43 protein-coding genes and 1 riboswitch (1 of these 44 running past the window's edge) are annotated in these 57,671 nt (G+C 71.1%); of the genes, 24 read left to right on the top strand and 19 right to left on the bottom strand.

Going from position 1 to position 57,671, the window contains the following annotated elements:
* A protein-coding gene (locus tag J2S22_RS00215) for a cysteine hydrolase family protein (RefSeq protein ID WP_272776254.1) crosses the window boundary here: on the top strand, positions 1-245 show its 3' end. 358 nt of this gene lie to the left of the window's left edge; only the last 245 of its 603 coding nucleotides appear in the window; its start codon lies off the left edge, out of view; its stop codon occupies positions 243-245.
* On the opposite strand, the gene J2S22_RS00210 is transcribed toward J2S22_RS00215, so the two are convergent.
* The 6 genes from J2S22_RS00210 to J2S22_RS00185 form a co-directional block, all read right to left on the bottom strand.
* Positions 170-955, bottom strand: a complete 786-nt coding sequence (locus J2S22_RS00210; RefSeq protein ID WP_272776255.1) for an endonuclease/exonuclease/phosphatase family protein — start codon at positions 953-955, stop codon at positions 170-172. The two genes, J2S22_RS00215 and J2S22_RS00210, sit on opposite strands and share 76 nt — an antisense overlap.
* Positions 952-3,093, bottom strand: coding sequence for a VTT domain-containing protein (locus tag J2S22_RS00205; protein ID WP_272776256.1), 2,142 nt, complete (start codon positions 3,091-3,093; stop codon positions 952-954). The genes J2S22_RS00210 and J2S22_RS00205 overlap by 4 nt, the downstream gene beginning before the upstream one ends.
* Positions 3,094-3,218: 125 nt before the next feature.
* Positions 3,219-6,974, bottom strand: coding sequence for a methionine synthase (gene metH, locus J2S22_RS00200; RefSeq protein WP_272776257.1), 3,756 nt, complete (start codon positions 6,972-6,974; stop codon positions 3,219-3,221).
* Between the two features lie 68 nt (positions 6,975-7,042).
* The gene (locus J2S22_RS00195; RefSeq protein ID WP_272776258.1) at positions 7,043-7,240 is read right to left on the bottom strand and encodes a hypothetical protein; all 198 of its coding nucleotides are present in this window, start codon (positions 7,238-7,240) and stop codon (positions 7,043-7,045) included.
* A gap of 55 nt (positions 7,241-7,295) precedes the next feature.
* Positions 7,296-8,240, bottom strand: coding sequence for a methylenetetrahydrofolate reductase [NAD(P)H] (gene metF, locus J2S22_RS00190; protein WP_272776259.1), 945 nt, complete (start codon positions 8,238-8,240; stop codon positions 7,296-7,298).
* The gene (locus J2S22_RS00185; RefSeq protein WP_272776260.1) at positions 8,240-9,235 is read right to left on the bottom strand and encodes an ArsR/SmtB family transcription factor; all 996 of its coding nucleotides are present in this window, start codon (positions 9,233-9,235) and stop codon (positions 8,240-8,242) included. The genes metF and J2S22_RS00185 overlap by 1 nt, the downstream gene beginning before the upstream one ends.
* Before the next feature lie 230 nt (positions 9,236-9,465).
* Between J2S22_RS00185 and tsaA the strand changes: the two genes are divergently transcribed.
* From tsaA to thiC, 5 genes are all read left to right on the top strand, one after another.
* Positions 9,466-10,017: a tRNA (N6-threonylcarbamoyladenosine(37)-N6)-methyltransferase TrmO gene (tsaA, locus tag J2S22_RS00180; protein ID WP_370878156.1), complete on the top strand. Its 552-nt coding sequence runs from the start codon at positions 9,466-9,468 to the stop codon at positions 10,015-10,017.
* A gap of 301 nt (positions 10,018-10,318) precedes the next feature.
* Complete coding sequence (locus tag J2S22_RS00175) at positions 10,319-11,002, top strand: L,D-transpeptidase (RefSeq protein ID WP_272776261.1); 684 nt, start codon at positions 10,319-10,321, stop codon at positions 11,000-11,002.
* A gap of 314 nt (positions 11,003-11,316) precedes the next feature.
* The gene (locus J2S22_RS00170) at positions 11,317-14,019 is read left to right on the top strand and encodes a bifunctional diguanylate cyclase/phosphodiesterase (protein ID WP_272776262.1); all 2,703 of its coding nucleotides are present in this window, start codon (positions 11,317-11,319) and stop codon (positions 14,017-14,019) included.
* 215 nt (positions 14,020-14,234) lie between these two features.
* The gene (locus J2S22_RS00165; RefSeq protein WP_272776263.1) at positions 14,235-16,904 is read left to right on the top strand and encodes a bifunctional diguanylate cyclase/phosphodiesterase; all 2,670 of its coding nucleotides are present in this window, start codon (positions 14,235-14,237) and stop codon (positions 16,902-16,904) included.
* Positions 16,905-16,979: 75 nt separating this feature from the next.
* Positions 16,980-17,133, top strand: a riboswitch (TPP riboswitch).
* Positions 17,134-17,175: 42 nt separating this feature from the next.
* Positions 17,176-19,089 carry a phosphomethylpyrimidine synthase ThiC gene (gene thiC, locus J2S22_RS00160; protein WP_272776264.1) on the top strand — a complete coding sequence of 638 codons (1,914 nt, stop codon included), beginning with the start codon at positions 17,176-17,178 and terminating at the stop codon, positions 19,087-19,089.
* Between the two features lie 192 nt (positions 19,090-19,281).
* On the opposite strand, the gene J2S22_RS00155 is transcribed toward thiC, so the two are convergent.
* Positions 19,282-20,262 (bottom strand): prohibitin family protein, encoded by a 981-nt coding sequence (locus J2S22_RS00155; RefSeq protein WP_272776265.1) that lies wholly within the window; start codon positions 20,260-20,262, stop codon positions 19,282-19,284.
* 264 nt (positions 20,263-20,526) lie between these two features.
* On the opposite strand from J2S22_RS00155, the gene J2S22_RS00150 reads away from it, so the two are divergent.
* Both J2S22_RS00150 and rnk read left to right on the top strand, forming a co-directional pair.
* Positions 20,527-22,410, top strand: a complete 1,884-nt coding sequence (locus tag J2S22_RS00150; RefSeq protein ID WP_272776266.1) for a PHA/PHB synthase family protein — start codon at positions 20,527-20,529, stop codon at positions 22,408-22,410.
* A gap of 417 nt (positions 22,411-22,827) precedes the next feature.
* Entirely contained in the window at positions 22,828-23,268 is a 441-nt protein-coding gene (gene rnk / locus J2S22_RS00145; protein ID WP_272776267.1) for a nucleoside diphosphate kinase regulator, read from the top strand.
* Positions 23,269-23,283: 15 nt separating this feature from the next.
* Here rnk and J2S22_RS00140 read toward each other — a convergent pair whose 3' ends face one another.
* The 3 genes from J2S22_RS00140 to dusA form a co-directional block, all read right to left on the bottom strand.
* Positions 23,284-24,114, bottom strand: coding sequence for a sulfite exporter TauE/SafE family protein (locus J2S22_RS00140; RefSeq protein WP_272776268.1), 831 nt, complete (start codon positions 24,112-24,114; stop codon positions 23,284-23,286).
* Between the two features lie 48 nt (positions 24,115-24,162).
* Positions 24,163-24,993: a sulfite exporter TauE/SafE family protein gene (locus J2S22_RS00135; RefSeq protein WP_272776269.1), complete on the bottom strand. Its 831-nt coding sequence runs from the start codon at positions 24,991-24,993 to the stop codon at positions 24,163-24,165.
* 134 nt (positions 24,994-25,127) lie between these two features.
* The gene (gene dusA, locus J2S22_RS00130; RefSeq protein ID WP_272776270.1) at positions 25,128-26,135 is read right to left on the bottom strand and encodes a tRNA dihydrouridine(20/20a) synthase DusA; all 1,008 of its coding nucleotides are present in this window, start codon (positions 26,133-26,135) and stop codon (positions 25,128-25,130) included.
* Between the two features lie 510 nt (positions 26,136-26,645).
* On the opposite strand from dusA, the gene J2S22_RS00125 reads away from it, so the two are divergent.
* Both J2S22_RS00125 and J2S22_RS00120 read left to right on the top strand, forming a co-directional pair.
* Positions 26,646-27,698, top strand: a complete 1,053-nt coding sequence (locus J2S22_RS00125; protein ID WP_272776271.1) for an SDR family oxidoreductase — start codon at positions 26,646-26,648, stop codon at positions 27,696-27,698.
* Positions 27,699-27,712: 14 nt separating this feature from the next.
* Positions 27,713-29,512, top strand: a complete 1,800-nt coding sequence (locus J2S22_RS00120; protein WP_272776272.1) for a thiamine pyrophosphate-requiring protein — start codon at positions 27,713-27,715, stop codon at positions 29,510-29,512.
* 66 nt (positions 29,513-29,578) lie between these two features.
* Here the strand turns inward: J2S22_RS00120 and J2S22_RS00115 are convergent, their stop codons facing one another.
* A complete protein-coding gene (locus J2S22_RS00115) occupies positions 29,579-30,469 on the bottom strand; it encodes a GntR family transcriptional regulator (protein WP_272776273.1) in 891 nt (296 codons plus the stop codon).
* A 131-nt stretch (positions 30,470-30,600) separates the two neighbouring features.
* Between J2S22_RS00115 and J2S22_RS00110 the strand changes: the two genes are divergently transcribed.
* The 4 genes from J2S22_RS00110 to J2S22_RS00095 all read left to right on the top strand — a co-directional run bounded on the left by J2S22_RS00110 (position 30,601) and on the right by J2S22_RS00095 (position 34,855).
* A complete protein-coding gene (locus J2S22_RS00110) occupies positions 30,601-31,542 on the top strand; it encodes an amidohydrolase family protein (RefSeq protein WP_272776274.1) in 942 nt (313 codons plus the stop codon).
* Positions 31,543-31,619: 77 nt separating this feature from the next.
* Positions 31,620-32,645, top strand: a complete 1,026-nt coding sequence (locus J2S22_RS00105) for a Bug family tripartite tricarboxylate transporter substrate binding protein (RefSeq protein ID WP_272776275.1) — start codon at positions 31,620-31,622, stop codon at positions 32,643-32,645.
* An 80-nt stretch (positions 32,646-32,725) separates the two neighbouring features.
* Positions 32,726-33,808 (top strand): isocitrate/isopropylmalate dehydrogenase family protein, encoded by a 1,083-nt coding sequence (locus J2S22_RS00100; protein WP_272776276.1) that lies wholly within the window; start codon positions 32,726-32,728, stop codon positions 33,806-33,808.
* A gap of 246 nt (positions 33,809-34,054) precedes the next feature.
* Entirely contained in the window at positions 34,055-34,855 is an 801-nt protein-coding gene (locus J2S22_RS00095) for a class I SAM-dependent methyltransferase (RefSeq protein WP_272776277.1), read from the top strand.
* A 79-nt stretch (positions 34,856-34,934) separates the two neighbouring features.
* Here the strand turns inward: J2S22_RS00095 and J2S22_RS00090 are convergent, their stop codons facing one another.
* Positions 34,935-35,915 carry an aldo/keto reductase gene (locus tag J2S22_RS00090; RefSeq protein ID WP_272776278.1) on the bottom strand — a complete coding sequence of 327 codons (981 nt, stop codon included), beginning with the start codon at positions 35,913-35,915 and terminating at the stop codon, positions 34,935-34,937.
* Between the two features lie 226 nt (positions 35,916-36,141).
* On the opposite strand from J2S22_RS00090, the gene J2S22_RS00085 reads away from it, so the two are divergent.
* The 5 genes from J2S22_RS00085 to J2S22_RS00065 all read left to right on the top strand — a co-directional run bounded on the left by J2S22_RS00085 (position 36,142) and on the right by J2S22_RS00065 (position 41,515).
* Positions 36,142-37,500: a PQQ-dependent sugar dehydrogenase gene (locus tag J2S22_RS00085; protein WP_370878155.1), complete on the top strand. Its 1,359-nt coding sequence runs from the start codon at positions 36,142-36,144 to the stop codon at positions 37,498-37,500.
* 136 nt (positions 37,501-37,636) lie between these two features.
* Positions 37,637-38,491 carry an aldo/keto reductase gene (locus J2S22_RS00080; RefSeq protein ID WP_272776280.1) on the top strand — a complete coding sequence of 285 codons (855 nt, stop codon included), beginning with the start codon at positions 37,637-37,639 and terminating at the stop codon, positions 38,489-38,491.
* A 309-nt stretch (positions 38,492-38,800) separates the two neighbouring features.
* Positions 38,801-40,210, top strand: coding sequence for a cation diffusion facilitator family transporter (locus J2S22_RS00075; protein WP_272776281.1), 1,410 nt, complete (start codon positions 38,801-38,803; stop codon positions 40,208-40,210).
* A 104-nt stretch (positions 40,211-40,314) separates the two neighbouring features.
* Positions 40,315-40,566, top strand: coding sequence for an exodeoxyribonuclease VII small subunit (locus tag J2S22_RS00070; protein WP_272776282.1), 252 nt, complete (start codon positions 40,315-40,317; stop codon positions 40,564-40,566).
* Positions 40,567-40,600: 34 nt separating this feature from the next.
* Complete coding sequence (locus J2S22_RS00065; RefSeq protein ID WP_272776283.1) at positions 40,601-41,515, top strand: pirin family protein; 915 nt, start codon at positions 40,601-40,603, stop codon at positions 41,513-41,515.
* 14 nt (positions 41,516-41,529) lie between these two features.
* On the opposite strand, the gene J2S22_RS00060 is transcribed toward J2S22_RS00065, so the two are convergent.
* Positions 41,530-41,997: an Lrp/AsnC family transcriptional regulator gene (locus J2S22_RS00060; protein WP_272776284.1), complete on the bottom strand. Its 468-nt coding sequence runs from the start codon at positions 41,995-41,997 to the stop codon at positions 41,530-41,532.
* Positions 41,998-42,123: 126 nt separating this feature from the next.
* Here J2S22_RS00060 and J2S22_RS00055 point away from each other — a divergent pair, with 126 nt between their 5' ends.
* The gene (locus J2S22_RS00055; protein WP_272776285.1) at positions 42,124-43,569 is read left to right on the top strand and encodes a pyridoxal phosphate-dependent decarboxylase family protein; all 1,446 of its coding nucleotides are present in this window, start codon (positions 42,124-42,126) and stop codon (positions 43,567-43,569) included.
* 40 nt (positions 43,570-43,609) lie between these two features.
* Here J2S22_RS00055 and J2S22_RS00050 read toward each other — a convergent pair whose 3' ends face one another.
* Together J2S22_RS00050 and J2S22_RS00045 are read right to left on the bottom strand one after the other, a co-directional pair.
* Positions 43,610-44,446 (bottom strand): MBL fold metallo-hydrolase, encoded by an 837-nt coding sequence (locus J2S22_RS00050; RefSeq protein ID WP_272776286.1) that lies wholly within the window; start codon positions 44,444-44,446, stop codon positions 43,610-43,612.
* A 14-nt stretch (positions 44,447-44,460) separates the two neighbouring features.
* Positions 44,461-45,801, bottom strand: coding sequence for a GntT/GntP/DsdX family permease (locus J2S22_RS00045; RefSeq protein ID WP_272776287.1), 1,341 nt, complete (start codon positions 45,799-45,801; stop codon positions 44,461-44,463).
* A gap of 225 nt (positions 45,802-46,026) precedes the next feature.
* Between J2S22_RS00045 and J2S22_RS00040 the strand changes: the two genes are divergently transcribed.
* On the top strand, positions 46,027-47,199 hold the full coding sequence (locus J2S22_RS00040; RefSeq protein ID WP_272776288.1) for a CdaR family transcriptional regulator: 1,173 nt from the start codon (positions 46,027-46,029) through the stop codon (positions 47,197-47,199).
* Positions 47,200-47,233: 34 nt separating this feature from the next.
* On the opposite strand, the gene ligD is transcribed toward J2S22_RS00040, so the two are convergent.
* Entirely contained in the window at positions 47,234-49,993 is a 2,760-nt protein-coding gene (ligD, locus tag J2S22_RS00035; RefSeq protein ID WP_272776289.1) for a DNA ligase D, read from the bottom strand.
* A gap of 53 nt (positions 49,994-50,046) precedes the next feature.
* Entirely contained in the window at positions 50,047-51,015 is a 969-nt protein-coding gene (gene ku / locus J2S22_RS00030) for a non-homologous end joining protein Ku (RefSeq protein WP_272776290.1), read from the bottom strand.
* Positions 51,016-51,217: 202 nt separating this feature from the next.
* Here ku and dxs point away from each other — a divergent pair, with 202 nt between their 5' ends.
* From dxs to J2S22_RS00015, 3 genes are all read left to right on the top strand, one after another.
* On the top strand, positions 51,218-53,149 hold the full coding sequence (dxs, locus tag J2S22_RS00025) for a 1-deoxy-D-xylulose-5-phosphate synthase (RefSeq protein WP_272776291.1): 1,932 nt from the start codon (positions 51,218-51,220) through the stop codon (positions 53,147-53,149).
* Between the two features lie 217 nt (positions 53,150-53,366).
* Positions 53,367-54,116 (top strand): TlyA family RNA methyltransferase, encoded by a 750-nt coding sequence (locus J2S22_RS00020; protein ID WP_272776292.1) that lies wholly within the window; start codon positions 53,367-53,369, stop codon positions 54,114-54,116.
* Positions 54,117-54,129: 13 nt separating this feature from the next.
* Positions 54,130-55,368, top strand: coding sequence for a class I SAM-dependent RNA methyltransferase (locus tag J2S22_RS00015; RefSeq protein WP_272776293.1), 1,239 nt, complete (start codon positions 54,130-54,132; stop codon positions 55,366-55,368).
* A gap of 80 nt (positions 55,369-55,448) precedes the next feature.
* Here the strand turns inward: J2S22_RS00015 and J2S22_RS00010 are convergent, their stop codons facing one another.
* Together J2S22_RS00010 and ald are read right to left on the bottom strand one after the other, a co-directional pair.
* Entirely contained in the window at positions 55,449-56,324 is an 876-nt protein-coding gene (locus J2S22_RS00010; protein WP_272776294.1) for a DUF1194 domain-containing protein, read from the bottom strand.
* 58 nt (positions 56,325-56,382) lie between these two features.
* Complete coding sequence (ald, locus tag J2S22_RS00005) at positions 56,383-57,510, bottom strand: alanine dehydrogenase (protein WP_272776295.1); 1,128 nt, start codon at positions 57,508-57,510, stop codon at positions 56,383-56,385.
* Positions 57,511-57,671: the final 161 nt, after the last annotated feature.

The raw sequence follows: 57,671 nt of genomic DNA, 5'->3' as shown, positions 1-57,671 counted from the left end.
TGCACCGCTCGTCGCTGACCATCGCCGGCTTCATGACGCACATGTGCGTCGAGGCGACGGCCCGCGCCGCCATCGATCTCGGCCTGAAGGCGGCCGTGGTGGCGAGCGCCACGACGACGCGCGACCTGCGCGATCCGCTGAGCGGCGCCGTGATCCCGGCCGCCGAGGTTCACCGCAACGCGCTCGCCGCGCTCTCCGACCGCTTCGCGACGATCGTCGCGTCGTGCGACAGGCTCGACGACTGAGCCGCCGCGACCGGCACGGCGACGACATCGGCGATCACCGGCAGGTGGTCCGAGATGCGGGCGGCGGCCGGATCCGTGAAGCCCCGCACCAGCGACGCGGCCGGCCGGCAATAGACGCGGTCGAGCCGCAGCAGCGGGAACCAGGACGGGAAGGTGCGGAACCGGGTCCGGCCCGGACAGGCCTCGCGCAGCACCCTGCGCACCGAGCCGGCGAACAGCCAGTCGTTGAAGTCGCCGACCACCACGGTGGTCTGCGGCCCGCCGTCGATCAGCTCCAGGAGGGCGCGCGACTGGGTGCGGCGCTCGCCGAAGCTGAGCCCCAGATGCGTCGCGACGATGCGCGCCGGCCCCTCCGGCGTCTCGATGTCGGCCACGATGGCGCGACGCGGCTCGCGCTCCGGATAGGAGATGTCGTGCACGTCGGAATGGCGCGGCCTCCAGCGCGACAGCAGCATCTGGCCGTAGGCGCCGTCGGCCGTGACGATGGTCTTGGCGCCGAGGCCCCAGTGGCCGAGGGTGCGCTCGATCACGGCGAAGGCCTCGGCCTCGGCGGCGTGCGGCCGGCGCGAGTCGACCTCCTGCAGGGCGACGATGTCGGGATCGTGCCGCTCGATCAGCGCGAGCACCCGGGCGAGATCGAAATTCCGGTTGCGGCCGAGCGCCCCGTGGATGTTCCACGTCATCACCCGGAACGTCCCGGGCGGCTTCACGACTCGCCGCTCCCCTTCCGGCTCGCGAGAGCCTGGAGACCGAACACGATGCCGATCCAGGCGCCGAGCAGCGCGACCGTGGCAGCGATCCGGCCGGGCGTCGGATTCCGGATCACGGCGAGGAGCTGATCGCCGAAGGCCGACATGGCGACGATGCCGGGCGCGAGACCGAGCGCGGTGCCGCCGATGAAGTCGGCGAAGCGCACGCCGCTCGCCCCGGACAGGAGGTTGATCAGCGTGAACGGGGCGATCGGCAGCAGCCGGATGGCCGCGATGGCGAGCACGCCGCGCCGCGTGATCTCGCGGCGGATCTTGTTCAGGCGCGGACCGAGCAGGCCGATGAACGGCTTCTGCCCGAGGGCCGCGCCGATGGCGAAGCCGACCGCGGCGCTCACCAGGGCGCCCACCGCGGCGTAGAGGATGCCGAGCCAGGCGCCGAACACCATCGCAGTGGCGGCGATCAGCACCGTCACCGGAAAGCCGAGCAGGCCGGCGACGACGTAGATGCCCGTGACCGCGACCGGGGCCCAGACGCCGCCGAGGCCTTCCAGCACGGCCCGGACCCGCTCGATGTCGGCATACGCGGCGAGCGGCGTGAACCGCCAGGCGAGCACCACGGCGAGCAGCACCGCGAACACGGCTCCGGCCTTGACGATGCCGGGCAGCCGGCGCGCCCGCGCCGGCCCCATCACCGAGGTGGTGACGGCCTCCACCGAGATCGGCCGCAGCGGATCGGCGATCGGCTCGATCGAGCCGGCGATCACGCCGGTCGGCTCTTCCGGGTCGCTGACGGGGCAGAGGCGGTGGCCGTCGCCCGACAGCGTCTCGGCGGCACGCAGGAGCGAGCCGGTGCGCACCAGCGCGTCGGCAATCGCCTGCTCGGAGACGCCGCAGTGATCGGCGATCAGCCGGTTGCGGATGCGCGTGACGGCGCGCCGCTCGACCTCGCTCGCCGCCTCCAGCACGACGTCGCACTCGGCGTCCGCGCCCATCGAGCGGTTGTTGAGATTGGCGGAGCCGATGCGCAGCAGCCGGTCGTCGACCACCATCACCTTGGAGTGCACCATGGTGTCGGCGACCTCGTCGCCGTCGCGCACCTGCGGGAACAGGAAGCGCGCGCGCGACCCCACGCCGGCCTCGTCGAGCAGGCGGCGGAAGCGGGCGCGGCCCGCATGCATGGTGTTGGCCTCGATCCAGGAGTGATACTGGCGCGGCGTGACGACCAGCAGCTCGAGCTCCGGCATCCGCTGCATGCGGGCGGCCAGCCGTTCGGCGACGAGGCTCGAGGTGACGAACTGGTTCTCGATGTAGATGCTTCGCCGGGCCGCATCGATGCTGTCCAGATAGAGCGCCTCCACCTCGCGCACCTCCGGCTCGCCGTCGTCGCAGCACGGCACCGTGCGGGCGATGGCGAGGCGGGTGTCGCGGACATCCGGGGCGACCCCGTCGGGCCACGGGTCGTGCTCCGGCACGATCGTCTCCAGGGTCTCGCCGGTGGCGCGGCGCCAGCGGTGCTTGGCGACGTCGCCGAGCGCGCGCGCCGCATCGCCGTCGGTGACGAGCTGCACGTCGTGGAACGGCGCATACGGCACGCCGTCCGGATCGACGCGATCCGGATCGCGCGGATGATGGCCGCAGCGGTCCCACCGCCGGATCGTCAGGTCGATGCCGCCGGAGAACGCCACCGCATCGTCGACCAGCACGATCTTCTGGTGCTGCGACGAGCCGAAGGGCAGCCGGTCGTCGAGCCGCAGGATCACCTGCGGGGGCGTCCTGTCGTCGATCGCGACCGTCGGGAACCACTCGCGCTCGGCCGCGAACAGCACCGAGTAGTTCCACAGCAGGAGCCGGATGGTCAGCTGCGGGCGCCGCGACGCGAGCGCTGCCAGGAACTCGACCAGCGTCTCCGGCAGGTCGTCCGCCGGCGCGCCGGCCGACGGCAGGCCGCGCGGCAGCCGGGTGCGGCTGTGGATGTCCCAGCCCACCACCAGCACCGAGTGGCGCGCCCGCAGCAGCGCCTGCCGCAGCGCGGCGAAATAGGTCTCGCCGTCGATCAGCACCGCCGCACGGTGGGACGCCTCGACGCGCCACACGTTGCGGCCGGGACGCAGAATCCGGTCGGAGGTCACAGGGAGCACGTCAACGGACATCGAGGATGAGGGTTCCGCAGCCATTCGGTTCGCGGCGACAACGCACGAACCGCCGTTTGGTGCCAGCCCACCCTCTCCCCGTGTGCGGGAGAAGATGGCTCGCGCGGGAACGCCTACTCCGCCGCGACCGCGGCGGCCCGCGCCGCGTCCGACAGCGACCGCGGGTCGTAGTTGAGGATCGGCGCCAGCCAGCGCTCGGCCTCCGCCACGCTCCAGCCCTTGCGGGCCGCGTAGTCCTCGACCTGGTCGCGCTCGATCTTGCCGACCCCGAAATAGTGCGCCTGCGGGTGGCTGAAATAGAGCCCCGACACCGAGGCGCCCGGCCACATGGCGAAGCTCTCGGTCAGCCGCACCCCGATGTTCTCGCCACCGAGCAGCCCGAACAGCGTGCCCTTCTCGGTATGGTCGGGCTGCGCCGGATAGCCCGGCGCCGGCCGGATGCCGCGGTATTTCTCGGCGATCAGGTCGTCGGCCCCGAACTGCTCGTCCGCGGCGTAGCCCCACAGCTCGCGCCGCACCCGCTCGTGCATGCGCTCGGCGAAGGCCTCGGCGAGGCGGTCGGCCAGTGCCTTGACCATGATGGCCGAATAGTCGTCGTTGGCGCCCTTGAAGCGTGCCGTGACGGCGTCCTCGCCGAGCCCGGCAGTGACGATGAAGCCGCCCAGATAATCCGGCACCCCGCTCGCCGCAGGCGCGACGAAGTCGGCGAGCGCGACGTTCGCCCGCCCCTCGCGCCGGGTGAGCTGCTGGCGCAGCGTGTGCAGCACGGCGGCCCGCTCGCGGCGGCTGTCGTCCGTGTAGAGGACGATGTCGTCGCCTTCCGCGGCCGCCGGCCAGAAGCCGACGACGGCCGCGGCCTTGAACCACTGCTCTCGCCGGATCGTCTCCAGCATCGTCTGGGCGTCGGCGAAGAGAGCGCGCGCGGCCTCGCCGACCACCGCGTCCTGCAGGATCGCCGGGTATTTTCCCGCGAGCTCCCAGGTGGAGAAGAACGGCGACCAGTCGATGTAGGGGATCAGCTCGGCGATGTCGTAGTTCTCGAACACCCGGCGGCCCAGGAAGGCGGGCCTCGGCGGCGCGTAGCCGCCCGCCCAGTCGAGCTTGAGGGCGTTGCCTCGCGCCGCCGCGAGCGTGAGGCGCTTCTTCTGTTCCTCGCCGCGCGCGTGCGCGGCGGAGAGCCGGGCGTACTCGCGGCGAATCTCGTCGACATAGGCGACCTTGTCCTTCGACAGCAGCGACGCCATCACGCCCACGGCCCGACTCGCGTCGTTGACGTAGACGGCCTGTCCGCGCCGGTAGTTCGGATCGATCTTCACGGCCGTGTGGACGCGGCTGGTCGTCGCGCCGCCGATCAGGAGCGGCACGTCCAAGCCCTGGCGCTCCATCTCGGCGGCGACATGGCACATCTCGTCGAGCGACGGCGTGATCAGGCCGGAGAGGCCGACGATGTCGGCCCGCTCGGCCTTGGCGGCCTCGAGGATCTTCGCGGCCGGCACCATCACGCCGAGGTCGACGACCTCGTAGTTGTTGCACTGGAGCACGACGCCGACGATGTTCTTGCCGATGTCGTGGACGTCACCCTTCACGGTCGCGAGCACGATCTTGCCGGCCGAACTCGTTCCCGTCTCGCCGCTCCGCGCCTTCTCCTCCTCCATGAACGGCATGAGGTAGGCGACCGCCTGCTTCATCACGCGGGCCGACTTGACCACCTGGGGCAGGAACATCTTTCCCGCGCCGAACAGGTCGCCGACGACGTTCATGCCGGCCATCAGCGGGCCTTCGATCACGTCGAGCGGACGGCTCGACGCGAGCCGCGCCTCCTCCACGTCCTCGCCGATGAAGTCCGTGATGCCGTGGACGAGCGCGTGCGACAGCCGCTTCTCGACCGGCCAGGAGCGCCATTCGAGCACCGCCTCGGTCGTCTCGCGGGTCTGGCCGCGCCAGCGCTCGGCGACGGCCAGCAGGCGCTCGCCGGCGTCCTTACGGCGGTTCAGGATCACGTCCTCGCAGGCCTCGCGCAGCTCGGGATCGAGATCGTCGTAGACGGCCATCTGGCCGGCGTTGACGATGCCCATGTCCATGCCGGCCTGGATGGCGTGATAGAGAAAGACCGAGTGCATCGCCTCGCGCACCGGCTCGTTGCCGCGGAACGAGAACGACAGGTTGGACACGCCGCCCGACACGTGCGCGCCGGGCAGGTTCGTGCGGATCCAGCGCGTCGCCTCGATGAAGGCGAGGCCGTAGCCGTCGTGCTCCTCGATGCCGGTCGCCACCGCGAAGACGTTCGGGTCGAACACGATGTCCTCGGGCGGGAAGCCGACCTCGTTCACGAGGATGTCGTAGGCGCGCTTGCAGATCGCGATCTTGCGCTCGACCGTGTCGGCCTGGCCCTGCTCGTCGAACGCCATCACGACGGCGGCGGCGCCGTAGCGCCGCACGAGGCGGGCCTGGCGCACGAACGCCTCCTCGCCCTCCTTCATCGAGATCGAGTTGACGATCGGCTTGCCTTGGATGCACTTCAAGCCGGCCTCGATCACGTCGAACTTCGACGAGTCGACCATCACCGGGACCTTGGCGATGTCGGGCTCGGAGGCGACCAGATTGAGGAAGGTCGTCATCGCCGCGACGGCGTCCAGCAGGCCCTCGTCCATGTTGACGTCGATGACCTGGGCGCCGTTCTCCACCTGGTCACGCGCCACCGACAGCGCGGCCGCGTAGTCGCCCGCCTTGATCAGCTTCCTGAACTTCGCAGAGCCCGTGACGTTGGTACGTTCGCCGACGTTCACGAAGGGGATCTCGGGAGTCAGCGTGAAGGGCTCGAGGCCCGCGAGCCTCAGAAAGGGCTTCGGGCTCGCCACCTCCCGGGGCGCCTTGCCGGCGACAGCCTGCGCGATCGCGCGGATGTGGGCCGGCGTCGTGCCGCAGCAGCCGCCGACCACGTTGACGAGGCCGGCGTCGGCGAACTCGGCCAGCAGGCCGGCCATGAACTCCGGGCTCTCGTCGTAGAGGCCGAACTCGTTCGGCAGGCCGGCGTTCGGATAGGCACACACGAGCGTGTCGGCGACGCGCGCCAGCTCGGCGATGTGGGCCCGCATCTCCTTGGCGCCGAGCGCGCAGTTGAGCCCGATGGTGAGCGGCCGCGCATGCCGCAGCGCGTTCCAGAACGCCTCCGGGGTCTGGCCCGAGAGGGTGCGGCCGGACATGTCGGTGATGGTGCCGGAGATCATCACCGGCACGGAGCGGCCGAGCTCCTCCAGCACCTCCTCGATGGCGAACACGGCCGCCTTGGCGTTGAGCGTGTCGAACACGGTCTCGATCAGCAGCAGGTCGGCGCCGCCGGCGAGGAGTCCCCTCACCTGCTCGGCATAGGCGACGCGCAGCTCGTCGAACGTGATGGCGCGGAAGCTCGGATTGGAGACGTCCGGCGAGATCGAGGCGGTGCGGTTGGTCGGGCCGATCGCGCCGGCCACGAAGCGGCGGCGGCCGTCCTCCTTCTCGGCGATCACGGCGGCCTCGCGGGCGAGCCGCGCGCCGGCCTCGTTCAGCTCGAAGGCGATCGCCTCGAGCCCGTAGTCGGCCTGCGCGATGGTGGTCGAGGAGAACGTGTTGGTCTCGACGATGTCGGCACCGGCCCGGAAATAGGCGAGATGGATGTCGCGCACCGCGTCCGGCTTCGTCAGCACGAGGAGGTCGTTGTTGCCGCGCAGGTCGTGCGGGAAGTCGGCGAAGCGCTCGCCCCGGAAGGCGGCCTCGTCGAGCTTCAGCTCCTGGATCTGCGTCCCCATGGCGCCGTCGAGCACCAGGATTTTTTCGCGCGCCAGGGCACGCAACGCGATTTCGGTCTCGGACGGAGCAAGCGGCTTGGTCATCTTGTTCTTTCACTCCCAGCGCGGGAGATTCGTCTGACGTTTCGTGAGCTCTCGGTCGACCCGAATGCTCAGGTGCGCTTCTGCGTTTCCAAGGCCGCCAGTCGTTCCTCGATGGCGGCTTTCTTGACGGTCTCCAACTTGGCGTCGAGTGCTTCGAACCGCGTGTCGTGGTCGGCGAGCTTTCGATCGATCGCGTCGAACCGCATCTCAATGCGGCTCCGCAGTTCGCGGAGCAGGACCAAAGTCACATTCTCGGGCTCGGCCATGACGCTCTCCTGAAATCCGTCCCTCTATAAATACGCATCGCGCGTCAGCACCGCCTCACGCCGCCGCCTCGGCCGCCGCGGTCGGCACGGTCGCCGGCGGGCGCAGGCCGAGGAGATGGCAGACCGCATAGACGAGGTCGGCGCGGTTCATCGTGTAGAAGTGGAACTCGGTGACGCCGCGGTCGACGAGATCGAGCACCTGCTCGGCCGCGACGGCGGCCGCGATCAGCTTGCGGGTCGACGGGTCGTCGTCGAGCCCGTCGAAGCGGTCGGCGAGCCAGCCCGGGATCGAAGCGCCCGCCTTGCCGGCGAACGCCCGGGCGAGCTTGAAGTTCTGCACCGGCAGGATGCCCGGCACGATCGGGATGTCGATGCCGCGGGCGCGGACGCGGTCGAGATAACGAAGGTAAAGGTCGTTGTCGAAGAAGAACTGGGTGATGGCGCGGCTCGCCCCGGCATCCACCTTGGCGGCCAGCATGTCGAGATCGACGGCGTCCGACGGGCTCTCGGGATGGCGCTCCGGATAGGCCGAGACCGACACCTCGATGTCGGTCTTCTCGGCTTCTGCCAGCCGCTTGATGCCGCCGACCAGATCGGCCGCGTTGACGTAGCCGCCCGGATGCGGCGCATAGGCCGTGCCGATGCCGGCGACCGGGTCGCCACGCAGCGCCACGATGTGGCGGACACCGGCTGCGAGATACTCGCGCACCACATCGTCGACCTCGTCACGGGTGGCCGCCACGCAGGTGAGATGCGCGGCCGGTGTCAGCGCCGTCTCGTCGAGGATGCGCTTGACGGTCGCGTGGGTGCGCTCGCGCGTCGAGCCGCCCGCCCCGTAGGTGACGGAGACGAAGTCGGGGCGCAGCGGTGCCAGCCGCTCGACCGACTCCCACAGGGTCTTCTCCATCTCCTCGGTCTTCGGCGGGAAGAACTCGAAGGAGACGCGCAGGCTCTCGCGGGCATGCGGCACGCGGCTCGCGCGCGGCTCGGACGGCGACATCAGGCGACCTCGCGGGTTTGCTCGGCGATCGCGATGCGCGGATCGCGGCCGAGCCACAGGGTGACGGCGAGCCCCCCGTCCGGGCCGGGCCCGGGCGGCAGGACGCGGTGCAGGCCGGGCTCGAGGCCCGCCTGCTCCAGCCATTGGGTGATGGTCTCGCGCGAGAAACCGAGACGCCGATGGGCATGCTTCTCGCGCAGGAACTCGAGGTCGTGCGGGGCGAAGTCGACGACCAGCAGGCGGCCCTGCGGGCGCAGCACGCGCGCCGCCTCGCGGATGGCGCGGCCGCCGTCGTCGAGAAAGTGCAGCACCTGGTGCAGGATCACGACGTCGAAGCTATCGGGCGGCATCGCGAGGTCGAACAGGTCGCCGTGGCGCACCGAGCAGTGCTTCAGCCCGGCCCGGTCGAGCCGCGCACGGGCGAGCGCCAGCATGTCGCGGGAGAGGTCGATGCCGAGCCCGCGCTCGAGGTCCGGCCCGAACAGCTCCAGCATCCGCCCCGTGCCGGTGCCGAGATCGAGCAGCGAGCGGAAGGGGCGGCCGGCGAGCGCCTCGACGATCGCCTGCTCGACCGTCTCGTCGCTCGCATGCAGGCGGCGGATGCGGTCCCATTCGGCGGCGTGGCGGGTGAAGTAATCCTGGGCGGCCTGGTTGCGGGCGGCCCGTACGGCGGCGAGCCGTTCGCGGTCGCGCCCGATGGTGCGGTCGGCGGGATCGAGCCGGGCCAGCAGCGCGCGCACCAGTGCCGCGGCATCCCCCTGCTCGGCCGCCCGGAAGAAGGCCCACGATCCCTCGCGGAACCGCTCGACCAGTGACGCCTCGGCCAAGAGCTTGAGATGCCGCGAGATTCGCGGCTGCGACTGGCGCAGAATGTCGGTCAGGTCGGAGACCGTCAGCTCGGCCTCGGCGAGCAGCGCGAGAATGCGCAGCCGCGTCTCCTCGGCCGCCGCCTTGAGGGCGGCGTTCAGGTCCTCGAAGCTCAGGCGATCGTCCATGCGGACTGGATCCTCGGTGCGGACATGCCCCGTCATATAGGCACACTTCTCGGAAGACATAAAGATATCTTTATGCCTTGAAGCCGATTATCGTCCGATCGTTCCACGCGCTAGCACGCCACGGCTTCGAAAAGCCCGCGGACCTGCTAAGAAACCCGCAACGCGACCCCACAGGCACGGCCGCGCCGCACCGCGCGCGGGCCGACCGGGCCCATCGAGGCGACCTCGTCATGTCCGCTCCCTCCGATCTCCGCCCGCTCCCGCCCCTCGCCCCGCCCGCCGAGGAGGGGGACGACGCGGGGATGCGCACCGGCGAGATCGCCGTTCCGCTGCCGGAGTCCTTCGACGCCGGGCTGTTCTACATCGGCCGAATCCGCACCCCATGGACCCGGCGAAGCGACTGCCCGCGCAACGCCCGCGAATCGGACGCGGTCTGCACCATCGAGGTCGACGAACGCTTCGCCGCCGCTCTCCGCGGGGTGGAGACCTGCACGCATCTGCTGGTGCTGTACTGGATGGACCGGGCGCGTCGCGACCTCGTGGTCCAGGCGCCGCGGCACTACAAGGAGCCGCGCGGCACCTTCGCGCTGCGCTCGCCGGTGCGGCCGAACCCGATCGCCGCCAGCGTGGTGCGGCTGCTCGGCGTCGACGGCACGCGGCTCTCGGTGGTGGGGCTCGACTGCCTGGACGGCACGCCGCTCGTCGACATCAAGCCCTATTTCGCCTCGACCGACGCGGTCGGCGACGCCGTCGTCGGCTGGCACGCCGCGCGTGAGCGGTGAGCGATCGCGGCCGACGCCCGTCGTCCCGGACCGTGACCGGGTTCACGGAACCGTGTCGGTGATCGCGCGGCGTGGTTGATGATTCGTGTGCGACGCGGGCCCGCGCGTTTCGCCGTCGGATACGACAAAAACCCTGAAAAACCGGCCTTTGTCGTACTCTCGCCGCGGCTCGCCGGGCCATCGGGCGGGCCGCCGCGCGACTGCTCCGACATGTCTTAAATTGCGATTAAAATTCGATCCTCCCGGTTGAACCGCCCGAAGAGAGTTTCCGACACAACGGCAGGGAACACGGGGGGTGATCATGAACAATTTTGCTCGGGCTCGGTCCGTCGTCGTCGCGGCCGGCGTCGCCACGCTGGTCTCCGGGACGCTGCTGTGCGGCGCGCTCGTCTCGGCCGCGAACGCCAATCCGTTCTCGCTGTTCGCGCCGGCGCTCGTTCCCGCTGCCCCGGCGACCGAGACGGTGATCCCGCGCGACGAGACGCCGGGCGCGCCGGCGGCCCGCTTCCGCCGGCAGATCGTCGACTACAAGACCAGCGAGCCCGCCGGCACCATCATCGTCGATACGCCGAACACCTATCTCTACTACGTGCTCGGCAACGGCCGCGCGGTCCGCTACGGCATCGGCGTCGGTCGCGACGGCTTCCGCTGGTCGGGAACGCAGACCATCACCCGCAAGGCCGAGTGGCCGGACTGGACGCCGCCCTCCGAGATGGTGCGGCGCCAGCCCTATCTGCCGCGTTTCGTCGCCGGCGGCCCCAACAACCCGCTCGGGGCCCGCGCCCTCTATCTCGGCGAGACCATCTATCGCATCCACGGCACCAATGCGCCGGAGACCATCGGCGAGCGCGTGTCGTCCGGCTGCATCCGCATGGTCAACGCCGACGTCATCGATCTCTACTCGCGCGTGACCGTCGGCACCCGCGTCATCGTGCTGCCGAGCCGTGACCGGAGGGTGGACGCGGTCCGCGACACCCAAGGCTGATCCCTCCGGCGCGTCCGGGGAACCGGCGCCCCGCCCCTTTCCGCCTCGCGTCCCTGAACGACAACGATCCAGAACGTCCCTGAGCCTCCCTTCGGCCGGTCCCGGATGCCCCCGGGGCCGGCCTTTTCGTTGCCGCGACCAGCGGCGAAGATGATCTGCTCACCACAAAGGAGTAGTCGACGGCGAATGCCGACTAACCCATGAGACTCTCTTAATCATCGTGCGCGATCGCGTTTCGACTTTCATTTTTATCAATTCGACTGCGGTTAGATTGGGAGACCTGCCACGACGTCTTTCCACATCGCCCATCACCCATGCTCCGCCGCCGACGCACCGCCTTCGCTCTTCTGACAGCCTGTGCCGGCATCGTCATCGGCCTGTCCGCCATGGCGATCGGGATCACGGTGGAATACCTGCGCAAGGACGCGATCCGGGCGGCGGAACGCGAGAGCACCAACGCGACGCTCGCGGTCGGCGATCACCTCATGCGCGTCATCGGGCCGCTCGACGGGCTGCTCTCCGAGCTGCGCGACGTCGTCCCGTCGCTCGGCATCGCCACGCCGGCCGAGTTCGGCGCGTTCTTCTCCGGCGAGCTGCAGCGGCAGTTTCTCGGTGACCGCCTGCGGCGCGAGGGACATGCCGGCGTGCTGGCGATCGTGGCGGCGGACGGAACGGTGATCCAGGCGAGCCCGGAGGCGGCCCGCCCCGAGCTGTCGGTGATCGTCGAAGAGCACCTCCGCCGCAGCGACCGGACCGGCGGCTACGGGCTGATGGCAAGCCCGCCGGTGGCGTCGCGCGCCGCGGGCCAGCCGATGATCTATCTCGGCCGCCGCGTCGCCGGCAGCCTCGGCAGCCATGTCGGCATCGTGGTGATCGGCCTGCCGGCGGCGTCCTTGGACCGCTTCTACGACGGCTTCCCGGCACTGCCCGGACAGTCCTTCGTGATCAGCCGGGCGGACGGCACGCTCCTGGCCAACCGGCCCGAGCTCACCCAGATTCTCGGCCCCTCGATGCCGGAAGGCAGCGCGTGGTACGACACCGTGGCACAGGGCGGCGGCACCTATCGGGTGCCGGCCGGCAACGGCCGCGGCGACAACATCATCGTCGCGGTCCATCTGATCCCGGACACGCCGTTCGTCGTGAGCAGCGGGATGCTCGAATCCTCGGCGCTCGCGGAGTGGCGCAGCCACGCGGTCCGGATCGGCGCCGGCGCGCTGCTCGCCTTCGTCTGCGCGATCGGTCTCCTCTGGGCCTTGAAGTGGCAGTTCGATCGCGTCTTCGCGTCGGAGAAGTCGCTCGTCGAGCGCGAGGCCCGGCTGGAGGAGCAGTCGGCCGAGCTGGCCCAGGTCGCCGCCCGGCTCGATGCCGCCGTCAACAACATGTCGCACGGCCTCTGCATGTACGACGCGGACGGGCGGCTGGTCGTCTGCAACGCCCCCTACCGGCAGATGTACCGACTGTCCGCCGAGGACGCCCAGCCCGGGACCACGATCGCGCAGCTGCTCGAACGCCGCATCGCCGTCGGAACCTTCCAGGGCGATCCCCAGGCGCGCATCGCCGAGGTCCACAGCGCCGTGCTCGAAGGCCACGCCGGATGGTTCATCACCGAACTCGCCGACGAGCGGGTCATCGCCATGACGGTCTCGCCGCTCGCCGGCGGCGGCTTCGTCTCGGTGCACGAGGACATCACCGAGCGGACCCGGGCCGAGACCCGGATCGCCCATCTCGCCCGCCACGATCCGCTGACCGACCTGCCGAACCGGCTCCTGTTCCGGGAGCGGATGGACGAGGCGATCGCGCGGCTCGACCACACCGGGCGCGGCTTCGCCGCGTTCATCTTCGACATCGACCTGTTCAAGTCGGTGAACGACACGCTCGGGCATTCGGGCGGCGACGCGCTGCTGAAGGCGGTGGCGGGGCGCCTGCGCACCTGCATCGGCGCGGCCGACACGGTCGGTCGCATCGGTGGCGACGAGTTCGCCGTGATCCAGATCGCCGACGCCGATCCGCAGGAGGCGGCGACCCTGCTGGCGCAGCGGCTGCTCGAAGAGCTGCGTGCGCCCTACGAGATTCAGGGCAAGCAGATCGTCATCGGCATCAGCATCGGCATCGCCGTCGCGCCGCGCGACGGCCGCGAGCTGAGCCGGATTCTCCGCAACGCCGACCTCGCGCTCTACCGCGCCAAGGGCGACGGCCGCGGCTGCTGGCGCTTCTTCGAGCCCGCCATGGACGCCGACCTGCGGCTGCAGCGCGAGTTCGAGTTCCGGCTTCGCGAGGCGCTGCCGCGCCAGGAGTTCGAGATCCACTACCAGCCGATCGTCGACCTCGGTACCTACCGGCCCTGCACCGTCGAGGCGCTGGTGCGCTGGCGGCACCCCGAGCTCGGGCTGATCCCCCCCGACAAGTTCATTCCGGTCGCCGAGGAGACCGGCCTGATCATTCCGCTCGGCGAGTGGATCCTCGACGCCGCCTGCCACACCGGTGCGACCTGGCCGGACCATGTCCGCCTCGCCGTCAACCTGTCCGCCATCCAGTTCCGCTCCGGCAATCTTGTGGACGCGGTGCGCGGCGCGCTGGCGCGCTCCGGCCTGCCAGCCGCCCGGCTGGAGCTCGAGATCACCGAGTCGGTGCTGCTGCAGAAGGATCACGGCACCCTGGCGGTGCTGCACGAGCTCGCCGGGCTGGGCGTCCACATCGTGCTCGACGACTTCGGCACCGGCTACTCGTCGCTGAGCTATCTTCAGCTCTTTCCGTTCAGCAAGATCAAGATCGACAAGTCCTTCGTGGCCGACCTGTCGAGCCGAACCGACTGCGCAGCGATCGTCTCGACCGTCACGAACCTCGCCAAGGCGCTCGACATGGGCACCACGGCCGAGGGCGTCGAGACCTGGGAGCAGGTGACGCTGCTGCGCGCCGTCGGCTGCCGCGAGGCGCAGGGCTGGCTGTTCGGGCGGCCCGTTCCGGCCGTCGCGCTGTGCTTCGAGGCGGCCCCCTTCCGGGCCGAGGCCGCCGCCTGACGACGAAGGTCGCGGGCGCCTTCACCGCGTCGGATTAACCGACTGGTAGCGGCGGGATGCTACAAAAGCCACAGTCGACACGGCCGGCCATGGGCGCGGGGACGGCGCCCGGGCTGCTGTTCGATCGACGGCATGCGTCGCCGGCGATCCGGTCACCCGGGTCCGCGTGACGGACCGATCACCGACGTCAGCATTCGCCAGGCGCCACACCGCTCATGCCGTCCGTCTCTCACCACAGCCCCTGGTCCTCGTTCGGCACCCTGATCGCCGTGACGGCCTCGGTGATCGCCGCCTCGGTGCTGGCGATCGGCCTCGCCGTCTGGCAGCTGCGCAGCGACGCCATCGCGTCGGCGAATGCGGATTCGGACAACATCGCAGTTGTGCTTGCCGACCAGATCAACCGCATGGTGAGGCCGGTCGACGAGGCGCTGATCGATCTCGCCCGGCACCGCCTGAACCGCGAGCAGGTCCGGGAGATGCTCGGTACCGCCCGGGTCCACGACGAGCTGCGCGAGCGCCTCGCCGGGCTGCCGCACGCGACATCGATCGTGATCGGCGATGCCGACGGCACCCTGGTCAACTGGTCGCTCGACTGGCCGCCGCGTCCCATCAGCTTCCGCAATCGCGTCTTCCACAAGGAAGCCGCCGAGAGCGGCAGCGATGCGCTGAATGTCAGCGCCCCGTTCCACAGCCGCATCAGCGGCACCCACGTGGTGCTGTTCACGCGCCGCATCACGGCCCCGGACGGAAGCTTCTCGGGGGTGGTCGGCATGGGCGTCCCGATCGACTACTTCCGAAATGTCTACGATTCGATCGCGCCGCTCGCCGGCCGCTCGTTCGCCCTCGTGCGACAGGACGGCACCATCCTGGCGCGGTTTCCCGCCGGGCCGATCGCGGTCGGCCAGACGATTTCGGATCCGCAGTGGTTCGCCGCAGCGGCGCGGGGCGGCGGCTTCTACGTCGTGCCGGAGGCGCCCGACCAGGAGAAGCGCCTGGTCGCGGTGCGGCCGGTCGCCGGGCAGCCGCTCCACGTGAACATCGCGATCACCGAGGGCGCCGCGCTCGCCACCTGGGAACGCCGCGCCCTGTGGATCGGCATCGGCACGGTGCTGGCGTTCCTGTGCTGCGCCGCGCTGCTCAGCAGCCTGGTCCGCAAGTCGCGGCGGCTGGAGCAGACCAGCGGCCAGCTCGACGCCGCGATCAACAACATGTCGTACGGACTGTGCATGTTCGATCGCGACGGCCGGCTGATCCTCCACAACGAGCGCTACCGCCAGATGTACGGCCTGACCCGGGAGGCGGTACGGCCCGGCACCTCGCTGCGCGACCTGCTCCGGCTCCGTTCCGCCGCCGGCACGGTGTGCGCCGACCCGGAGTCCTATCTCGCCGAGCTGTCCGGCGCGATCGCCCGCGACACCGCCATCCACGTGATGACCCGGCTGGACGACGGCCGGGTGATCGCCGTGCTCAACGACCCGACCACCGACGGCGGCTGGCTGTCGCTGCACGAGGACATCACCGAACGCACCCAGGCCGAGACGCGCATCGCCCACATGGCCCGCCACGACGCGCTCACGGATCTCGCCAACCGGCTGCTGTTCCGCGAGCGGATGGACGACGCGATCGCGCGGCTGGCGCGCACCGGCAAGAGCTTCGCGGTGCTGATCTTCGACATCGACCTGTTCAAGTCGGTCAACGACTCGCTCGGTCATTCGGGCGGCGACGCGCTGCTGGAGTCGGTGGCGGAGCGGCTGCGCGGCACCGCCGGACCGGAGGACACGCTCGGCCGCATCGGCGGCGACGAGTTCGCCGTCATCCAGCTCTGCGACTCCGACCCGCGCGGCGAGGCGGCGGCACGGGCCGAGATGCTCCTGAACGAGCTGCGCGCGCCCTACGAGCTCGAGGGCAAGCGGATCGTGATCGGCATCTCGATCGGCGTCGCCATCGCGCCGTTCGACGGCCGCGAGCCGAGCCAGATCCTCAAGAACGCCGACCTGGCGCTCTATCGCGCCAAGGGCGACGGCCGCGGCTGCTACCGCTTCTTCGAGCCGGCGATGGATGCCGACGCGCAGCTGCAGCGCGAGTTCGAGTTCCAGCTCCGCGAGGCGCTCGTCCGCCAGGAGTTCGAGATCCACTACCAGCCGATCGTCGACATCGCGACCTGCCGGGCCTGCGCCGTCGAGGCGCTGGTGCGCTGGCGCCATCCCGAGCACGGGCTGATCCCGCCCGACAAGTTCATTCCGGTCGCCGAGGAGATCGGCCTGATCATCCCGCTGGGCGAGTGGATCCTGGAGAGCGCGTGCCGCACCGGCGCGGCCTGGCCCGACCACATCCGCCTCGCCGTCAACCTGTCGGCCGTTCAGTTCCGCTCCGGCAACCTGGTCGAGGTCGTCCGCCGCGCGCTCGAACGGTCCGGCCTGCCGGCCGCCCGGCTGGAGCTCGAGATCACCGAGTCGGTGCTGCTGCAGAAGGACCACGGCAGCCTCTCCGTCCTGCACGAGCTCGCCGGGCTCGGCGTGCGGATCGTGCTCGACGACTTCGGCACCGGCTACTCGTCGCTGAGTTACCTGCAGCTCTTCCCCTTCAGCAAGATCAAGATCGACAAGTCCTTCGTGGCCGACCTGTCGAGCCGCGCCGACTGCGCCGCGATCGTCTGCACCGTGATGAACCTCGCCAAGGCGCTCGACATGGGCACCACGGCCGAAGGCGTCGAGACCTGGGAGCAGCTCGAGCTGCTGCGCGCCACCGGCTGTCGCGAAGCGCAGGGCTGGCTGTTCGGCCGGCCCGGTGCCGCGACCGCACTGGTCCTCGACGCACCGCTCGGCTCCCGGGCGCAGGCGCAGGTGCATGTGCAGGGCGCCGCCGACCGCTCGCGGGTGGCCTGACGGTGGCGGGCTGCCGATCCGCCGGCGTCGTCGAACCGTCGCATTGACAGTCGACCGTTCTCCCGTAAATTGACGTTTCGTTCCGAGGGGTGCTCCGGAAGGAGCTGAGACACCGTCGGCCGCGCGGCACCGCCGATCTCCCGCGATCGCGACTGCCGCAAGGCACCACGGAAACCCTTTGAACCTGATCCGGGTCATGCCGGCGAAGGGACAGGGACCATTCCCATACCGACGCATGCTGGTTCCGGACGGCCCACCTGGGAGGCTCCGAATGAACAAGCATACCCCCTCGACAGAGATCGCCGTTCCGACCGTCACGACCGGGCCGATCGCCGGCTCGCGCAAGGCCTACACGACGCCGCAGGCGGCGCCGGACCTGAAGGTGCCGGTCCGCGAGATCGTGCTCACCGACGCCTCCGGCGAGCCGCCCGTGCCGGTCTACGACCCCTCCGGCCCCTACACGGATCCGGTCGCCGCGATCGACGTCGAGGCCGGGCTCGCCCGCCACCGCACCGCCTGGGTGCTGGAGCGCGGCGGCGTCGAGCATTACGAGGGCCGCCCGATCAAGCCGGTCGACAACGGCAACGTCAGCGGCGCGCATCTCGCCCGCGCCTTCCCGACCGTCCACGCACCGCTGCGCGCCGTCGAAGGAAAGCCGGTGACGCAGTACGAATGGGCCAAGGCCGGCGTGATCACCAAGGAGATGATCTACGTCGCCGAGCGTGAGAATCTCGGGCGCAAGCAGATGCTGGAGCGCGCCGGGGCGGCGCTCGCCGACGGCGAGAGCTTCGGCGCGGCGGTGCCGGCCTTCGTGACGCCCGAGTTCGTGCGCGACGAGATCGCCCGCGGCCGCGCCATCATCCCGGCGAACATCAACCACGCCGAGCTCGAGCCGATGATCATCGGCCGCAACTTCCTCACCAAGATCAACGCGAACATCGGCAACTCCGCGGTGACATCTTCGGTCGAGGAGGAGGTCGACAAGATGGTGTGGGCGATCCGCTGGGGCGCCGACACCGTGATGGACCTCTCCACCGGCCGCAACATCCACAACACGCGCGAGTGGATCATCCGCAACTCGCCGGTGCCGATCGGCACGGTGCCGATCTATCAGGCGCTGGAAAAGGTGGACGGCGATCCGGTCAAGCTCGACTGGGAGGTCTACAAGGACACCCTGATCGAGCAGTGCGAGCAGGGCGTCGACTACTTCACCATCCACGCCGGCGTGCGCCTCGCCTATGTGCCGCTCACCGCCAGCCGCGTCACCGGCATCGTGTCGCGCGGCGGCTCGATCATGGCGAAGTGGTGCCTGGCGCATCACCGCGAGTCGTTCCTCTACGAGCGCTTCGAGGAGATCTGCGAGCTGATGCGCAAGTACGACGTGTCGTTCTCGCTCGGCGACGGCCTGCGGCCGGGCTCGATCGCCGACGCCAACGACCGCGCCCAGTTCGCCGAGCTGGAGACGCTGGGCGAGCTGACCCGGATCGCCTGGGACAAGGGCTGCCAGGTGATGATCGAGGGCCCCGGCCACGTGCCGATGCACAAGATCAAGATCAACATGGACAAGCAGCTCAAGGAGTGCGGCGAGGCGCCGTTCTACACGCTCGGCCCGCTCACGACCGACATCGCCCCCGGCTACGACCACATCACGAGCGGCATCGGCGCCGCCATGATCGGCTGGTTCGGCTGCGCCATGCTCTGCTACGTGACGCCGAAGGAGCACCTCGGCCTGCCCGACCGCGACGACGTGAAGACCGGCGTGATCACCTACAAGATCGCGGCGCACGCCGCCGATCTCGCCAAGGGTCATCCCGCCGCGCAAATCCGGGACGACGCCCTCTCTCGCGCCCGTTTCGAGTTCCGCTGGCAGGATCAGTTCAATCTCGGCCTCGATCCCGACACGGCGCGCGACTTCCACGACGAGACGCTGCCCAAGGACGCCCACAAGGTCGCGCATTTCTGCTCGATGTGCGGACCGAAGTTCTGCTCGATGAAGATCACCCAGGACGTCCGCGACTACGCCGCCGGCCTCGGCGACAACGAGAAGGCGGCGCTCTATCCGGTGGACGCGGCTTCGCCCGAGGCCACGGCGGGCATGAAGGAGATGTCCGAAAAGTTCCTGAAGATGGGCGGCCGGGTCTATGTCGAGGCCGACGCCGTGAAGGACAGCAACAAGGCGCTGTGATTCAAGCTCGAAGGCGACAAGACCAGGGGCGAGTCGTGGCACTCGACCCGCCCTTTGACTTCCAGCCGCTCGACCTGTGGCCGGCGGTCGTACGCCGCATCGCCGTTCCGGCGGATGTCGAGGCCATTCTGGTCAACGAACGCGCCGCCTGACCCAGCCGGGCAGCCGCGCCGCGCACGAGCCGTCAGCCGGTCACGGCGTTCCCGCGGCCGGAGCCGGCCCCGCCACCGGCCGCGGGCCCGCGGCGCGGGGGCCGGCGGGCGGGGTCGCGGCCGGGGCCTCGCCCTGCGGCACCGGCACGAAGGGCAGCGCCGAGCCGGGCAGCATGGTGTGCGGCAGCACGCCGTTCCAGCGCTCCACCGCGATCAGGTTGGCGTAGGCCGGGTTGTCGATGAAGGACCGCGCCTTGGCCGCGATGGCGCGCGCCTCGGCCTCGCCGCGCAGCCGGATCGAGTCCGCCTCGGCCTGGGCGCGCTCGCGGATCTGCTGGGCCTGGGCCTGCGCCTGGACGATGCGCTTCTCCGACTCGACCCGCTCGCGCTCGAGCTCGTAGCGCGACTTGCGCACCTCGGCCTCGGCCTGCGCGGCCGCCTCGATCGCCTTGGTGTAGTTGGCCGAGAAGTCGATGTTCTCGAACTGGACGCTGTCCACCACGATGCCGTCCGGCACCGAGTCCTTGATGGCGTCCTCGATCTGCTGGCCGAGCTTGACGCGATCGGACACGACCGTCTGGGCCTGGTACTGGCCGAACACCTTCTTGAGCCGGTCCGGCACCACCGGATCGATCACCCGCTCGGGATAATTGACGCCGTAGCGCGAGTAGACCTCGTCGATCTTGTCGAACGGGACGTGATAGTTCACCGACAGCCGGATCGACGCCTCCTGGACGTCGCGCGAGTAGGAGACGACCTTGTCGTAGACGCGCTTCTCGATCCGGGTCGACATGTAGTGCACCCGGTCCATCACCGGGACCTTGGTGTTGAGACCCGGCGAGGCGACGCTGACCACCTTGCCGAAGCGGAGCACCACGCCGGCCTCGCCCTGTTCCACGCTGAAGAACGGCGACGCCGAGAACACCACGGCGAGCAGCAGCAGCGCGAGGCCGGCCACCGTCCAGCCGACGACCTTGCGGATGCCGAACGAACCCGACTTGCCGGAATCCCCCTGCGCCATCGCCATGCTCCTCGTGCCGTGTCACCGGCGTCCGCCAATCGATCGCGGCGTGATAGGGCCGCGGCGCGCCGGGCACCGTGATCCCGATCACGATACCCGCGGGCGGTGAATCGCCGATTACGACCCGCGCCGCCCGGATGCCGTTTCGCGGCCGCGGTTCTTGCTCCACGTCAATGCTGCATCGCGGCACCCGGGCTGATGATCACACTGGGCGTCTCCCCCGACGCGGCGCGTGTCGCGCCGGGCACCTCGAAAGGGCGGACCATGACCCATCCCTCCCCGCAGATCGTGCCCTTCGCACCCGCCGCGTCCCCGCCTGCCGCATCCGCCCCGACCTCGACCACGGTGGCCGCGCCTTCGGCCCTGCCGGCGACACCGGCCCGGCCTGCGCCCGCGCCGCCTGCCCCGATCGCGGAGGACGGCAGCTTCGAGGCGTTCCGGGCGCTCGACCGGACCCGCCTCGCCCTGATGGCGCAGGCCACCGGCGGCCTGTCGCCGGCCGCGCTGGCGCTCGCCTTCTTCGACTGGGGCCTTCACCTCGCCGCCGCGCCCGGCAAGTGCATGGAGCTCGCCTTCACGGCCGGGCAGCGCGCCGCCCGCTACGGGGCGCAGCTCGCCGCCTCGAGCATCGGCCGCGATCCGCCGCCCCGCATCGCCGCACCGGCGGGCGACACCCGCTTCGCCGCCGACGCCTGGAAGGCCGAGCCCTACAGCCTGTGGGCCCAGTGGTTCCTGATGCAGCAGCAGTTCTGGCACGACCTCACCCACGGCGTGCCGGGCGTCGCCCCGCATCACCAGGACGTGGTCGCCTTCACGGTGCGCCAGATCCTCGACACGATGTCGCCCTCCAACATCCCGTTCATGAACCCGGAGGTGATCGAGCGGACACGCGAGAGCGTCGGCACCAACCTGATCCACGGCTTCCAGAACTGGACCGAGGACATGAGCCGCACGGCGACCGGGCGGCTGCCGGTCGGCACCGAGAGCTTCCGGGTCGGACGCGATGTCGCCGTGACGCCCGGCCAGGTCGTCTTGCGCAACGCACTGATCGAGCTGATCCAGTACGCCCCGGCGACCGACACCGTGGCGGCCGAGCCGATCCTGATCGTGCCCGCCTGGATCATGAAGTACTACATCCTCGACCTGTCGCCGAACAACTCGCTGGTGCGCTGGCTGGTCTCGCGCGGCCACACCGTGTTCTGCATCTCCTGGCGCAACCCGGGTCCGGACGACCGCGACCTCGCCTTCGACGACTATCGCCGGCTCGGCGTGATGGCGGCGCTCGACGCGGTCGCGGCGATCGTGCCGGGCCGCCGCATCCACGGCGCCGGCTACTGCCTCGGCGGCACGCTCCTGGCGATCGCCGCCGCCGCGATGGCCCGCACCGGCGACGCGCGGCTCGCCTCGGTGACGCTGCTCGCCGCCCAGATGGACTTCTCCGAGCCCGGAGAGCTCGCGCTGTTCATCGACCACAGCCAGCTCAACGTGCTCGAGAGCATGATGTGGAACCGCGGCTATCTCTCGGCCGACCAGATGGCGGGCGCCTTCCAGATGCTGCGTACCAACGACCTCGTCTGGTCGCGCCACATCCACGACTACCTGATGGGCGAGCGCTCGCGCATGAACGACCTGATGGCGTGGAACGCCGACTCGACCCGCATGCCCTACCGCATGCACGCCGAGTATCTGAAGCGCCTCTATCTCGACAACGAGCTCGCCGCCGGGCGCTTCCTGGTCGAGGGACGGCCCGCCGTGATCCAGAACATCCGCGCGCCGATCTTCACCGTGGCGACCGAGCGCGACCATGTCGCGCCCTGGCGCTCCGTCTTCAAGATCCACTATCTCTCCGACACCGACGTGACCTTCGTGCTCACCAGCGGCGGCCACAATGCGGGCATCGTCTCGGAGCCCGACCGTCCGCACCGGCACTTCCGCATCGCCTTCAAGCGCGCCGAGGACTGCTGCGTCAGCCCGGACGAGTGGGTGGCGGCGACCGCCGTCACGCCGGGCTCGTGGTGGCTCGCCTGGGCCGACTGGCTCGCCGGCCTCTCGTCGGCGGAGCGGGTGGCGCCGCCCGCCACGGGCGCGCCGTCGAAAGGCTACGTGCCGCTCGCCGACGCGCCCGGCACCTACGTGCATCAGCGGTGAACGGCCGCCGGGGCCCTGCCGGACGCGGTACCGCGGAACCGTCCGAGGCGGGAACCACGAGGCCGCCGGCGGGTTGACAACCGGCGCCACCGCACTAGCTTCGGGTCATGGGTACAAACGCACAGCGTCGACAGGATCGCGCGGGTCGCCTGCGAACGGGCGACTGACCCGGACGGCCGCGCTCGCGCCCGTCCGGGCGTGATCGTGCCGTTCGGCATCGGTTCAGCGGTTCCGAACCCGATCGTCTGACATTCCGTCATCACGGTTTTCATCACACGGCCTCCGCCGCGAGCCCGTGGCGTGGAGGCCGTGACATGCGTCGTCGATCGCGGTCGCGCCGAGGCGCGATGCGGTCGGCGCCGTCGACCCGTCCGCATCGGACACGACACACCGAACACCAAACGAAGGACCATCGTCATGAGTACACACACGCTCCCGCCCATCGCGCTGCGCCCCGACGACCGCATTCGGCTGGAGCAGCTCGCCCACGCCAACCTGTCCCGCGTTCCCGAGACGGCCGACTATCTGGCGCGCGAGGTGGAGCGGGCGCAGGCGCTGCCGCCCGGCGACTCCGGGGGGGACCACGTCGCGATGAACTCGTGGGTGACGTTCCGGGACGAGACCACGGGGCGCACGCGCCGCGTGATGCTGGTCTATCCGGAGCAGGCCGACGTCTCGGCCGGCCGCATCTCGGTGCTGACGCCGATCGGCGCGGCGCTGGTCGGGCTGTCGAAGGGCCAGTCGATCGACTGGACGACGCCGTCCGGCGAGGAGCGCGCCCTGACGGTGCTGTCGGTCGGCGACGAAGCGATCGACGCCACCGCGCCCGAGCCGGAGACCACCGGCACCGCCGCGTGACGGCGCGCCCCTCCCCTAGCCCATCGCACTGATCAGGATGCGGGTCGCGGTCATCAGCAGGAACAGGCCGAAGGCGATCTCCAGCGTCCGGCGCGACAGGCGATGGGCGACGACGGCGCCGAAGCGCGCCGTCCAGGTGGAGACCGGTGCCATCAGCACGAAGCCGACCAGCGACACGTAGCCGATGGACAGCGGCGGCAGCTCGCCCATGTGCGGGATGCCGGCCAGCATGTAGCCGATCGTGCCGGTGACGGCGATCGGCACGCCGAGCCCGGCCGAGGTCGCGACCGCGGCGTGGATCGGCGTGCCGTAGAAGGTCAGCATCATGGTCGCCATGGCACCGCCGCCGACCCCCATCAGGGCCGACAGGAGGCCGATGACGGCCGCGACGGCCCGCATCGCCCACCGCCCCGGCAGGGTCGGCGCGATGACGAAGCGGTTGCCGAGAAACAGCATCTTGCACGCGGTGAGCCCGGCCGTGCAGCCGAACACGATCTTGAACAGCGCCGACGGCGCGACCAGCGCGAGCGCCGAGCCCGCCACCACGCCGAGCACCACCGGCACGGTCCACAGCCGCACCACGTCCTGCATGGCGGCGCCGACGATCCGATGGCTGCGGTAGGAGCGCCAGGCCGTCGGCACGATGACGGCCAGCGAGGTGCCGATGCAGAGCTGGAATCGCACGTCGTCGGGCACCCCGACGAGGCGGAAGATCTCGAACAGCACCGGCACCAGCACGGCGCCGCCGCCGATGCCGAACAGGCCGGCGAGGAGCCCGGTCACGACGCCGCCGGCCGTGATGGCCAAGGCGAGCATCGCGAGCTCGCCGGCCGGCACGGCCGTCACCGGGCGTCTCTCCGGCCCGGCGGGCGACGGCGCGCGGCGGCGCTCACCTCAGGTCACCGCGCTGTAAAGGATGCGGGCCGCGGTGAGGATCAGGAACAGGCCGAAGGCGACCTCCAGCGTCCGGCGCGAGGTGCGGTGGGCGATCAGCGCGCCGAACTTCGCCGTATAGGTCGAGATCGGCGCCATCAGCACGAAGCCCACGACCGACACGAAGCCGATGGACAGCGGCGGCAGGTCGCCCATGTGCGGAATGCCGGCCAGCATGTAGCCGATCGTGCCGGTGACGGCGATCGGCACGCCGAGACCGGCCGAGGTTGCGACCGCATTGTGGATCGGCCTCTTGTAGAGGGTCAGCAGCATGGTCGCCATGGCGCCGCCGCCGACCCCCATCATGGCCGAGAGAAGCCCGATGGCGGCGCCATAGATCCGCATCGCGACGGGGCCGGGCAGCTCCTCGGCGAGGAAGACGCGATCGCCCAGGAACAGCATCTTGATCGCGATGGTGGTCTGGATGACGGCGAAGACGGTCTTGAACAGCTCGCCCGGAGCGACCACGGCGAGGGCGGAGCCGACGACGACGCCGATGATCACCGGCACGGTCCACAGCTTCACCACGTCCTGCAGGGCCATGCCCTTGGCCTTGTGGGTCTTGTACGAGCGGAACGCGGTCGGCACGATGATGGCGAGCGAGGTGCCGATGCAGAGCTGCATGCGCACCTCGTCGTCCACGCCGATGAGACGGAAGATCTCGAACAGCACCGGCACCAGCACGGCGCCGCCGCCGATGCCGAACAGGCCGGCCAGGATCCCCGTCACCACGCCACCGCCCGCGATGGCCAAGGCCAGCACCACGAGCTCGCCAACCGGCACGTCCAACATGCAGCAAATCTCCGTTCAGCGACCGTGTGTCGCAGAGTTTCGGCCATCCGCCAAGCCGCCTGTTGCGCGACTGGCCGGCCGATTCCGCATGCGTGGGTTGACGTTGCGGGCGATACGGCCCGGCGGACGACGGTTCAGGCCGCGGCGTCGTCCGCCGCGGCGGAACCCGGCCGCCGCACCAGGGCGAGCGCCTCGGTGAAGACGTCGAGCCCGGCACCGGGCTTCACGGCCCGGGTCGCCAGGTGGCGCCGATAGGCGCGCGCGCCCGGCACGCCGTGGAACAGGCCGAGCATGTGGCGGACCATGGCATAGAGCCGCTCGCCGGCGGCGAGCTCGCGGGCCATGTAAGGAATGAATCCTTCGATCGCTTCGTGCACCGTGGTGGCCGGTGCCGGCTCGCCGAACAGCAGCGGATCGACCGCCAGAAGCCGCCACGGCTCCTGATAGGCGGCCCGGCCGATCATCACGCCATCGACGTGCTTCAGGTGCTCGGCGGCGGACTCGATGGAGGCGATGCCTCCGTTGATCGACACCGGCACGGCCGGCAGCCGCGCCTTCAGCCGGTACACCCGCCCGTAGTCGAGCGGCGGCACGTCGCGGTTTTCGCGCGGGGAGAGCCCCTGGAGCCAAGCCTTGCGGGCGTGGACGATCAGTGCGTCGGCGCCGGCCGCCACCACGGCATCGGCGAGCATGTCGAGCGCTGCTTCCGGATCCTGGTCGTCGATGCCGATGCGGCACTTCACCGTCACCGGGACGGCGACCGCCGCCGTCATGGCCGCCACGCAATCGCCGACGAGCGCCGGCTCGGCCATCAGGCAGGCGCCGAACCGTCCCTCCTGCACCCGGTCGGACGGGCATCCGACATTGAGGTTCACCTCGTCGTAGCCCATGTCGGCGCAGATGCGGGCCGCCTCGGCGAGCGCCGCCGGATCGCTGCCGCCGAGCTGCACCGCGACCGGATGCTCGCACGCGTCGAAGCGCAGGATGCGGGCGCGGTCGCCGCGCAGCACGGCCCCGGTCGTCACCATCTCGGTGTAGAGCCGCGCCCGCCGCGACAACGCCCGATGGAACGCCCGGCAATGCCGGTCGGTCCAGTCCATCATCGGGGCGACGGACAATCTATGTACTTGATGCAGCGTCATTTATGTCCGGTCGTTCGGCACGCGGAGCCGTCGCCTGCCCAGCGTCGGACGCGGGCGGCGGCACGCCATCTCGCGCCAGGACGAAACGTTCTTTCCCGGGCCCGATCCCTCGCCCCACACGACGCGCAGAGCTCTCGGCAACCGTCACGAGAGGCGTCGAAGTCCGACGAAAGAAGCCGCATGTCAACGGGAGATTCCGGCGACGGGCAGGCGCCGGAGGCTCCGGGTCGAGATCCCTCCGGTGCCTCCTGTCGATCCCTCGCCGGGCCGCGCCGTCGGCGTCGGGCCCGGTGAAGGCCGGCGCACCGTTCCGCTGCCGCCGCGCCCGCTCCGGTCCGCCACCGGACCGACGTCGGCCGCAGACTCGAACTCGTCGGCCCCGCAGACGAACAAGACGCGGGCCACGCCGTTGTTCTCGCGAACACCGGGGCCAGCGAAGCCGCTTGGGAAAGCGGGGACCCGCTGGCTGCCGCGATGTCGTGCGGATCGAATGCTCGGATCTCTCCGTCCATGGCCCTCACAGTCGTGATCACAGGCGCGGGCGCCGGCGTCGGCCGGGCGACCGCGGTGGAGTTCGCCCGCCGAGGCGCCCACGTGGCCTTGCTGGCGCGCGGACGGGAGCGGCTCGACGCCGCGGCCCGCGAGGTACGGGCGCATGGCGTCGAAGCGCTCGCGATTCCCGTGGACGTCGCCGACGCTGCGGCCGTCGACGAAGCCGCCGCGCGGGTCGAGCGCGAGCTCGGTGCGATCGACGTGTGGGTGAACGTCGCGATGGCGACCGTGTTCGCACCGGTGCACGCCATCGCGCCGGACGAGTTCCGCCGCGTCACCGAGGTGACCTATCTCGGCCAGGTGTACGGCACCATGGCGGCGCTGAAGCGCATGCGGCCGCGCGACCGCGGCACCATCGTGCAGGTCGGTTCGGCGCTGAGCTATCGGGCGATCCCGCTGCAGTCCGCCTATTGCGGGGCGAAGTTCGCCATCCGCGGCTTCACCGACGCGCTGCGCAGCGAGCTTCTGCACGACAAGAGCCGCGTCCGCCTGACCATGGTGCAGCTTCCGGCCGTCAACACGCCGCAGTTCGACTGGGCCCGCAACAAGATGCCGAGACGGGCGCAGCCGGTGCCGCCGATCTATCAGCCCGAGGCGATCGCCCGCGAGATCGTGCGGGCCGCCGACAGGGCCCCGCGCGAGCTGTGGATCGGATACCCGGCCCTCAAGGCGATCATCGGCACCCTGCTGTTGCCCCGGGTCGCCGACCGCATGCTCGCCGAGGACGCCTATGGCGGGCAGATGACGCAGGAGCCGAGCGACCCGCATCGCCCCGACAATCTGTTCACCCCGGTGCCGGGCGATCCCGGCGCACACGGCCGCTTCGATCGCCGCGCGCATCCCCGCGTCATCGGCTTCGACCCGGCCCTGCTGCGCGCCGGCGCGCTGCTCGGTCTTCTCGGAGCCCTCGCCGGCGCCTTCGCGCTGGGCCACATCGAAGCGCGCGCGACGGCCCGGTCCGCCGCGCGCCGCACGCTCTCCCCGCCTCTGCGTCGTCCGACGCATCGTTGAGAGGACTTTCCAGCATGGCCAGGACCGTCGGCGACTTCTTCTGGGAGCGGATGGGCGAGTGGGACGTCAAGACGATCTTCGGCTACCCTGGTGACGGCATCAACGGCCTGCTCGGCGCGCTCGACCGTGCCGGCGACCGCTTCGAGTTCGTCCAGGTGCGGCACGAGGAGATGGCCGCCTTCATGGCCTCGGCCTATGCCAAGTTCTCCGGCCGGCTCGGCGTCTGTCTCGCCACCTCCGGCCCGGGCGCCTCGCATCTCCTCACCGGCCTCTACGACGCCAAGCTCGACCACATGCCGGTGCTCGCCATCGCGGGACAGCAGGCACGTGCCTCGCTCGGCGGCCACTATCAGCAGGAGCTCGACCTGCAGAGCATGTTCAAGGACGTCGCCTCGGCGTTCGTGCAGCAGGCCTCGGTCCCGGCCCAGACCCGCCACCTGGTCGACCGCGCGATCCGCACCGCGCTCGGCGAGCGCGCCGTCACCGCGATCGTGTTCCCCAACGACCTGCAGGAGCTCGACTACGAGGAGCCGCCGCGCAAGCACGGCACCGTGCATTCCGGCGTCGGCTACACCAGGCCCAAGGTCGTACCCTACGAGGCGGACCTGCGCCGCGCCGCCGACGTGCTGAACGCCGGCGACAAGGTGGCGATCCTGGTCGGCGCCGGCGCGCTGCACGCGACCGACGCGGTGATCGCGGTCGCCGACCGGCTCAACGCCGGCGCCGCCAAGGCGCTGCTCGGCAAGGCGGCGCTGCCCGACGACCTGCCCTGGGTCACCGGCTCGATCGGGCTCCTCGGCACCAAGGCGTCGTGGGATCTGATGACCGAGTGCGACACGCTCCTGATGATCGGCTCCGGGTTTCCCTATTCGGAGTTCCTGCCGAAGGAGGGGGCCGCCCGTGGCGTCCAGATCGACATCGAGCCGGGCATGTTGAGCCTGCGCTATCCGATGGAGGTCAATCTGGTCGGCGATTCCGCCGAGACGCTGCAGGCGCTGCTGCCGCTCCTGAAGCAGAAGTCCTCGACCACGGCGTGGCGCAAGCGCGTCGAGGCGAATGTCGCCGACTGGTGGAAGACCGCCGAGGATCGCGCCATGGTGTCGGCGCACCCGATCAACCCGCAGCGCGTCGCCTGGGAGCTGTCGTCGCGGCTGCCCGACCGCGCCATCGTCACCTCGGACTCCGGCAGCTGCGCCAACTGGTACGCCCGCGACGTGAAAATCCGCCGCGGCATGATGTGCTCGCTGTCCGGCGGCCTCGCCTCGATGGGCGCCGCGGTGCCCTATGCGATCGCCGCCAAGTTCGCCCATCCGGACCGGCCGGTGATCGCGCTGATCGGCGACGGCGCCATGCAGATGAACAACATGGCCGAGCTCATCACCGTCGCGAAGTATCGTGACCGCTGGCCGAACAAGACCTTCGTGGTGTGCGTGTTCAACAACGAGGATCTGAACCAGGTCACCTGGGAGCAGCGGGTGATGGAGGGGAATCCGCGCTACGACGCCTCGCAGCTCATCCCCGACGTCCCGTATCACCGCTTTGCCGAGCTGATCGGCCTGAAGGGAATTTTCGTCGACGATCCCGCCCGCCTCGGCTCGGCGTGGGACGAGGCGCTGGCCTCGTCCGTGCCGGTGGTGCTGAACGTCAAGACCGATCCCGAGGTGCCGCCGCTGCCCTCGCACATCTCGCTGCAGCAGGCGAAGAACTTCACGTCCATGCTGGCCAAGGTCGATCCCGCCGAGGTTCACCTGATCGCCGACACGGCCCGCCAGGTGCTCAGTTCCGTGCTCCCGTCCGGCGGCGACAAGAAATGACGGACGCCGCCGCGACGGCCCGCCTCCCGAGGTCCGGGCCCGTATCGCATCGGCCCGGACCAGGGGTCAGGAGGCCGCTGCACCGGACCGCGGCTCCGCCACCTTCTCGGGCCCGACCGAGGCGAGGTGCTCGCGCATGAAGGCGGCCGCCTCGGCGCGGCGGCCGGCGAGCAGCAGGTCCGCCAGCGCCACGTGCTCGCGGCAACGCACGACGGCGCGGTCGCGGTCGAGGGTGCGACGGTACTCGATCAGCCGGCGCAGGCGGTCGACGCGGCGCAGGCTGTCGATGAAGAAGGTGTTGCGGCTGCAGGCGATGACGGTCTCGTGGAAGCGGCTGTTGAGGTCGAACAGCGTGGCGTTGGAGACCCGCCTGATGTCGCCGTCGACCAGGCGCTGCTGCGCGGCCCGGCACGCCGCGATCGCCGCGCGATCGAGCACGAAGCCGGGCTCGAGGATCGCGGCCGGCTCGATGACGAGGCGGAACCGGTAGCTGTCCGCATAGGCCTGCAGCGACGTGAGCACCGGCAGGAACGCCCAGCCGTGGCCGGGCAGCCGCTCGATCCAGCCCTCGGCGGCGATGCGGCGCAGGATCGCGCCCAGCCGGGCCCGCGTCAGCCCGTAGCGGCGCATCAGCGCGGTCTCGCTCACCCGCTCGGGCAGCAGGCCGTCGAGCCGGTCGGCCGCGATCTGCAGATACGGCCCTTCGTCGTCCGGCTCGGCGGGCGGCAGCAGCGACGCCGCGGCGTCCGGCGCCAGCACCACGAAGCCCCCGCCCGGCGCACCGCCCACCACGCCCTCCTGCGCGAGGATGCGCAGCGCCCGCCGCACCGGCGAGCGCGACACCCGCAGCTGCTCGGCGAGCCTGCGTTCCACCAGCCGGGCGCCGGCGGCGGCTCCGCCGTTCCGGATGAGGTCGCCGATCCGGGCGGCGAGGATCTCGGGCAAGGGAGCGGGCATCGCGGGCGCATCCATCGGTCGGGCCGACGACGACACCAGGGTCGCGGCGGAATGGTACTTCGTGATTGCAAAGTACCATAACCGCCGATAGGCTGCCCGCAACAACCAGAACACGTTTCCGGGAAGAGCCCATGACGACAGGTGACGACGGCCGTCCGGCCGCGCGCCCGAGGACCGACGGAGCCGCCGTGCCGCCCGGCCCGGTCGACGGCGCGATCGTCGATTGCCACGTCCATGTCTTCGATCCCGGATTTCCGTTCGCGGCGGACCGCACCTACACGCCCGGGCCGGCGACCGTCGCTGACCTGCGCGCCTTTCTGGCCGGGCTCGGCGTCGCCCGGGCCGTGCTGGTGCAGCCGAGCGTCTACGGCGACGACAATGCCTGCCTGGTCGCGGCCCTCGCCGCGCTCGGGCCGGCGGTCGCCCGCGGCATCGCCGTGATCGATCCGGCGACCGTCCCGGACGACGCGCTGACGGCTCTCGCCCGCGCCGGCGTGGTCGGCGTCAGGGTGAACCTGCACACGCGCGGCCAGGACGGCATCCAGGACCGCGGCCGGGCCGCGGTCGCGGCCGTCGCGGAAACGATCGGGCGCGTCGCGCCGCTCGGCTTCGCCGTGCAGCTCTTCGTCGATCTCGCCCTCGTGCCGGCACTCGCCGACACCATCGCGGCCGCGCCGGTGCCCGTGGTGCTCGACCACTTCGCCGGGGCCCGCGCCGCCGCGGGCCCCGGGCAGCCCGGCCTGGACGTGCTGCTCGACCTCCTCGCCGCCGGACGGGTCTGGATCAAGCTCTCGGGCGTCTACCGGGCCGGCCGCGAGGCGCCCGACTATCCGGACCTCGCGCCCCTCGCCCGCCGGCTGATCGCCGCCAACCCGGATCGGCTGGTGTGGGCCTCCGATTGGCCCCACACCGGCGGCGGCGCCGAGCGGGCCGGCCGCGCCGCGACCGACATCGAGCCGTTCCGCACCGTCGACGACCACAGAGCCCTCGCAGTGCTCGCCGAGTGGGCGGGCGACGCCACGACCACCAAGAAAATCCTGGTCGACAACCCGACCCGCCTCTTCCGCTTCTGACAGCGGCCCCTCCACGGATGGCGGGCCGCCCCCGCACGCCCGCGCGCCACAGAACGTCAAGAAGAGAGGAACCACCCATGCGCCGCTCGTTCCCGGACTCCGGCCCGTCCTTCCGCTCCGGCATCGCCGCGCTCGGCCTCGCCGTGCTGGCCGGCACGGCCATCCTCGGCACCGCCGCCACCGGCGCAGCCGCGGCCGACCCGTTCCCGTCCCGCACCGTCACGCTGATCGTCGGCTACGCGGCGGGCGGCACCGGCGACGTGGTGGCGCGCCTGATCGCGGCGAAGCTCGCGCCACGGCTCGGCCAGACCGTCGTGGTCGAGAACCGGCCGGGCGGCTCGGGCGGCATCGCGGCCCAGGCGGTCGCCCGCGCCACCCCGGACGGCCACACCGTGCTGGTCGGCCAGAGCGCCGAGATCGCCATCAATCCGCACCTCCTCAAGAATGTCGGCTACGATCCCGACACCGAGCTGATGCCGGTCGCGCTCGGCACCGACGTGGCGCTCGCGCTGGCGATCCCGCCGAAGGCCCCCTACGCCACGCTGGACGACCTCCTGAAGACCGCCAGGTCGAAGCCGAACGGGCTGTCCTTCGCCTCGGCCGGCGCCGGCACGCCCGGCCACTTCGCCGGCGAGCTCCTGAAGTCGCGCACCAAGACGCCGCTGGTCCACGTGCCGTACAAGGGCGCCGGGCCGGCCCTCAACGATCTGCTCGGCGGCCATGTCGATCTCTACTTCTCGGGCTTCCCGGCCGTGATGCCGCACGTCAAGTCGGGGTCCCTCAAGGTGCTCGGCGTGTCGTCGAAGCGGCGCGCCACCGGCGCGCCCGACGTGCCGACCGTCGCCGAGCTCACCGGCATCAAGGAGTTCGACATCACGCTGTGGCAGGGCTTCTTCGTGCCGCGCGGCACCCCCAGGGAGGTGGTCGAGAAGCTCAACGGCGAGATCAACGCGATCCTGTCGGAGCCCGACGTGAAGAAGACCCTGGTGGACGCCGGCGCCGAGGTGAACCCGATGTCGGTCGCCGAGTTCACGGCCTTCGTGAAGCAGCAGAGCGACGCCTATCGGGCCCTCGTCAAGGAGACCGGCGTCGCCGTCGACTAGGCGCGCGACGCCGCCGCGCCGGCGCGATCCGGCGCGGCCGACACCCTGTAACGACGACCACGCGGAAAAAGACGATCACGATGGACATTCTGGTTCTGCCCGGAGACGGCATCGGCCCCGAGATCACGGCGGCGACCCTGAAGGTGCTCGAGGCCGCCGACCGGGCGCTCGCGCTCGACCTGCGCTTCGAGAGCCGCGACATCGGCTTCGCGGCCCTGAAGGCGCACGGCACCACGCTGCCGCAGGCCGTGATCGACCGGGTGGCGCAGGCCGACGGCGTGATCCTCGGGCCGGTGTCGCATCTCGACTATCCGCCGCGGGCCGAGGGCGGGATCAACCCGTCCGGCGCGCTGCGGGTGACGTTCGAGCTCTACGCCAACATCCGGCCGTCGCGCTCGCGGCCCGAGCTGACGCTCCTGCGGAGGCCGATGGATCTCGTCATCGTGCGCGAGAACACCGAAGGCTTCTACGCCGACCGCAACATGTTCGCCGGCGGCGGCGAGTTCATGCCGGAGCCCGACCTCTGCCTGTCGGTCCGCAAGGTGACGGCGAAGGGCTCGGCGCGCGTCGCCCGCGCCGCCTTCTCGCTCGCCCGCGGACGCCGCCGCAAGGTGACGGCCGTGCACAAGGCCAACGTGCTGAAGATGGGCGACGGGCTGTTCCTGCGCGAGGTCCGCAAGGTGGCGCAGGAGTTCCCCGACGTCGCCCTCGACGAGGTCATCGTCGACGCCGCGGCGGCGCTGTTGGTGCGCTCGCCCGACCGCTTCGACGTGATCGTCACCACCAACATGTTCGGCGACATCCTGTCGGACGAGGCGGCCGAGCTGTCCGGCAGCCTCGGCCTCGCCGGCTCGATCAACGCCGGCGACACCGCCTGCGTCGCCCAGGCGCAGCACGGCTCGGCCCCCGACATCGCCGGCCAGGGCATCGCCAATCCGACCTCGCTGATCCTCTCGGCCGCCATGCTGCTCGACTGGCGCGGCCGGCGCGACGGACATGCGCGGCTGTGCGAGGCGGCCGAGCGCATCGAGCAGGCGACCGAGGCGGCGCTGGCGAACCCGGCGACCCGCACCCGCGACCTCGGCGGCACGCTCGGCACCGACGGCTTCGCCGAGGCCGTGGTCGCGGCCCTGCACACCGGCGGGGCGAGCGCCGCGACCTAGGCATCGGAGCTGCGCTCGCGTCAGGGCGGATACTGCCCCGGCGGCGTACAGGTGACGCTGTTGGACGTGACACCGGGCACGAGATCGTGCTGTCCTCGGGTCCAGGCACGAGCCCGGTCAATCCCAACAGCGACGAGTTCTGACCTGACAAGGCGACCCGACGGATGGCGCGGCAACCCATTGCGGGAATTTCTTGCGCGACACTACCCAAGGAAGCAATATGCTTGGGTTGTGGAGGGACGCCGCGTGCAAGACAGCCTGGTAAAGAAAGTTTCGCAATACACTTGGTGGCATTCGATCGATCTTGGCCAGAACATCGTCACTCCGGGGTCCAAGACACTCGAGTTCCATAAACGAGAGGCATCCGCACTCTTTGACCGGGTGGACCTCGTCGGCCGGTCGGTGCTGGATATCGGCGCCTGGAACGGCTTCTACAGCTTTGAGGCCAAACGTCGCGGCGCGGCTCGTGTCGTAGCGACGGACTCGTACTGCTGGCAGCACACCGAACTGAGAGGACGCGAGACTTTCGAACTGGCTCGGTCGGTGCTCGGTTACGATGTCGAAGCCCGGCAGATCGATTCCGCCGAAATCCTGCCGGAAACGATCGGCCTCTTTGATATCGTTCTCTTCCTCGGTGTCTTCTACCATCGGCTGGATGCTGTCGATGCGTTGGAAAAGGCAGCGTCGGTGGCAACCGGTCTGTTGATCGTAGAGACGCATCTCGACATGCTCGATTCGGACCGGCCCGCCATGGTGTTTTATCCAGGACAGGAGATCGGGCGCGACGCGACCAATTGGTGGGGCCCCAATGTGGCGTGCGTCGTGGCACTACTTCGTCACTTCGGTTTTGCCGAAATCGAAGTGACACGGATGCCCATACGGCAGCGTGCAGTCTTTCATGCCTGGAGGACAAAGGCGTTTCAAACCCGTCCGCTCGACGAGCGCGAGCGCTGGAAGCCCCTTACGGTTTACGATCGAGTACGCCGAGAACTGCGGCGGCCGTTCGGCAAGCTGGCAGCTCTCATCCCTCGCTGGCGCAAGCCATGACCTCGTTTACGGCTCCGCGGTGAAATCTGGATCGTGGGCGGCTCGTGTGGGCCACCCGAGGCGTCCAGGGGGGACGGCCTCACCTGTTGTACACCGGCACCGGACCGCGGAACTCCTCCCAGACCGCGTCGCAGGCCGCGACCGTGTCGGGCGACAGCGGGCCCTCGCGGCAGGCGACGAGGTTCTGCTCGAGCTGGTCGAGGCGCGAGGCGCCGAGGATCAGGCCGTCGGCAGGCGTGTGATGCAGCACCCAGCCGAGGGCGAGGCTGACCAGCGAGCGGCCCGCCTCCGCGGCGATCGCCTTCAGGCGCGCGACGGCCTCGAACGTGCGCGGGTGCCAGTAGCGGTCGGCATAGAGCGACTTGCCCCAGAAGGCCGGGTCGAAGCGGCCGCCCGGCGTGACGCTCGCCGCGTCGTGCTTGCCGGTGAGAAGGCCGCCGGCGAGCGGATTGTAGACGAAGCTCGACACGCCGAGCCGCTTCGCCATCGGCAGGTACTCCTGCTCGATCCCGCGCGCCACCAGCGAGTACATGGGCTGCGACACGGCCGGCGGCCGCCAGCCGTTCTTCTCGGCGATCCAGAACATCTCGCAGACCTGCCAGGCCGCGTAGTTCGAGGTGGCGGCGAAGCGCACCTTGCCGGCCTTCACCAGGTCCTGCATCGCCGCGAGGCTCTCCTCGATCGGCACCGCGGGGTCGGGCTGGTGCAGGTAGTAGAGATCGACCCAGTCGGTGCCGAGCCGCTTCAGGCTCTCGTCGATCTGGCGCAGGATCGCGGCGCGCGACAGCCCCTGCTGGTCGGCGGCGTCGCCCATCCTGTGCTGCACCTTGGTCGCCAGCACCACGTCCTTGCGCCGCGCCCCGAGCGCCTTGCCCAGCATCGTCTCGGCCCCGCCGAGCTGATAGGCGTTGGCGGTGTCGAAGAAGTCGATCCCCTCCTCCAGGCAGCGCGCGACCATGCGGTCGGCGGTCGGCTGATCGACCGGCTTGCCGAACGTCATGGTGCCGAAGCAGAGCCGCGAGACGGTGAGGTCGGTGTGGGGCAGCGTGCGGTGGTCCATCGCAAAGCCTTTCCGAATGCCGCCCTTCCTTGCCGCCGCCGCGACCGAAGCGCAACTGCGCCCGTCGCAGGCGAGGTCCGCGTCACGCCCGCGTGAGATCGCCGCCCCGGTGCACGGGAACAGAGGCGGCGAAGCACCGTTGCCGTTGCGTCGGCCGCCGATGAGGCGGCGGCGGGGTCCGCCGACGAGGCGGCCCGCGCGACGATCGACGCGACAGCAGCAGGAGATGCACGTGGCCCGATCCGATTCGCCGGCTGTCCGGGCCGGCCTCCTCGCCCTGCTCGGGGCCGCTGCGGCCGGGCTCGCGGCCTGCGGCGACAGTGCCCAGGTGCCGTACGAGGAGACGGTCGGGGCGAGCCCGACCCTGCCGCCGCCCAACCCGTCGCTGATCCCCACCATCGACATCGCACCGGCGAACCGCTGGGCCGCCGACGCCAAGCCGACCGCCGCGGCCGGCCTCGCCGTGACGGCGCTCGCCCGCGACCTCGACCATCCGCGCTCGCTCCTCATGCTGCCGAACGGCGACGTGCTGGTCGCCGAGACCAACGCGCCCGAGAAGGAGGGCTCCGGCGGCATCCGCGGCTTCGTCATGAATCAGGTGATGAAGCGCGCCGGCGCCCGGGTGCCGAGCGCCGACCGCATCACGCTCCTGCGCGACACCGACGGCGACGGCACCGCCGACCTGCGCAGCACCTTCCTGGAGAACCTGCACTCCCCGTTCGGCATGACGCTGGTCGGCGACACGCTCTACGTCGCCAACACCGACGCCGTGGTGAAGGTCCCCTATCAGGAAGGCCAGACCCGCATCGACGCACCGCCCGAGAAGGTGGCGGACCTGCCGGCCGGCCCGATCAACCACCACTGGACCAAGGGCCTCGCCGCGAGCCCGGACGGATCGAAGCTCTACGCCTCGGTCGGCTCCAACAGCAACGTCGCCGAGAACGGCATGGAGAACGAGACGAACCGCGCCGCGATCCTGGAGATCGATCCGGCGACCGGCCAGTCGCGGCTCTACGCCTCCGGCCTGCGCAACCCCGTCGACATCGCCTTCCAGCCGGGGACCGGTCAGCTCTGGGCCGTGGTCAACGAGCGCGACGAGATCGGCAGCGATCTGGTGCCCGATTATCTGACCTCGGTGCGCGACGGCGCCTTCTACGGCTGGCCCTACAGCTACTGGGGCCAGCACGTGGACACCCGGGTGGAGCCGCAGCGCCCCGACATGGTCGCCAAGGCGGTGAAGCCGGACTACGCGCTCGGCAACCACGTGGCGCCGCTCGGCCTCGCCTTCGCGACCGGCACGACGCTGCCGGAGCAGTTCCGCGACGGCGTCTTCGTCGGGCTGCACGGGTCGTGGAACCGCAAGCCGCCGAGCGGCTACAAGGTGGTCTTCGTGCCGTTCCGGAACGGCGCCCCGAGCGGCATGCCGGTCGACGTGCTGACCGGATTCCTGGCCGAGAACGGCGAGGCGAACGGCCGCCCGGTCGGCGTCGCCGTCGCCCGCGACGGCGCCCTCCTGGTCGCCGACGACGTCGGCAACACCGTCTGGCGCGTCGCCCCGCCGGCGGCACGGACCAGCGGGGGGTGAGCCCCTGCGCGCGTCGACGGAAGCCGCAGCGCCATGCCGGCCGCCGCAGCCCTGGCGTGCGGCGCGGCGGCTTGGCGCACCGGCGGCGGGCGCGGTAGACAGGCGCCCTGGTCGTCCCGCCTCGCAGAGTCCCGCCGTGCCCACCTCCCTCTCCGCCGTCCCGACCACGCTCCTTCCCTCCGGCGAAGCCGTCCCGGTGCTCGGGCTCGGCACCTGGGGGATGGGCGAGAACCTGCGTCCGCCCGAGAAGGAGGCCGCCGCGCTGAGGCTCGGCCTCGATCTCGGAATGACCCTGATCGATACCGCGGAGATGTATGCCGACGGCGGCGCCGAGGAGATCGTCGGCCGCGCGATCGCCGGCCGGCGCGACGCGGTGTTTCTGGTCGACAAGGTGCTGCCGAGCAACGCGTCGCGGCGCGGCACGATCGCGGCCTGCGAGGCGAGCCTGAAGCGCCTCGCGACCGACCGCATCGATCTCTACCTCCTGCACTGGCGCGGCGGCGTGCCGTTCGCCGAGACGCTGGAGGCCTTCGCGGCCCTGCAGAAGGCCGGCAAGATCCGTCACTGGGGCGTCAGCAATCTCGACACCGACGACATGGAGGAGCTGGTGGCGCTGCCGGGGGGCGGCGCGGTCGCGACGAACCAGGTGCTCTACAATCCCACCCGCCGCGGCATCGAATACGATCTCCTGCCCTGGTGCGAGGCGCGCCGGATTCCGGTCATGGCCTATTCGCCGATCGAGCAGGGCCGGGTCCTGAAGCACCGGGTGCTCACCGGCATCGCGAGCCGGCACGCCGCGACGCCGGCCCAGGTGGCGCTCGCCTTCGCCCTGCGGCGCCCCGGCATCGTCGCCATCCCGCGCTCCGGCAACGAGAAGCACGTCCGCGAGAATCGCGGCGCGCTGGACCTGAAGCTCGAGGCCGAGGACTGGGCCGCGCTCGACCGCGCCTTCCCGCCACCGGTTCGCAAGACGGCCCTGCAGATGCTGTGATAAATCGTCCCGGCGACCGCACTGCGGCACGTTCATGCCGCAATTCGCGGCGACAGCTGCGCGGGGCGGCCGCCACACCCGGGCCGTGGCGGCGTCGTCTCATCCGAGGTCCCAACGGCGCAGTCACGATCGGGTGGCGGCGGCCGCCGTGAAATCCCGACCGCGATCGGCTATCCTGGCGTGCGCGATCGGATTGCGCAGCCGAGGGGCGTGCGTGACTTCCATGCGCATCATCTGCCATGCGCACCCCGGCACGGCCTGCCGACACGGCCGGTGCCGGACGCCGACGGACGAGGGCCGGCCGAGACCATGTTGAGCAAGAAGGAGCGGGTGGCCGCCGTATCGGTCGCCGCGAGCGGCACGCTCGCCTGCGCCAAGTTCGTCGTCGGCGTCGCGATCGGCAGTCTGGCCCTGATCTCCGACGCCCTGCACAGCCTGATCGATCTCGGGGCGACGCTCGTCACCTGGTACGCGGTGCGGGTCTCCGACAAGCCGCCGGACGCCAGTCACCACTACGGGCACGGCAAGGTCGAGAGCCTGGCGGCGCTCGCCGAAACGGCGCTCCTGTTCCTGCTCGCCGGCGGCGTCGCGGTGGAGGCCGTGCAGCGCCTGCTCGCCGGCGGCACGGCGCCCACCTTCTCGATCGTGCCCTTCGCGGTGCTGGCGATCGAGATGGCCGTCAACGCGTGGCGCGCCCACGTGCTGAAGAAGACCGCGCGCGAGACCGGCAGCCAGGCGCTGGAGGCCGACTCGCTGCACTTCACCTCCGACCTCTACGGCTCGGTCGCCGTGATCGCCGGCCTCACGCTCTCCGCCTTCGGCTTGGGCTGGGGCGACGCGGCGGCGGCGCTCGTCGTCGCCGTGATCATCGCGCTGCTGGGCATGCGGATGAGCCGTCGCACCATCGAGGCGCTGATGGACGCGGCACCGCCCGGCGTGCGCGACCGCGTCTCGCGGGTGATGTCGGGGGTGTCGGGCGTGGTGCGGGTGGAGCGGCTGCGGGTCCGCACCGTCGGCCCGCGCCATTTCGTCGATGCCGCCATCGCGGTGCCGCGCACCCTGCCGCTCGACCGCGTCGCCGCCCTCAAGGGCGTCCTCCAGGACGCCATCGCGGCCGCGGTCGGCGACGCCGATGCCGACGTGACGATCACCACCACCCCGGTCGCGCTCGACGACGAATCGGTCCAGGAGCGCATCATGGTGATCGCCCGCAATCGCGGGCTCGCCGTCCACCACCTCACCGTCCAGGCGATCGGCGACAAGCTGGCGGTCGCGCTCGACATCGAGGTCGACGCCGACATGCCGATGGGCGCCGCGCACGAGATCGCCAGCGGCCTCGAGGACGCGGTCGCGGCCGAGCTCGGCCCGGACGTCGAGGTGGAAACCCATATCGAGCCGCTGCAGGCGCCTCACCTGCCGGGCCGCGAGGCGGCCCCGGACCGGGTCGCCGCGCTGGCGCGGGCGCTGTCCGAGCTCGCCCGCAGCCAGCCGGCGCTGCGCAACGTCCACGACGTGCGGGTGCGCGAGACGCCCGAGGGCGAGATCGTGGTGTTCCACTGCCACATCGATCCGGCCCGCAGCGTCATCGACGTGCACGAGTCGGTCGACGAGCTGGAGCGCGACCTGCGCCGCCGCTATCCGGAGATCCGGCGCGCCATCGGCCACGCCGAGCCGCGTGGCGCCGACGCCTCGCTGGCGGTCGGCGCGTCCGCGGGCTGAGCCGCCTCCGGCCGGCGTAGCGCCCGAACCGGCGGCATCGGCCGGTGGACATTTGCGCCGGCCCGCGCTCTTCTGCGGGCCGACAGAACGGAGTCGACCCCAGAATGGCCGAGAAGAAACTAGCCGATGTCGCCACGCTCGGCTTCGAGCGTGCGCTCGAGGAGCTCGAAGGCATCGTCGAGCGCCTGGAGAGCGGCAACGTCCCGCTGGAGGAGTCGGTCGCGATCTACGAGCGCGGCGAGGCCCTCAAGCGCCGTTGCGAGGAGCTCCTGAGCCAGGCCGAGGCGCGCGTCCAGAAGATCACGCTGGACGCGGCCGGGAAGCCCAAGGGCACCGAGCCGCTCGACGTCGGCTGACGCCATCCCCTCGCCTCGCCCCCCGGAGGCCCGCATGAGCTTTTTCCCCGCCACCGATCCGGCGTCCGGCGACGCCTTCGCGTGCGACGCCATCGCGCAGCTGATCGTCCCGCGCACCAGCGACATCGGCGGCCTGGCGGTGCGCCGGGCGCTGCCTTCGGCGCGCCGCCGCATGGTCGGCCCGTTCGTCTTCCTCGACGAGATGGGTCCGGCCGAGTTCGAGGCCGGCGAGGGCCTCGACGTGCGGCCGCATCCGCACATCGGTCTCGCCACCGTGACCTACCTCTTCGCCGGCGAGATCTTCCACCGCGACAGCCTCGGCACCGCGCAGGCGATCCGGCCCGGCGCCGTGAACTGGATGAGCGCCGGATCGGGCATCGCCCATTCGGAGCGCACCACACCGGATCGTCGCCGCGGACACGAGCCGCTGCACGGGCTGCAGTGCTGGGTGGCGCTGCCGGCGGCCGACGAGGAAGGCGCGCCGGCCTTCATGCATCACGACGCCGACGCGCTGCCGGTCGAGTCCGCCGAGGGCAAGACGGTGCGGATCGTCGCCGGCACGCTGTTCGGCCGCACCTCGCCGCTCGTCACCGCCTCCGACACGCTGTTCGCCGACGTGATGCTGGAGGCGGGCGCCAAGCTGCCGCTCGACGCCGCCGCCGAGGAGCGCGCCGTCTATCTGGTCTCGGGGGAGGTCGACGTCGCGGGCGACCGCTTCGCCGCCGGCCGGCTCCTGGTCTTCCGCCCCGGCGACCGCATCACCATGACGGCGCTGACGGCCGCGCGGCTCGCCATCCTGGGCGGCGCCGCCATGGACGGCCCGCGCTACATCTGGTGGAACTTCGTCTCCTCGCGAAAGGACCGCATCGAGGCCGCCAAGGCCGACTGGAAGGCCGGCCGCTTCGCCGCCGTGCCGGGCGAGAGCGAGTTCATCCCGCTGCCGGAGTGAGCCGCGCCAGCCGTTCAGCCGAGCGGCAGCGGCGCGTTCTCCTTCACGGTGCGGATGACGATGTTGCTGCGAATGTCCTTCACCATCGGCAGCTTGAGCAGCGTGCCGAGCAGGAAGCGCTCGTAGGCGGCCAGATCGGGGACGACCACCTGGAGCAGGAAGTCGGTCTCGCCCGAGACCAGATGGCAGGAGACCACCTCGGGCATCGCCTGCAGCGCCTCCTGGATCGCCCGCGCGTTCTCGTCGCGGTGGCCGTCGACCTTGACACCGACCAGCACCGTGAGGCCGAGGCCGATCCGGGTGCGGTCGAGATCGGCGCGATAGCCGGTGATCACGCCGGCCTCCTCCAGGGCGCGCACGCGGCGCAGGCACGGCGTGGCCGAAAGCCCCACCCGCTCGGCCAGCTCGGAGTTCGGAATCCGTCCCTCCGCCTGCAGGACCCTGAGGATGCGGCGGTCGATGTCGTCCAGCCGAATTGGCATAATCCACTCCCGGCAGGCCATGTTCTGGCAGATTCCGCTCCCACATAGAGAGCGAGGAGCGCAAGACGCAAGGACATGCCAGGCCGTTCCGTGCCACACCGGCGCCGGCGCACCGGAGGGCCTCGCATGGGCATCGACGACCGTTTCCGTGACGACGCCGCGATCGCCGTCGACGCGCTGGCCGGCTTCGCCGCGCAGTCGGCGGGCCGCGCCGGACCGGTGATCCGCCAGCCGGCGCTCGGCGATCTCGCCTGCATCCTCGCGCTCGACCGGCTGATCGCCGAGGGCGGACTGACGGGCGACCGATTGCGGGCGTTCCTGGCCGACTATCTCGCCGCCTCGACCCGCCTGCACCACCCCGGCTACATGGCCCATCAGGTCGCGGTGCCGCAGCCGCTCAGCGCCGTCGCCGCGCTGGTCGACGGCTTCTGCAACAACGCCATGGCGATCTACGAGATGGGACCGGCGGCGGCGACCGTCGAGTTCGCCGTGATCGCCTGGATGCTGCGCAAGATCGGCTGGCGCGCGGCGCCGCCGACAAACGCGCAGGCGCCCGAGGCGGGCACGGCCGGCGGCGTCCTCACCCATGGCGGCTCGCTCGCCAATCTCACCGCGCTGCTCGCCGCCCGCGGGCGTGTCGCGCCGCGCGCCTGGGAGAACGGAACGCCGGACAACCTCGTGATCGTCGCGTCGCCGGCAGCGCATTATTCGGTGGCGCGGGCGGCCGGCCTCCTCGGCCTGGGCCAGAAGGCGGTCCGCGCGGCGCCCGCCGACGCCGCGGGGCGGCTCGACCCGGACCGGCTGGCGGGCTGCCTCGACCGGCTGCGGGACGACGGCCTCGTGCCGATGGCGGTGGTCGCCAATGCGTGCGCGACCGCGCTCGGCCTCTACGATCCGCTGCGGCCGATCGCCGAGACGTGCCGGGCGCGCGGGATCTGGCTGCATGTCGACGGTGCCCACGGCGCCTCGGCGCTCGTCTCGCAGCGGCTGCGCCGGAAGCTCGACGGCATCGCGCTCGCCGACTCGGTCGTCTGGGACGCCCACAAGATGCTCGGCAGCGCGACGCTCTGCGCGGCCGTGCTGGTGCGCGACCGGGCCGATCTCGACCACGCCTTCCGCGAGGAGGCGAGCTACCTGTTCCACGACAAGGACCAGCCCGGCATCGACCTCATCCACCGGACCGTCGAATGCACCAAGGCCGCGATCGGGCTGAAGGCGTTCTTCGCGCTGGCGGCGGGCGGCGAGTCCGCCGTCGCCGCCATGGTCGAGCGGCAGACCGATCTCGCCGCCGCCGCCGCGGCGCGGCTGCGGGCGGAGCCGGGCTTCGAGGTCGCGGTCGAGCCGGAGAGCAACATCGTGTGCTTCAGGCTCGACGGTCCGGACGCGCTGCAGATGACGCTGCGCCGTCGCCTCGTCGACGACGGCGCCTTCTACGTCTCGACCGCGGAGGCCCTCGGCCGCCGATGGCTGCGCCTCGCCCTGATGAACCCGGCGACCGGGATGCCGGACGTCGAGGCCCTGATCGCGCGACTCTCCGCGATCAGGGCAGAGGTGCGGGCCGAATTCCCGTGAGACGGGCGACGGACGTCCCGCCGCCCGGCGGGCAACGCGCTCAGCTCGTGACGATCGACTCGCCGACGAAGGCCGGAATGAAGCGCTTGCCGAACACCTCCTTCAGGCGCGCCATCATGGCGAAGCCCGTGCAGTGGTTGGCGGCGACGAACTCCGGCTCCCACGCGACGAGCTGCGCGATGGTCTTGTCCTGCTGGTCCTTCGAGACGGGACCCAGATGGGTGCCGCCGACCCAGCCCTGCAGCTTGTCCATCCCGGTCACGGCAAAGCCGTGCTTGACGATGTTGACGAGCCCCGAATGGCTGCAGCCGCCGATCACGATGAGGCCGCGCTCGCCCTCGCAGAACAGGACGGCGTCGTCGTCGATCGGATCCTGCACGTCACCGCCCTCGCCGTGCAGCACCAGCCAGGCGTCGCCGAATTCGAAGTCGGTAACGCGCGGCACCGAGCCGGAGAACCACAGACGGGGGGTGAGCCGGCGCGGCGTGTCGCGCAGATCCCAGACGCCGCCGAGCGTGCGCAGATAGTCCTCCGGATAGGGCACGCCGATCGGTCGCCGCAGGCCGCCGGCGACCGAATATCGATCGCCGAACACCTTGGCGTGCATCACCACCTCGACGTCCTTGCGGGCCTCCTGCAGCACCCGCACGAGGCCACCGACATGATCGTAATGGCCGTGGCTGATCACCACCATGTCGAGCGTCTGCGGATGCTTGCCGAGCAGCGCGATGTTCCCCGTGACGGCGCCGGTCTGACCGGTGTCGTAGAGGATGGTCTTGCCGTCGATCTCGATCAGGAAGGCGGCGCCGTGCTCGGCCGTGAGCGGCAGCGGCGCGCTGATCGGGATGTTGTTGTCCATCGCGACGGTGACTTTCATGGCTCTGTCTCCTCTCAGGCGCCGATGGCGAAGCGGAAGGCCATCAGGGCGGCCAGTCCGACGAAGGCGGCGATGACGGTGGATGCCGTGTAGGTCTTGAACATGTCGGGCATCGACAGCCCGAAGTATTCCTTCACGAACCAGAAGCCCGGATCGTTGACGTGCGAGAAGCCGATCGTGCCGATGCCGATCGCGACCGCGACGAGGGCCGGGTCGACGCCCGGATAGAGCGGCAGGATCGGCAGGATGAGGCCGACGGTCGTCAGCATCGCGATGGTCGCGCCGCCGATGGCGATGTGCATGATCAGCGCCGTGCCCCAGGCGAGCAGGTAGGGATCGACCTGCCAGGCGGTCAGCACCACCTTGAGGGCGGCGCCGATGCCGGAATCCATCAGCACCTTGTTGAAGGCGCCGCTCGCCCCGATGATCACCAGGATCGCGGCCATCGGGCCGATCGCCTGCTCGCTGAACTCGCGCAGCGACGTCATGGTGCGGCCGCGGGCCAGGCCGAGCGTGAAGTAGGCGAGGATCGCGGCGATGAACAGCGCCGTGATCGGCTGGCCGACGAAGTTGACGGCCGGCATGATCGGGTGCTTCGGCCCGAGCGCCATCTCGAAGACGGTCTTGCTGATCATCAGCACGAGCGGCGACAGGATGGTGAGCAGCGTCACGTCGAGACGCGGCAGCGCCTCGTCGGGCAGCGCGGCGATCTGCTGGAGGCGCTCCGGCGGCTGCAGCGTGAACCTGTCGCCGATCATCTTGCCGAAGATCGGTCCGGCCACGGCGGCGGCCGGCAGGCCGACGATCAGGCCGTAGAGGATGACCTTGCCGAGATCGGCGTGCAGGGCGACCGCCACGGCGGTGGCGGCCGGATGCGGCGGCACCACGCAATGCACCGTGAACAGGCCGATGATCATCGGCAGGCCGACCATCACGAGCGACATGCCGGCGGCGCGGGCGACGCTGAACAGGAGCGGCATCAACAGCACGATGCCGACCTGGAAGAAGACCGGGATGCCGCAGATGTAGCCGACGACCATCATGGCCCAGTGGGTGTTGCGGCGCCCCATCAGGCGGATGAGCGTGCGGGCGAGCCGCTCGGCGCCGCCCGAGACCTCCATCATCTTGCCGACGATGGCGCCGAGCACCAGGATCGGCGCCAGCATGCCGAGAAAGCCGCCGATGCCGCCCTCGATCGACTTGATGATCTGATCGAGCGGCATGCCGGTGGCGAAGCCGACGAAGGCCGTGGTGGTGACGAGCGCCACGAACGGGTGCAGCTTGACCGCGATCGTGAGCACGAGAAGCAGGACGATGCTGGACGCGAGGACCAGCAGATAGAGTTCCGTTGTCATGGTGTCCTTCCAGCGAAGGCTCCAGGCGGGAGGCTGGCGCGGAGGCGAAGGACAGCGCTCCGCGCCCCGGGCAGGGGCACGGCGGGGGAGAGCGGAGGCTCGATCTGCGCCGGTGAGAACGCCTCGACGATAGGCGCGTCGGGACGCGCCGCGAACAGGAAGCTTGCTGCGAAGACCCGGGCCCGCTAAGCCGATTTTGTGCATCATGCACAAAGAGCGGCCGTCATGCAGATCAGCCCCGAGCTCGCCCAGCGGATCGTCGACATCATCATCCCGGTGGTGCACCGCAACGTGAACCTTATGGATCTGCGGGGCCAGATTATCGCCTCCGGGCATCCGCACCGGATAGGCACCGTGCACATGGGCGCCCGCATCGCCATCGAGCACGGCGAGACCATCGAGATCTTCCCCGACGAGGTCGCCCGCTATCCGGGCGCCCTGCAGGGCATCAACATGCCGATCGTCCGCGACGAGCGGCCGGTCGGCGTCGTCGGGGTGTTCGGCGACCCGCCGGACGTCCGCGCCACCGCGCAGCTGGTGAAGATGATCACCGAGCTGGTGCTGGAGCGCGAGACGCTGCAGCGCGAGTCGGGCGCCAACCGCCGCATGCGCGAGGAGTTCACCCAGCTCCTGCTGCTGCACGAGGGCGGCGAGCTGCCGGCGGCGGCGCGCCGCCTCGCCCGCTCGGTCGGCTTCGACGTCGAGCCGCACCGCATCGTCGCCCTGTTCCGGACCGCCGACGACGGGAGGGCGGCGGGCGGAGTCGCCAGCCTCGCCCAGGCGCCGCTCGCCGAGAGCGAGGATCACCTGCGCCGCTCCGGGACGCTGCAGCCGCGCGACTTCGTCGGCACGCTGGAAGGAACCGTTGCGGTGCTGTTCGCCGCCGCCGGGCCACCCGACGCGGCTCTGCTCGCGCGCGCCCATGCGCTGCGGCGCGACCTCGCCCGCCGGTCGGGCCTCGTGGTCCGCGCCGGCGTCGGCGGGCGCGCCGCGCCGGGGGGCTTTCCGGCGTCGTTCCGGCAGGCCCGCTTCGCCCTCGCCCGCGCCGGCAAGCGGCTGCCGGTGCGCGCGATCTTCGAGGAGACGCTGCTCGCCGACTATCTGCGCGAACGCCTGATGGGAGGCGACGGGGACAGCGCCGCGCAGCCGCTGGTCGCGCGCATCGAGGTGGCCTTCGCGAAGCGCCCGGCGCTGCGCGAGACGGTGGCGGCGCTGCTCGCCGGCAATCTCGACGGCAGCGCCACCGCCGCGTCGCTCGGCATCCACCGCAACACGCTGGCCTACCGGCTCAGGCAGTTCGAGGACGCCACCGGCCTCGCGCCGGCCCGCCGCTTCCACGACGCCGTGCTGGCCTGGATCGCGCTGGGGGCCGGACAGATGACGACGCCGAAGCCGTGACGCCGCGGTGCCGGGTCCGGCCGCCGGCGGGGACTCAGGGTCCCGGCAGCCTCTGCCTCACCGCGGCGATCCCGGCCCAGGGATCGGCCTTCAGGCGCTTCAGCCGGTCCATCAGGTTCAGCACGGTCCACCGCGCCGGCGACAGCTTCGCCGTCACCTCGTTCCATGCGACCGGCGTCGACACCGGCGCGCCCGGCCGCGCCCGCGGCGAGTACGCCGCGACCGCGGTGGCGCCGCGGCCGTTGCGCAGATAGTCGACGAAGATCTTCCCCACCCGGGCGCTCTTGGTCATCTTGCCGATGTATTTCTGCGGCGCGTCGGCCGCCATCGCATAGGCGAGCCGCTTGGAGAACTCCTTGGCGGTCGTCCAGTCGGCGCCGTCGTGCGGCACCACGATGTGCAGGCCCTTGCCGCCCGAGGTCTTCACGAAGCTTTCCAGCTTCATCTCGGCCAGCCGGTCGCGCACCTCCCTGGCGCCGTCCACCACCGCGGCCCAGGTCACGTCGGGGCCGGGATCGAGGTCGAACACCAGCCGGTCGTTGACGTCGACGCGGTCGATGGTCGAGCCCCAGACATGGACCTCCAGCACGCCGGCCTGCACCAGCGCCAGCAGCCCGTCGAGGGTCTCGATGGCGATCAGCTCGTCGCCGTCGTCGTCGACCGAGAGGATGCGGCTCTTGTCGAACGTCGCGTGGGAGTGCTTCTGGACGAAGCACTCCGAGCCGACGCCGTTCGGGCAGCGCAGCAGCGCCAGCGGCCGGCGCACCACATGCGGCGCGATCCAGTCCCACACGCTCGCGTAATAGTCGGCCAGCCCCTGCTTGGTGATGTCGACGTCCTGCCAGTAGACGCGCTGCGGATTGGTGAGCCTGGCCGCTCCCGGCGGTGCGGCGCCGCCGCGCGCCCTCTCCCCGGCGCCCGGCCGAGGTGAAGAGGTGTCTGCGGGAGAGGCCTTCTTTCGTGGGGATTTCGCCCTCGCCATCGCTTGCTCCTGCACCTCGCCCACCGGTATCGGCCTTTCGCGAAGAACCTCGTGCGAGGCCTTGTCCTCGCGGATGCCCTTGAAGGCGGCGTGGCGCAGCAGGCCGCTGCCGGTCCGGCCGCGCAGCTCCGCCTCGATGACGAGCTCGGGCTCGACCCACGTCATGTCGCGGCGGCGTTCGTCGGCCGGCAGGCGCGCGAACGGCATCGTCGCCACCTCGAGGGGCGACAGGCGCCGGAACAGCTCGCCCGCGGTCTTCTGCGTGTAGCCGGTGCCGATGCGCCCGACATAGGTGAGCTCGCCGTCCTGGAACGTGCCGACCGCCAGCGCACCGACCGCGCGGGTGGAGCCGGTGGCGAGCCGATAGCCGCCGACCACGAACTCCTGCCGGTCGGCGCACTTGCTCTTGATCCAGTCGGTCCCGCGGCCGGAGCGATAGGGCGCGTCGCTGCGCTTCGACACGATGCCCTCGAGCCCCATCCGGCAGGCGTGCTCGTGCACGACGGCGCCGGATTCGGCGAGATGGTCGGAGAAGCGCAGCAGCGTGTCCCCGGGCGCCTTCGCCACCAGATCGGCGAGCGCCGCCTTCCGCTCGGCGAGTGGCCGGTCTCGCAGATCGCGCCCGTCCAGGTGCAGGAGATCGAACACGTCGTAGACGAAGTCCTCGCGCCCCGCCTCCAGCGCCGCCTGCAGGGCCGAGAAGTCCGAGATGCCGGACGCGTTCTCCACCACGATCTCGCCGTCGATCAGCGCCGTCCCGGCCGGCAGCGCCGCGACCGCGCGTGCGACCGAGAGAAAGCGCTGCGTCCAGTCGAGACCCTTGCGGGTCTTCAGCACCACGGCGCCGTCCTCGAGCCGCGCCTGGATGCGGTAGCCGTCGAACTTGATCTCGTGGATCCAGCCCGGCGCGTCCGGCGGCGCATCGGCGAGCGTCGCCAGGCAAGGCGGGACGAAGTCGGGCATTGGGCTCGCCGCGGACTTTCGCTTCGCGGCGCTCGTGGTCTTCGCCTTGCCCGGCTTGGCCGGGGCGGGTCGCGGGACCGCCGTGCTCCGTGTCGACGTTTCTCTATGCGGAGATGCCCGTCCCCCCGCCCCCTTCCCGCCACGCGCGGCGCGCGCGGCGCGCGCGGGGGCCGGGCGGCTCTGTCTTTCGGACGGCGCCTTGCGGGGCACCTTTGCCGGCTCCTCGCTTCGCGACGACTGCCACACCGCCGCGGCCTTCACGCCGGTCTTGCGCTTCGGCGTCTTGCCGGCGGCGATCTCGTCGATCGAGCGACCGGTCTCCACCGACAGGGTCTTCTCCTCCAGGAGATCGGGATCCGCGGCGGTGCGGGAGGCCTCGTCCTCGCTCTTGATCAGCAGCCAGTTGTCGTGCCTGTCGCCGCGGCGCTTGTGCATGCGCACGAGATGCCAGCGGCCCTTCAGCTTCTCGCCCTCGAGCGTGAACTGCAGGTGGCCCTTCTTCAGCCCGACATGCGGATCGCCGTCCGGGATCCAGCGGCCGCGGTCCCACAGCATCACGGTGCCGCCGCCGTACTGGCCCGCCGGGATCGTGCCCTCGAAGCCGCCGTACTCCAGCGGGTGGTCCTCGGTCTCGACCGCCAGCCTCTTCTCGCCCGGCACCAGGCTGGGGCCGCGCGTCACCGCCCAGCTCTTGAGGACGCCGTCCAGCTCCAGGCGGAAATCGTAGTGCAGGCGCCGCGCCGCGTGCTTCTGCACGACGAAGCTGTCGCCCTTGCCGCGCGCCCTGCGGCCGCGCGGCTCCGGCGTGACGTCGAACTTGCGCTTCTGCCGATAAGTGTCGAGAGCCATGAGGGGATCAGCCTGGGCCACACACATCCGCCGTACACATCGCGCGCACCGCCCTACCCGGCCTTCTTCAGCCGCTTGCGCGGGCTGGAGCGCGCCGTCTTTCCGGACGCCTTGGTCGACGTCGGCTTGGCGGTCGAGGTTCGATCGGCGCCGCCCTCCACGCTGCGTTCGGCCGGCGACCGCGCCCGCTTCGTCCTCTTCGCCTTGCCCGCCGCTTCGGCCCGGGCCGCCGGGGCCGGTGCTCCTGCCCCCGCCTTCACGCTCCGGCGCAGCGCCTCCATCAGGCTGATGACGTTGCCCGGGCCCGGCTCCGGCGCCGGCGGCGGCGGCCGACCCTCCTGCTTGGCCCGGATCAGCGCCATCAGGGCCGCGTCGTAGCGGTCCTCGAAGGTCGACGTCTCGAAATGCCCGGCCTTGCTGCGGACGATGTGGACCGCGAGGTCGAGCATGTCGGGCGCCACCTTCATGGTGTCGATCGCCTCGAATGCGGCGCATTCGTCGCGCACCTCGGTCTTGTAATGCAGCGCCCGCACCATCAGCCCCCGGCCGCGCGGCGCGACGAGGACGATGCGCTCGCGCCGATAGAGGACCACCCGCGCGAGCCCCACGACCTGCTCGGCCGCCATGGCGTCGCGGATGACCGCGTAGGCCTCCTGGGCGATGTCGTCGTCGGGAACCAGGAAGTAAGGAGTGTCGAAATAGATCGGGTCGATCTCGGCGGCGGGCACGAAGGTTTCGATGTCGAGCGTGTGCGTGCTCTCGAGCGCGACCTGGTCGAAGTCCTCGTCGCCGAGCGCGACATAGGATCCGTCGTCCAGCCGGTACCCCTTGACCCGCTCCTCCTCCGGAACCGGGTCGCCGGTCTCGGAATCGACAACCTCGTTGCGAACCCGATGGCCCGTGGCCTTACTAAGGATATTGAAGCGCACGCGCTGGGCCGTCGACACCGCCGGATGGAGGGCGACCGCACATGACACGAGCGACAGCTTGAGGTAGCCTTTCCAGTTTGCGCGAGCCGCCATGGGTCTCCCAGCGGGTATGTGCGGAAATCAAGTCGAGTTGACAAGTTGTTGAGTTAGAACGCTGAATAAAGTCGAACGGTTCCAGCGGGGACGCGGCGCGCGCGGGCGCGCGGTCCGTCCCGCCGGATGTTTGTCGGAACAGCCTATCTGGTGTAAGCCCTTGATAGGAAATCGTTGTTGACCCCTCGAGGGAGGTAGTGTCTTGCCCCAGCCGTCGAATACTCCGTTGCTCGACCGCGTCGTCCTTCCCGAGGATCTGCGCCGCCTGGAGACCACCGAGCTGCGTCAGCTCGCAGACGAGCTTCGCGAGGAGACCATCTCGGCGGTGTCGCAGACCGGTGGCCATCTCGGCTCGAGCCTCGGCGTCGTCGAGCTCACCGTGGCCCTGCACTATGTGTTCAACACGCCGGACGACCGGCTGATCTGGGACGTCGGCCACCAGGCCTATCCGCACAAGATTCTCACCGGACGGCGCGACCGCATCCGCACGCTGCGCCAGGGCGGCGGCCTCTCCGGCTTCACCAAGCGGTCGGAAAGCCCGTACGATCCGTTCGGTGCCGCCCACTCTTCGACCTCGATCTCAGCCGGGCTCGGGATGGCGGTCGCCCGCGACCTCGACGGGACGAAGCGCAACCACGTGGTCGCGGTGATCGGCGACGGTTCGATGTCGGCCGGCATGGCCTACGAGGCGCTGAACAACGCCGGCGGCATGGACTCCAACCTGATCGTGGTGCTGAACGACAACGACATGTCGATCGCGCCGCCGGTCGGGGCCCTGTCCGCCTATCTGGCGCGGCTGATGTCGGGCAAGCCCTACCTGTCGCTGCGCGAGATCGGCAAGCAGTTCGCCCAGCACCTGCCGCGGCGCCTGCACGAGCAGGCGGTGCGGGCGGAAGAGTTCGCCCGCAACATGATCACGCACGGCGGCACGCTGTTCGAGGAGCTCGGCTTCTACTATGTCGGCCCGATCGACGGCCACAATCTCGACCACCTGCTGCCGGTGCTCAAGAACGTCCGCGAGGCCAAGCGCAAGGGCCCGATCCTGGTCCACTGCGTGACCCAGAAGGGCAAGGGCTACCCGCCGGCCGAGACCTCGGCCGACAAGTATCACGGCGTCGTCAAGTTCGACGTCGCGACCGGCGCCCAGGTGAAGTCCAACGCCAAGGCCCCGTCTTACACCAAGGTGTTCGCCGAGGCGCTGGTGCAGGAGGCCAAGAAGGACTCGAAGGTCGTCGCCATCACGGCCGCGATGCCGTCCGGCACCGGCCTCGACCTGTTCGGCAAGCTGTTCCCCGAGCGCTGCTTCGACGTCGGCATCGCCGAGCAGCACGCCGTCACCTTCGCGGCCGGCCTCGCGACCGAGGGCTACAAGCCGTTCGTCGCCATCTACTCCACCTTCCTGCAGCGCGCCTACGACCAGGTCGTGCACGACGTCGCGCTGCAGAACCTGCCGGTCCGCTTCGCCATGGACCGCGCCGGGCTGGTCGGCGCCGACGGCCCGACCCACGCTGGGTCGTTCGACATCGCCTATCTCGGCTGCATCCCCAACATGGTGCTGATGGCGGCGGCCGACGAGGCCGAGCTCGTCCACATGGTGGCGACCCAGGCCGCCTGCGACGAGCACCCGACCGCACTGCGCTATCCGCGCGGCGAGGGCATGAACGTGCCGATGCCGCTCGAGGGCACGCCCCTGGAGATCGGCAAGGGCCGCGTCCTCCGCGAGGGCCACAAGGTGGCGCTGTTCTCTTACGGCACCCGGCTGTCCGAATGCCTGCAGGCGGCCGACGAGCTCGCCGCGCTCGGGCTGTCGACGACGGTCGCCGACGCGCGCTTCGCCAAGCCGCTCGACGTCGATCTCCTCGGCCGCCTCGCCCGCGAGCACGAGGTGCTGATCACCATCGAGGAGGGCTCGATCGGCGGCTTCGGCAGCTTCTGCCTGCACGCGCTCTCCGAGGCCGGCCTGCTCGACCGCGGGGTCAAGGTGCGCTCGATGGTGCTGCCCGACGCCTATATCGACCACGACACCCAGCCGGCCATGTACGGCCGCGCCGGCCTCGACCGCAAAGGCATCGTCACCCGGGTGTTCGAGGCGCTCGGCAAGGACGCCGCCAAGGAGACGGCGCGGCTGGCCTGAGCCGCCGCACCCTCACGCGATCTGCGAACGGCCGGGGCGACCCGGCCGTTTTCGTTTTGGCCTTTTCGTTTGCGGCCGGCATGCGGCCCGCCCTATATCCGTCACCCTGGGATGGCCATGTGCGACGCCGTGCTCCGGCCCGCGACCGCGGAGCCGGAGGGAGTCGCGGCGGCCGGGGGCGGCGGCACCATGGAAGGGGCAACACGGGGGTGTCGCCATGTCTCGCCTGCGCGCCGAAGCTCGCCTGCGCGCCGATCGGCTGCTGGTCGACCGCGGCCTGTTCGAAAGCCGCGCCAAGGCGCAGGCCGCGATCGCGGCCGGCCTGGTCAAGGCCGACGGCGTGCCGGTCGGCAAGCCCTCCGACACCATCGCGCCGGATGCCGTGATCGAGGCGCTGCCGGCCCATCCCTACGTGTCGCGTGGCGCCCTCAAGCTCGCGGCGGCGCTCGACGCCGGCCCGGTGAATCCGGCCGACCGCGTCTGCCTCGACGTCGGCGCCTCGACGGGCGGCTTCACCGAGCTCCTGCTGACCCGCGGCGCCCGCAAGGTCTACGCGGTCGACGTCGGCCGCGACCAGCTCCACGCGCGGCTGCGCGCCCATCCGCGCGTCGTCTCGCTGGAGGCGACCGACATCCGCTCGCTCACGGCCGCCGTGTTCGACGCGGCGCCGAGCCTGGTGGTGGTCGACGTCAGCTTCATCCCGCTCGCCCTGGTGCTGCCGGCGGCCCTGGCGCTCGCGGCGCCCGACTGCGACCTCGTCGCGCTGATCAAGCCGCAGTTCGAGGCGGGGCGAGAGCACGTGAAGAAGGGCCTCGTGCGCGATCCCGCCGTGCACGCGGCGGTGTGCGACGGCACCGCCGCGCTGGTGCGGTCGCTCCGCTGCGAGGTGCGCACCGTGCTCCCCTCCCCCATCACGGGCGGCGACGGCAATCGCGAGTTCCTGCTGGTGGCGCGGCGCGGCACCTGAGCGGGAGTCCGAGATGACCGAACGCCTGACCATCGCGACTCTCGGCCGCCGCGGCGACGGCGTGGTCGACGGGCCCGCGTTTCCGATCTACGTGCCCTATGCGCTGCCCGGCGAGACGGTCGAGGTGGAAGCGGTGGCGGGCCATCCGGACCGGCGGCGGCTGGTGCGGGTCGAGGTGCCGAGCCCGGACCGCATCGCGCCGATCTGCCCGCATTTCGGCGTGTGCGGCGGCTGCGCCACCCAGCATCTGGCCGCCGCCCCCTACCTGTCCTGGAAGCGCGGGCTCCTGGTCGAGGCGCTGCGCAGCGCCGGGATCGAGACGCCGGTGGGCGATCTCGTCGACGCCCACGGCGAGGGTCGCCGCCGCATCACCCTGCACGCCCGGCGCGGCACCCGCGACATCCTGCAGGTCGGCTTTGCGGCGCAGCGCGCCCACGAGATCGTGCCGATCGACCGCTGCCCGGTGACGGCGCCCGGGCTCGCGGGCGCCATCGAGGCCGCCTGGGCGATCGCCGAGACCCTGCAGCCGCTGAAGAAGCCCCTCGACATCCAGGTGACGGCGACCGACGCCGGCCTCGACGTGGACGTGCGCGGCTCCGGCCCGCTGAACGCCGATCGCGCCCGGGCGCTCGCCGCCGTGTCGGACCATCACCGGCTCGCCCGCCTCACCCGCCACGGCGAGCTGGTCGCCCAGCGCGTCGCACCGACCGTCGGAATCGGCCGCGCCGTGGTGGCGCTGCCGCCCGGCCCCTTCCTGCAGGCGACCGCGGCGGGCGAGGCGCAGCTCGCGCGGCTGGTCGACGCCCATGTCGGCGAGGCGAAGAGCGTCGTCGACCTGTTCGCCGGCCTCGGCCCGTTTGCGCTGCGGCTCGCCGAGCGGGCGCGCGTCCGCGCCGTCGAGATCGACGCCGCCGCCGTGGCGGCGCTCGCGCAGGCGGCCAGGACCACGCCGGGGCTCAAGCCGGTGACGGCCGAGGCGCGCGACCTGTTCCGCCGGCCGCTGGTGGCGCAGGAGCTCGCCAAGGTCGACGCCGTCGTGCTCGATCCGCCGCGCCAGGGCGCCGAGGCGCAGGCCCGGGCGCTCGCCGCGAGCCGCGTGCCACTCGTCGTCGCGGTGTCGTGCAACAGCGCCACCTTCGCCCGCGACGCCGCCCTGCTGATCGCCGGCGGCTACCGGCTGACCGACGTCACGCCGGTCGACCAGTTCCGCTATTCTTATCACGTCGAGATCGTCGCGAAGTTCGTGCGGTGAGGTGTCCGCTCGGCACCACCTTGAAACCCTCTCCCGCGAGGGGAGAGGGTCGAAACCAGCCCTCCGATGTGATCAGACGTTCAATTGAAATCCCGTCCCCAGCGCTGCTGCCACATGCGCTCGCCGATCAGGCAGGAGACGCGTGGCGCGGCCTTGGGCTCGGCATCGGCGGCCGGGATCACGCGCGCCTCCGGCGTGCGGCCGGCGATCTCCAGCACCAGCTTGGTGCGGGTCGCGTCCTTGAACTGGCTGCGATCGCGGATCGGCACCACGAACGCGGACGGGCCGCCGATCACGCAGTCCTCGTAATAGACGTCGAGGGCCTCGAGGTCCATGGTCGCGGCGTTCGGGCGCTTGAGCACCAGCGGCAGTCCGTTGATGGTGATGCCCTTGGCGACCACCTCGTCGCGGACGTGATCGACCTGGGCGCCCTGGTTGTTGGCGCCGTCGCCCGAGACGTCGATGACGCGGCGGATGCCGCGCTCTCCGCTGTCCTTGAACAGATCCGCCGAGAACTGCAGGGCGCCGGAGATCGAGGTGCGATAGGCGCGCCGGTACGGCGCTTCGGCGATCGAGGCCGCGAAGGCCTCGGCGCTGCCGGGGCCGTCGATCACCCGCCACGGCACCAGCACGCGCTGGTCGACGGCACCGGCCCATTCGACATAGGTGACCGCGATCCGGCCGTGCATGCCCTGCTTGAGGGCGGCCAGGAACTCCGGCGAGGTCAGCGCCGCGACGTAGCCCTCGCGCTGGAGCGCCTGCTCCTCGGGATCCATCGAGTAGGAGATGTCGACGGCGAGGACGAGCTCGACGTCGACGGTCGAGCCGGCCTGCGACCGCGGCATGTCGGCGAAGCGCAGGGCCGGCGCGGCGCCGAGCCGCGCGGCCGCGATCGCGCCGCCCGTCAGCCCCGCCAGCACCCCCACCGCGACCGCCAGCCGAAATCCCGTCCGCATGCCCGTCTCCGCCGTCGTGAGAATCGCAATGCTCTCACAGACGCCGGGGCGTCGCCGTTCACGATCGCATCATCGCCAGCGCCTCGGCGGGAGGCGTGAACGGCAGGCCGAGCGCGCGTGCCACCGCCGGATGGGTGATCCGCCCGTCGTGCACGTTGAGACCGGTGGCGAGATGCACGTCCGCGGCGAGCGCGCCGGCCGTCCCCTGATCGGCGAGCGCCAGCACGAAAGGCAGCGTGACGTTGTTGATGGCGAAGGTCGACGTGCGGGCGACCGCACCGGGCATGTTGGTGACGCAGTAGTGCACGACGCCGTCGACCACGTAGGTCGGCTGCGAATGCGTGGTCGGCCGCGAGGTCTCGCAGCAGCCGCCCTGGTCGATGGCGACGTCGACGATCACGGCGCCCGGCTTCATGGCCCGCACCGTCTCGGCGGTGACGAGCTTCGGCGCGGTGGCGCCCGGCACCAGCACGGCGCCGATCACCAGGTCGGCGCGGCGGCACAGCGTGTCGATCGTGCCGCGGGTCGAGAACACGGTGCGCACCCGCGCGCCGAAGCGGTCGGCGACACGACGCAGCACCGCCGGATCGCGGTCCACCACGGTGACGTCGGCGCCCATGCCGGCGGCGATCAGGGCGGCGTTCTGCCCGACCACGCCGCCGCCGAGCACGACCACCTCGGCCGGCGGCACGCCGGCCACCCCGGCGAGCAGCACGCCGCGGCCGCCATGCGGGCGCTCCAGGCAGGCGGCGCCGGCCTGTGGCGCGAGCCGCCCGGCGACCTCCGACATCGGCACCAGCAGCGGCAGCGTGCCGTCCGGTGCGGTCACCGTCTCGTAGGCGATCGCCGTGACGCCGGAGGCGAGCAGCGCCCGTGCCTGCTCGGGATCGGGCGCGAGATGCAGATAGGTGAACAGCGTCTGGCCGCGGCGCAGCCGGGCGCGCTCCGGCGCAAGCGGCTCCTTGATCTTGACGATCAGCTCGGCGCCGGCGAACACCGCCGCGGCGTCGTCCGCCGGGGTCGCGCCGGCCGCCGCGTAGGCCGCGTCCGAATGGCCGGCCCCGGCCCCCGCCCCGCGCTCGACCAGCACCGTGTGGCCGCGCGCGACCAGCTCGCGCACCGATTCCGGGATCAGGCCGACCCGGTCCTCGTGGTCCTTGACCTCCTTCGGAACGCCGACCCGCATGACATGCTCCCGGTGGCGGAGGCGCACCCCCATCACGGCCGGGGGGGGGGGGGGGCGCCGCCCGCGGGGGGGGGGGGCGGGGGGGACCCGCGCGGCCCGCGCCCCCCCCGGGGCCCCCGCGGGGCCGGCCCCGCGCAGCCCCCCCTGGGGGCGGGGGCGCC

The organism is Rhodoplanes tepidamans (assembly GCF_030813915.1).
GTDB classification, from domain to species: Bacteria; Pseudomonadota; Alphaproteobacteria; order Rhizobiales; family Xanthobacteraceae; genus Rhodoplanes; species Rhodoplanes tepidamans.
Note: the sequence above shows the minus strand (reverse complement) of the source record. Positions and strands in the feature narration are given on the sequence as shown.

Excerpts from the sequence above, each read along its gene's own strand:
- J2S22_RS00125 (WP_272776271.1), top strand. The coding sequence starts at position 26,646 with ATGGCCCTCACAGTCGTGATCACAGGCGCGGGCGCCGGCGTCGGCCGG.
- ku (WP_272776290.1), bottom strand. The coding sequence starts at position 51,015 with ATGGCGGCTCGCGCAAACTGGAAAGGCTACCTCAAGCTGTCGCTCGTG.
- ligD (WP_272776289.1), bottom strand. The coding sequence starts at position 49,993 with ATGGCTCTCGACACTTATCGGCAGAAGCGCAAGTTCGACGTCACGCCG.
- J2S22_RS00010 (WP_272776294.1), bottom strand. The coding sequence starts at position 56,324 with ATGCGGACGGGATTTCGGCTGGCGGTCGCGGTGGGGGTGCTGGCGGGG.
- J2S22_RS00110 (WP_272776274.1), top strand. The coding sequence starts at position 30,601 with ATGACGACAGGTGACGACGGCCGTCCGGCCGCGCGCCCGAGGACCGAC.
- J2S22_RS00185 (WP_272776260.1), bottom strand. The coding sequence starts at position 9,235 with ATGGACGATCGCCTGAGCTTCGAGGACCTGAACGCCGCCCTCAAGGCG.
- J2S22_RS00015 (WP_272776293.1), top strand. The coding sequence starts at position 54,130 with ATGACCGAACGCCTGACCATCGCGACTCTCGGCCGCCGCGGCGACGGC.
- J2S22_RS00050 (WP_272776286.1), bottom strand. The coding sequence starts at position 44,446 with ATGAAAGTCACCGTCGCGATGGACAACAACATCCCGATCAGCGCGCCG.
- J2S22_RS00175 (WP_272776261.1), top strand. The coding sequence starts at position 10,319 with ATGAACAATTTTGCTCGGGCTCGGTCCGTCGTCGTCGCGGCCGGCGTC.
- J2S22_RS00070 (WP_272776282.1), top strand. The coding sequence starts at position 40,315 with ATGGCCGAGAAGAAACTAGCCGATGTCGCCACGCTCGGCTTCGAGCGT.
- metF (WP_272776259.1), bottom strand. The coding sequence starts at position 8,240 with ATGTCGCCGTCCGAGCCGCGCGCGAGCCGCGTGCCGCATGCCCGCGAG.
- J2S22_RS00060 (WP_272776284.1), bottom strand. The coding sequence starts at position 41,997 with ATGCCAATTCGGCTGGACGACATCGACCGCCGCATCCTCAGGGTCCTG.
- J2S22_RS00075 (WP_272776281.1), top strand. The coding sequence starts at position 38,801 with ATGTTGAGCAAGAAGGAGCGGGTGGCCGCCGTATCGGTCGCCGCGAGC.
- ald (WP_272776295.1), bottom strand. The coding sequence starts at position 57,510 with ATGCGGGTCGGCGTTCCGAAGGAGGTCAAGGACCACGAGGACCGGGTC.
- dusA (WP_272776270.1), bottom strand. The coding sequence starts at position 26,135 with ATGACGCTGCATCAAGTACATAGATTGTCCGTCGCCCCGATGATGGAC.
- J2S22_RS00170 (WP_272776262.1), top strand. The coding sequence starts at position 11,317 with ATGCTCCGCCGCCGACGCACCGCCTTCGCTCTTCTGACAGCCTGTGCC.
- J2S22_RS00115 (WP_272776273.1), bottom strand. The coding sequence starts at position 30,469 with ATGCCCGCTCCCTTGCCCGAGATCCTCGCCGCCCGGATCGGCGACCTC.
- J2S22_RS00100 (WP_272776276.1), top strand. The coding sequence starts at position 32,726 with ATGGACATTCTGGTTCTGCCCGGAGACGGCATCGGCCCCGAGATCACG.
- J2S22_RS00020 (WP_272776292.1), top strand. The coding sequence starts at position 53,367 with ATGTCTCGCCTGCGCGCCGAAGCTCGCCTGCGCGCCGATCGGCTGCTG.
- J2S22_RS00155 (WP_272776265.1), bottom strand. The coding sequence starts at position 20,262 with ATGGCGCAGGGGGATTCCGGCAAGTCGGGTTCGTTCGGCATCCGCAAG.
- J2S22_RS00065 (WP_272776283.1), top strand. The coding sequence starts at position 40,601 with ATGAGCTTTTTCCCCGCCACCGATCCGGCGTCCGGCGACGCCTTCGCG.
- J2S22_RS00195 (WP_272776258.1), bottom strand. The coding sequence starts at position 7,240 with ATGGCCGAGCCCGAGAATGTGACTTTGGTCCTGCTCCGCGAACTGCGG.
- J2S22_RS00055 (WP_272776285.1), top strand. The coding sequence starts at position 42,124 with ATGGGCATCGACGACCGTTTCCGTGACGACGCCGCGATCGCCGTCGAC.
- J2S22_RS00045 (WP_272776287.1), bottom strand. The coding sequence starts at position 45,801 with ATGACAACGGAACTCTATCTGCTGGTCCTCGCGTCCAGCATCGTCCTG.
- rnk (WP_272776267.1), top strand. The coding sequence starts at position 22,828 with ATGAGTACACACACGCTCCCGCCCATCGCGCTGCGCCCCGACGACCGC.
- metH (WP_272776257.1), bottom strand. The coding sequence starts at position 6,974 with ATGACCAAGCCGCTTGCTCCGTCCGAGACCGAAATCGCGTTGCGTGCC.
- thiC (WP_272776264.1), top strand. The coding sequence starts at position 17,176 with ATGAACAAGCATACCCCCTCGACAGAGATCGCCGTTCCGACCGTCACG.
- J2S22_RS00040 (WP_272776288.1), top strand. The coding sequence starts at position 46,027 with ATGCAGATCAGCCCCGAGCTCGCCCAGCGGATCGTCGACATCATCATC.
- J2S22_RS00150 (WP_272776266.1), top strand. The coding sequence starts at position 20,527 with ATGACCCATCCCTCCCCGCAGATCGTGCCCTTCGCACCCGCCGCGTCC.
- J2S22_RS00165 (WP_272776263.1), top strand. The coding sequence starts at position 14,235 with ATGCCGTCCGTCTCTCACCACAGCCCCTGGTCCTCGTTCGGCACCCTG.
- J2S22_RS00120 (WP_272776272.1), top strand. The coding sequence starts at position 27,713 with ATGGCCAGGACCGTCGGCGACTTCTTCTGGGAGCGGATGGGCGAGTGG.
- J2S22_RS00085 (WP_370878155.1), top strand. The coding sequence starts at position 36,142 with ATGCACGTGGCCCGATCCGATTCGCCGGCTGTCCGGGCCGGCCTCCTC.
- J2S22_RS00105 (WP_272776275.1), top strand. The coding sequence starts at position 31,620 with ATGCGCCGCTCGTTCCCGGACTCCGGCCCGTCCTTCCGCTCCGGCATC.
- J2S22_RS00090 (WP_272776278.1), bottom strand. The coding sequence starts at position 35,915 with ATGGACCACCGCACGCTGCCCCACACCGACCTCACCGTCTCGCGGCTC.
- J2S22_RS00135 (WP_272776269.1), bottom strand. The coding sequence starts at position 24,993 with ATGTTGGACGTGCCGGTTGGCGAGCTCGTGGTGCTGGCCTTGGCCATC.
- tsaA (WP_370878156.1), top strand. The coding sequence starts at position 9,466 with ATGTCCGCTCCCTCCGATCTCCGCCCGCTCCCGCCCCTCGCCCCGCCC.